Here is a 56,265-nt window from a genome sequence, read left to right as displayed (position 1 = left end):
CAGCTCCGGTTCCGCACACATGTCCACCGACCCCTCGGCGACCATCATGTACGGCCAGAAGTCGCCGTACGCGCGCGTGCGCCACACCTCGCGGGTGAGGCCGAGGAAGCCGTCCAGGCGCCCCTGCTCCTCCCAGCCGCTGAGTGAGGAGTACGCGAAGGAGGCGTCGGAGAGCTTGGAGACCCCGGACACCTGGAGCCGGGAGGCCTGGGACAGACTGCGGCCGGTGAAGGCGCCGTGGCCCTGCGCGGCCCACCAGCGGCGGCCCAGGGCGGGAGCCGAGACCAGCCCGACGACGGGCTGGAAGCCTCCCTCTCCGGCCTCCATCAGGGCGATCAGTGTGGCCCAGACCGGGACGCCGCGTACGTAGTTCTTGGTGCCGTCGATCGGATCGATCACCCAGCGTCGCGGCCCCGTGCCCTCCACCCCGTACTCCTCGCCGAGGATCGCGTCCCTCGGGCGGGCACGCTTCAGGTGGCCGCGGATGACGTCCTCCGCGCCCTTGTCCGCCTCGGTCACCGGCGTCATGTCCGGTTTGGTCTCCACCTTGAGGTCGAGGGCCTTGAACCGATCCATCGTCGCGGCGTCGGCGGCGTCCGCGAGGACGTGGGCGAGACGCAGGTCGTCAAGGTAGTCGGGCATGCAATGAACCGTATCTGCCGAGGCGGGGCCAGAGCCACCTCGGGTTCGCGGGGCTGTGCGCCCACTGTGCGCCACCGTGTACGGAGCGTGCGCGGGGCGTGCGCGGGTCACGTACGCCCCGCGCACGCTCCGCGTATGCGCCGAGCGGCCGGGGCACCCCCCTCGGCACCGCAACTCCGCACCCCACGCGAACCCTTGACAGTGCCCGGCGGCGCGTCAAATCTGAAGCGCAGAGCCGCTCGCCCGCCCCGAGGGAGGCGATGATGCCTGCAGCGCGGGAATCTCTGCTGGACGCCGCTTACACGGCACTCGCGCGTCGCCCGTGGTCCGCGGTGCGGATGGTGGACGTGGCCGCGGCCGCCGGGGTGTCCCGGCAGACCCTCTACAACGAGTTCGGCAGCAAGGACGGACTCGCCAGGGCCCTGGTCCGCAGGGAGGCCGACGGCTACCTCGCCGGCGTCGACCGTGCCCTCACCGTCCACCACGACCCCCGCGACCGGCTCACCGCGGCTGCCGAGTGGACCGCCGCCACGGCCGCCGGGAACGCCCTGGTCCGCGCCATGCTCACCGGCTGCTGGAGCGAGCGCCTGCCCTCCCCGGCACTGGCGTCGGTCCGGTCCGGCTCCGCCGTGCCCGCCCAGCGCCGCGCCGACGGCCCACTGCCCTCGCCCGTCGACCTCGTGGCCCTCGTCCGCGACCGCGCCGTGGCCGTCCTGGCCGGCCCCGGGGTGCCCGGGGCCGACACCGCCGAGCTGGCCCGCTCCTGTGAGCTGGTGGTACGCCTCGCTCTGTCCTGTGTCGTCGCGCCGCCGCCGACCGAGGGCGGCATCGCCGATCTGGTCCGCAGCGCCCTGAACCGTCAGCCGGTGCCGTAGCGTCGCATGCGGCACATGCTCATGGCAGCCGGCGTTCCGCGCTCACTGCGCCGATCCCGACAGCTGCAGTCCGATCACTCCGATGATCACCAGGGAGATCGACACGATCTTCAGCGTCGACACCAGGTCACCCAGGAACACCATCCCGTAGATCGCCGTCCCCGCCGCCCCGATTCCCGTCCACACGGCGTACGCCGGCCCGACGTCGAGCTTCTTCAGGGACAGGGTCAGCAGGCCGAAGCTGCCCAGCGCGAACACACAGAAGGCGATCGTCGGCCACAGCCGTGTGAAGCCGTGGGACAGCTTCAGACACACGGCGAACCCGGTCTCGAGCAACCCGGCCACGATGACCAGCAGCCACGCCATGTGTAGTCCTCCCGCATTCCCCACGCACAGTGACCGCTTCGCCGGGTTCGGCAGGTTCGGGTACGGCTCGGTGCGATTATGCACTTACCGTCCGCACGCCACGACAAACACGCGAGGGTCAGTCGCCTTCCGTGCGCTCCCGCGTCGCCAGCAGCCTCCGCAGCGAGTACAGCCGCGCCGGGTCCGCGTGCCCCCCGGCGACCCAGGCGTCCAGCGCGCAGTCCGGTTCGTCGTGACTGCACGCGCGGGGGCAGCCCTCCGTGCCCGGCTCCAGATCGGGGAAGGCGTGGATGACCCGGGACGGATCGACATGGGCGAGGCCGAACGACCGCACCCCGGGGGTGTCGACCACCCATCCCTCCGCGCCCGACAGGGGCAGTGCCAGTGCGGACGTCGTCGTATGGCGCCCGCGCCCCGTCACCGCGTTGACGTGCCCGGTCGAACGCCGCCGTTCCTCCGGCACCAGCGCGTTCACCAGCGTCGTCTTACCGACCCCGGAGTGACCCACGAACGCCGTGATCCGGCCCTCCAACTGCTCCCGCACCCGCTCGGCCGCCGTGCCGCTGTCCAGTTCCGCCCGGCTGGTGACGACGTACGGGATGTCGAGGTCGCCGTACAGCTCCAGCAGCTTGTCGGGCGGCGCGAGGTCCGACTTGGTCAGCACCAGCAGCGGGGTCAGCCCGCCGTCGTACGCCGCGACCAGACAGCGGTCGATCAGGCGCGGGCGGGGCTCGGGGTCGGCGAGGGCGGTGACGACGGCCAGCTGGTCGGCGTTGGCGACGACGACCCGCTCGTAGGGGTCGTCGTCGTCCGCGGTACGGCGCAGTACGGACGTCCGCTCGGCGATGCGGACGATCCGTGCGAGGGTGTCCTTCCTGCCCGAGAGGTCGCCGACGATCGCCACCCGGTCACCGACCACCGCCGCCTTGCGGCCCAGCTCCCGGGCCTTCATGGCGAGCACGATCCGGTCCTCGACGAGGCAGGTCAGCCGGCCCCGGTCGACGGTGAGGACCAGGCCCTCCGCGGCGTCCTCGTGCTTGGGCCGGATGTGGGTGCGCGGCCGGTTGCCCTTGCGGTTCGGGCGGGAGCGGATGTCGTCCTCGTCGGTGTGCTTGCCGTAGCGGCGCATCGTCTGCGTTCCTATGCCCCGAGCATCCCGGTCCACAGGTCGGGGAAGTCCGGCAGGGTCTTCGCCGTCGTCGCCACGTTCTCGATCCGCACGCCCTCCACCGCGAGGCCGATGACCGCGCCGGCGGTCGCCATGCGGTGGTCCTCGTAGGTGTGGAAGACGCCGCCGTGCAGCGGGCGGGGGCGGATGTGCAGACCGTCGGCGGTCTCGGTGACGTCGCCGCCGAGCTCGTTGATCTCCTTGGTGAGCGCGGCCAGGCGGTCCGTCTCGTGCAGCCGGAGGTGAGCCACGCCGCGCAGGGTGGACGGCGAGTCCGCGAGGGCCGCGACGGCGGCGACACCCGGCGCCAGCTCACCGACGTCGCCGAGGTCCACGTCGATGCCGTGCACCGAACCGGAACCGGTGAACACGAGCCCGTAATCGGTCAGTTCGCAGGAACCGCCCATCTCGGTGAAGATCTCCCGCAGCCTGTCACCGCCCTGGGTGGTGCGGGCGGGCCAGTCCGGGACGACGACCCGGCCGCCGGTCACCAGCGCCGCCGCGAGGAACGGCTGCGCGTTGGACAGGTCCGGCTCGATCGTCAGGTCCCGTCCGAGCAGGGCCCCCGGGGTGACCCGCCAGACGTTGGGTTCACCGCCCGAGTCGGGGCTGTCCACCTGGGCGCCCACCGCGCGCAGCATGTCGACGGTCATCCGGATGTGCGGCACGGAGGGGAGCGTCGAACCGGTGTGCCGGACCTCGACGCCCTGGTTGAAGCGCGGCGCGGACAGCAGCAGGGCACTGACGAACTGCGACGACGAGGACGCGTCCACCGACACGGTGCCGCCGTCCAGGGCACCGCCGCCGTGCACGGTCAGCGGCAGCGCGCCGCGGTCGTCGTCGTCGATCCGGGCACCGAGGTGACGCAGTGCGTCGATGACGCCGTTCAGCGGGCGCTCGTAGGAACGGGGGTCGCCGTCGAAGCGGACGGGACCGTCGGCGAGGGCGGCGACCGGGGGGAGGAACCGCATCACCGTGCCGGCGTTGCCGACATCGACGGTGGCCTGGCCGCGCAGGCCCGTGGGCAGCACCCGCCAGGCCTCACCGGTGCCGTCGGGGCCCACACCCTCCTCGATCTCGATGCCCATGGCCCGCAGCCCGCCCGCCATCAGCAGCGTGTCACGCGAGCGGAGCGGACGGCGCAGCCAGCCGGGCTCGGAGGCGAGGGCGGCCAGCACGAGGGCACGGTTGGTGACCGACTTCGACCCGGGCACGTGGACCGTCGCGTCGACGGCTCCGCTCGCGTGCGGGGCGGGCCAAAGGGCGGTGTGCACAGGGTTAGCGGTCATGCGCCCCACTTTAGTGGGGGTCCCGGCCGCCGGGCGTGCCCGGTACCTCCGGGTCGGGCTCCCCGGCACCGCCGGCGTCACAGCCCCAGCAGCCACCGTCCTCCGCCGAGCAGCGCACACAGTGACACGGCGTGGAACAGGAACAGCCACAGCCCCGCCGGCACGTGCGTCAGCCGGGACAACTGGTCCGCGTCCGAGTCTCCCGCCCGTCGCCCACCACCGTCCTCAAACGACGCTTCGCGGCTGCCGTATACACCCCCGCGCGCCCGCTTCGCCTGGAGTTCGAAAGCCGGACGCACCCCGCCGAGCAGCAGGAACCACACCACGGCGTACGCGAACGCCGCCTGGACCTGGGGGCCCGCCACCCAGGACACCAGGACGAAGGTGCCGCCGGTCACCAGCACCGTCAACGCCCCGTACGCGTTGCGGATCATCACCAGCATCGCCACCAGCAGCAGCGTGGCCAGCCACAGCAGCAGGGTGATGCGCCCGGTGCCCAGCAGTGCCGCGCCGCCGAGCCCCAGCAGCGGGGGAGCGGTGTAGCCGGCCGCGGCGGTGAGGATCATGCCGATGCCGGTCGGCTTGCCGCGGCTGACGGTCAGGCCGCTGGTGTCCGAGTGGAGGCGTATCCCCGTGAGCGTGCGGCCGGTGAGCAGTGCCACGAGGCCGTGGCCGCCCTCGTGGGCGATGGTGATGGCGTTGCGGGAGAGCCGCCACAGCCCGTGCGGTGTGACGACGACGAGCGCGGCGGCCAGTGTGGCGATCACCACCCACAGATCCGGGTCGGGCTGGGTGCCGGACACCTCGTCCCAGAGCGAGGCGAGCGAGGCGGATGCGGTGCTGTCCATGGTCGGTGGGGACTCCTCGGGGGCGCGGACCGGAGGGGGCGGCGCGGGGGCGCCTCGTTGAGGGGTGGTGGCCGGGAGACCGGCGGGCCTGGCAGTGTTGCACGTATGTGCGGACGGTATGCAGCGAGTCGCAGGCCCGAGGATCTAGTGGAGATCTTCGAAATCCAGAAGTGGGAGCCGGAGGAGACCCTGGAGCCCGACTACAACGTGGCCCCCACCAAAGAGGTCTTCGCCGTCCTGGACCGCGTGGTGAAGGACGCGGACGACCCGCGGCCGGTTCGGCAGCTGCGGAAGCTGAAATGGGGCCTCGTGCCGTCCTGGGCCAAGACGCCCGAGGGCGGGGCCCGGATGATCAACGCACGCGCGGAGACCGTGCACGAGAAGCCCTCCTACCGCCGCGCCTTCGCCACCCGCCGCTGCATCCTGCCCGCCGACGGGTACTACGAGTGGGTCACCGGCACGCAGGAGCGGGAACTGGAGGTCGAGGGCAAGAAGAAACGCCCCCGCAAGCAGCCGTACTTCGTGACGCCGGCCGACGGCTCGGTGTTCGCGATGGCCGGACTGTACGAGTTCTGGCGGGACCGGACCCTGCCGGACGACCACCCGCGGGCCTGGTGGGTGACGTGCTCCGTCATCACCACCGAGGCGGAGACCACACCGCTCGCGGTGCCCCCGGCGGAAGGCCCGCGGACCCTGGCCGACATCCACCCGCGGATGCCGCTGATGCTCACGCCGGACCGATGGGACGCCTGGCTGGACCCCTCCCGGACCGACACCGAGGACCTGTGCGGGCTGCTCACCCCGCCGCCTCCCGGTCTGATGCGTGCCTTCCCGGTCTCCACGGCGGTCAGCAACGTCCGCAACAACGGTCCGGAGCTGCTGAACGAACTGGCCGCACCGGAAGAGGGCACACTCTTCTGATGTGACGAACGTGACGAACGTGACGAAAGCGAACGAGGAACCTCCAGTCGAAACCACCGGGACCACCGAGAGCACCGGGACCACCGAGACCGTCAAGACGGAAGCCGGTCCCGCCCGCATCACCTGGCACCCTGCCCGGCGCGCCCCACGCCTCGTCCTCGCGCTGGGTCACGGTGCCGGCGGCGGCATCGAGGCGCGCGACCTGAGGGCCCTGGCCGCCGTGCTCCCCGGGCACGGCGTGACCGTGGCCCTGGTCGAGCAGCCCTGGCGGGTGGCCGGAAAGAAGGTGGCGCCCGCGCCGAAGACCCTGGACCTCGCCTGGCGGGGCATCTGGCCCGCGCTGACGAAGCCGGGCCTGCCGGTGATCTCGGGCGGGCGCAGCGCCGGAGCCCGCGTCGCGTGCCGGACCGCCGGCGAACTGGGCGCCCATGCCGTACTCGCCCTCAGCTTCCCCCTGCACCCGCCGGGCAGGCCCGAGAAGTCCCGCGCCGGGGAACTGCTCGGCGCCGCGGTCCCCACCCTCGTCGTGCAGGGTGGCAACGATCCGTTCGGCAAGCCCGGGGAGTTCCCCGAGTACGGGAGGGGCCACGCGCTGGAGGTCCTCCCGGGCGTTCAGCTCCGGGGGAGCGCCGGTGCGAGGGCGGTGGTGGGAGACGGGTGGGCGTACGAACTGGTCGAGGTGGCCCACGGTGACCACGGCCTCGGCGTTCCCAAGCGGGCGGACATCACGCAGGACGAGGCCCTGACGGTCGTCACCGACGCGGTCGTGCGGTGGGTCGACGCCCTCGGACCGCGGCGGCCCGGCCCCCGCGGGTAAAGCTTCGGGAATGTCCCGGCCCTCCGCGCTGTTGACCCCGACGTATCCGCCGGTCACCGGCACCGACGTCGTAGGAGAGGGAGTCCGCCGCATGGGGTCGACGTATTGCCCGAGGCGCAGCAGCCGTGCCGACCTGGACTGGACGGTGCTGCACGCGGCCAGGACCACCCCTGTTCGGGCGGCGGGCGGACCGGATCGTCGTCTATCCTCCGATTCGAGTGGGACCGCTTCGGGTCGCACGACGACTCTGGAGGAGGTGGGTCCGGTTCCCGGTACCGGCGCAGGGACCGAACACGGCCAGGCGGAGCAGCCCGAGGGCCGGGGCGGCAGGGGCGACAAGAGCGCCGAATCGCCTGCGGAGCGCAACGCGCGCTTCGAGCGGGACGCCCTCGAATTCCTCGACCAGATGTACTCGGCCGCACTGCGCATGACGCGCAACCCGGCGGACGCCGAGGACCTGGTCCAGGAGACGTACGCCAAGGCGTACGCGTCCTTCCACCAGTTCCGCGAAGGCACGAACCTCAAGGCGTGGCTGTACCGGATCCTCACCAACACCTTCATCAACTCGTACCGCAAGAAGCAGCGTGAACCGCAGCGCAGCGGCGCCGAGGAGATCGAGGACTGGCAGATCGCGCGTGCCGCGTCGCACATGTCGACCGGTCTGCGATCGGCGGAGTCGCAGGCGCTCGACCACCTGCCCGACTCGGACGTCAAGGAAGCGCTCCAGGCGATTCCCGAGGAGTTCCGCATCGCCGTGTATCTCGCGGACGTCGAGGGCTTTGCCTACAAGGAGATCGCCGACATCATGGGCACACCCATCGGTACCGTGATGTCCCGGCTGCACCGTGGTCGCCGCCAACTGCGCGGCATGCTCGAGGACTACGCGCGCGAGCGCGGACTGGTCCCGGCGGGCGCCGGACAGTCGAACGAAGCGAAAGGCTCGGGGTCATGAGCTGCGGAGAGCCGCACGAGACGGATTGCAGCGAGATCCTCGACCATCTCTACGAGTTCCTCGACCGTGAGATGCCGGATGCCGACTGCGTGAAGTTCGAGCACCACTTCGAGGAATGCTCGCCGTGCCTCGAGAAGTACGGCCTCGAGCAAGCGGTGAAGAAGCTGGTCAAGCGGTGCTGCGGGCATGACGACGTACCGGGCGACCTGAGGTCCAAGGTCATGGGCCGACTCGACCTGATCCGCTCAGGTCAGGCCGTTCCCGATCAGGACGTCACGGCTTCTCCGGCTCAGGCTCCCCAGGCCCCCCAGGTCTCCGAGCCGTCCCAGGCCCCGCAGGCCACGCCGCAGGAGTCCTGAGACCGGCCGGTCGGCCGTATGGCCGCCCGGCTCCGGCCGACCTGGAAACCGTTCCCCGAAAACGTCCCCCGAAAGGGGAGCGACGTCACCCGTACGTGCTAATCCGCGGGCTCTGGGCCCGCGGAGGCGTCGTTCGCCCCCCTAGGCTCCAGAACCTGACAGACGGCATGTCGGCGAGCGCGGCAGGCATGGTCGGGGGGAGGGGTTCATGGAGGCGTTACCGGCGCGGGCCCGCGTGTATGTGGCCGGTGTCGCCGTGGCGGGCCTGCTCTGTCTGCTGCCGCCGCACGTCGCGCAGATCGCGCACGGACCGCAGATGCCGCATGTTCCCTGGCGCGCGCTCGCCTCGCTCGCCGTGCTGTACGCGTGCTGTGAGTGCCTCGTCCGGTCCCGGTACCTCGGTGTCCCGAATCCGGGCGGCACCTTTTACCCCGTGCTGCTGGCCGCGGCCTTCCTGCTGCCGCCGTCCGCTGCCGCGCTGGTCGCGCTGCCCGGCGCGCTGCTCACCCCGGTGGAGCAGCGGCCGTTCCTTGCGCGGCGGATCTGGCGGGTCGGTCAGCTGACGCTCGCCGTGTGGGCCGCGAGCCGGGCGCACCAGGCAGCCGGCGGCCAGGACGCGGTCGCGGCCGGGGACGTGCCGGCGGCGCTGGGCGCGGTCGGCGCCTCGATGCTGGTGTTCTGCCTGCTCCTCACCCTGCTGGACCACGGCATCGTGACGCTCACGGCCGGTGTACCGCTCTGGCGCGGGAGCCCGACCTCCCGGCCGGCCACCTGGCGGCGGCTGTTCCTGCGGTCGCTCGCGCCGGTCACCGTGCACGGGCTCGCCGGACTGATGATGGCCCTGCTGTGGCGCAGCCCCTACGGGCCGGTGGCCGCACTGCTCGTACTGCTGCCGATGTGCGTCTCGTGGTGGGCGTTCGCCCAGTACCACCGGGAGCGGGCCGCCCACCAGGCGACGATCCGCGCGCTCGTGCAGGCCGTCGACATCAAGGACGGGTACACGCGCGGACACAGCGAGCGGGTCGGGCAGGCCTCCACGATGATCGCGCGTGAGCTCGGCATGGACGACGAACGGACCGAGGTGCTGCGCTTCGCGGGCATCCTGCACGATGTCGGCAAGCTCGGTGTGCCCACCCGGCTGCTCACCAAGAACGGACCGCTGACCCCCGAGGAGCGGCGGGTGATCGAACTGCACCCCGAGTACGGGCACGAGATGGTGCGGGGGATCTCCTTCCTGGGCGAGGCCCGCGCGGCGGTGCTGCACCATCATGAGCGGCTGGACGGCAGCGGCTACCCCTACGGGCTGGCGGGCGGTCAGATCCCGGAGTCCGCGAGGGTGGTGGCCGTCGCCGACGCCTTCGACGCGATGACCTCCACCCGGTCCTACAGCAGGGCCCGGCCGGTGCCCGTGGCGCTGGAGGAGCTCCAGCGGTGCGCGGGTGCCCACTTCGACCCGCGCATGGTGGAAGCGCTGGTACGGGCGATCGGCCGGGCCGGCTGGCATCCCGCGGTGACGGCCGAGGACGTCCGGCCCCCCGATCCGTCCGCTCCCGCGCCGGCCCCCGGCCTCGCTCCCGACGCCGCCACTGGCCCTGCCACCCCCGCCCCTGCCACCCCTGTCACCCCCGACCCCACCGGACCCGTCGCCGATCAGCCCCGGGCCCGCTGATGAGCCTCCGGCTGCACACCCTCGTGCACGCATGCGCCGCCGTGCTCGCCACCGGCTGTCTCGGCGCCACCCTGTGGAACGGGGTCGCGGACCGCGGCATCGCCCTCGGCTTCGGGGTGCTCGTCGCCGTCGGCGAACTCACCCGGCACAACGGGCCGCACGTCCGTCAGGCCGCACCGCTCGCCGCCGCCGGGGCACTGGCGTACGCGCTGCTCGGTGAGGCCGGTGGGAGGCCCACCCACCACGACGCGGCCCAGATCGTCACCGTGGTCCTTACCGGCTCCCTGCTCGGCAGCGTGCCGCACGTCGGACGCGGCCCCGGGCCCGCGCGCGACCACCTGACCCGCCGGACGCTCACCGTCGGGTTCGTCGCCGTGTGCTTCCAGCCCCTTTACAGCCGCGGGACGTTCGACGACTGGGGCGGCTCCGCCCACGCGCTGCTGCTGCTCGCCCTGCTGTCCCTGTCCACGCTCTGCGACGCCGTGCTCGCCGCCGCACTGGCCCACTCCCGCACCGGCTGGCCCTTCCCACCGGTGCTGCGCGACGAACTGCGGGCCCTGCCCAGCATCGGGGCCGCCGTCGTCGCGACGGGCGCGGTGATGGCACTCGGCGTCGCGGTCGTGGGACTGTGGGCGCTGCCCCTCCTGTCCGTGCCGCTGCTGCTCGCACAGCTGTCCTACCGGCGGTACGCCGCCGTCCGGGCGACCTACCGGCAGACCATCACCTCCCTCGCGCGGGCCACCGAGATCGCCGGCTGCACCCCGGCCGGGCACGCCCGCAGGGTCGCCGAACTCAGCCAGTCGGTGGGCCGGGACCTGGGGCTGACCGAACCCGACCTGACGGTGCTGGAGTACGCCGCCCTGATGCACGACATCGGCCAGCTCAGCCTCGTCGACCCGGTGCCCGTGGGCGCCACCGCCGCCCTGCCCGTCCCGGAACAGCGGCGGATCGCCCTCCTCGGCGGTGCGGTGGTCCGCCAGACCGGGGTGGACCCGCGGGTGGCGGGGATCGTGGAACGGCAGGCCGACCCCCACCGGGAGCAGCCGCTGGCCGCGCGGATCGTCCGGGTGGTGAACGCGTACGACGAGAAGTCCCGGGCAGGTGGGCCCGGCGGGCCGCTCACGGCACTGGAGGAACTGCGGCTGGGGGCCGGGGAGTACGCGCCCGAGGTCGTCGAATCGCTGGCCCGGGTGCTGTCCCGGGAGATCCGCGAACGGGACGGTCTTACCCGGCCCGGGGCTGGGTAACCCATGGGTAATGAGCGCCGTTCCGGCCGTACGTGGTTGGATGCGAAGGAGACGGTGTCCGGGGGGCTAGGCCGCCCACCGAACGGAACTGGCAGGCGGGAATCGTGAGGATCTTCGGCAAGGGACGGAACCGGCCCTCCGCCTCCTGGCGGCAGGCCACGGACCGCGCGTTCACACTCATCGGCGACGGCCGGTACGAGGACGCGGGCGCGCTGCTGACCCGGGCCGCCGACCTGGAACCCTGGCTGTCGGAGTCCTGGTTCAACCTCGCGCTGCTGCACAAGTTCCGGCACGACTGGGAGCAGGCACGAGCGGCGGGTCTCAGAGCCGTCGCGCTGCTCGACCGGGACACCGGGGCACCCGACTGGTGGAACGTCGGCATCGCCGCCACCGCCCTGCAGGACTGGCCGCTGGCCCGCCGCGCCTGGCAGGCCTATGGGCTCCGGGTGCCCGGGAGCCCCACCGGCTCGGGGGAGCCGCTCGGCATGGACCTGGGCAGCGCGGCCGTACGGCTGTCCCCGGAGGGGGAGGCCGAGGTCGTCTGGGGGCGGCGGCTGGACCCCGCGCGGATCGAGGTGCTGTCCATTCCGCTGCCGTCCTCCGGCCGCCGCTGGGGCGAGGTCGTCCTGCACGACGGGGTGCCGCACGGCGAGCGGAGCACGGCCGCCGGACACACCTACCCGGTGTTCGACGAGATCGAGCTGTGGGCGCCCTCACCCGTGCCGACCTGGGTGGTCCTGCTGGAGGCCGCCGGCGAGGCCGACCGGGACGCCCTGGAGCAGCTGGCCGCGGACGCGGGATTCGCCGCCGAGGACTGGTCGTCCTCGGTGCGGCTGCTGTGCCGGATGTGCTCGGAGTCCCGGATGCCCTCCGACGAGGGCGAGGGTGAGCACCTCGACCCGCACGACCACAGTGAGCCCGGGCACCCCGGACCGCTCGGTCACCGCACCGACGGGCAGCTGTGGGTGCCGGAGCGGGAGTGCGGGCTCGCCGCGCCCGCCTCGCTGGTCCGCGGCCTGCTGGACGGTTGGGTCGCGGACAGCCCGGACTCACGCGACTGGCGGGACCTGGAAGAGGTTTGCTAGGCCGACTGCCGGGGCCGTGCGCCGGGCGCAGACCACGTCGGGGACCGGGGCCGGCGGGGCGGCCGGTCACCGTACCCTGTATCAGCATCACCCCCCATGTTTTCCAGGAAGGCGTACGTCGGTCATGGCTCAGCAGGACACCGATCAGCAGCACGCGGGCGTGCTCCCCGTCGACGACGAGGGGTACGTCATCGACACGGAGGACTGCGCCGAGCGCGAGGCCGCCTGGGTCGAGCGAGGCACCTCGCGACCGATCACCGTGGTCGGCAACCCGGTGCTGCACAAGGAGTGCAGGGACGTCACCGACTTCGGCCCCGAACTCCAGCAGCTGGTCGCGGACATGTTCGCCAGCCAGCGCACCGCGGAGGGCGTGGGGCTGGCCGCCAACCAGATCGGCGTCGACCTGAAGGTCTTCGTCTACGACTGCCCGGACGACGACGGTGTGCGTCACGCCGGGGTGGTCTGCAATCCCAAGCTGGTCGAACTGCCCGCCGAGAGGCGTCGGCTGGACGACACCAACGAGGGCTGCCTGTCGGTACCCACCGCGTACGCTTCGCTGGCCCGGCCCGACTACGCCGAGGTGACCGGTCAGGACGAGCAGGGCAACCCGGTCAAGGTGCGCGGCACCGGCTACTTCGCACGGTGTTTGCAGCACGAGACCGACCACCTCTACGGCTACCTCTACATCGACCGGCTGTCCAAGCGGGAACGCAAGGACGCGCTGCGGCAGATGGCCGAGAACGAGCCGCGCTACCCCGTGGTCGCCAACGACTGACCGCCGGGTTCCTTCGTCCCCCCGGAGCCCGGTGGCCCCCGCCGCCACTCAGGTCCCCCGGGGTACAGAACTCCCTCGCGCACGGCGTCCGGTCCGGATTCCCTTCCGGACCGGACGCCGTTCGTCTTTCCGTCATGTGTTCGATCCCTCACCGGGTCATCAATCCTGAAATCAGCCACACAAGGGGAGAATCTCGGCATCGTGGGGTGGTGAATGAAGCAAATACGTCCCCAGGGCGGTCAGTTGTGGTGCTGAATGGAGGCGTGGACACGCACCGGCGCACGCCCGGCAGAGAGGGCCGGGCACATGTCAACTGGCGGCCGAGAGGGGATTGTTCGTGCATGCTTTGTCACACGGCACCACATCGAAACCGACCACCGTCGCGGTACCGCAGGCGCTGTCTCTCCCGGTGATCGAGACGGCGTTTCCCCGGCACATCCATCCGTATTGGCCGAAGCTCCAGCAGGAAACCCGTGCGTGGCTGCTCGAAAAGCGGCTGATGCCGCCCGACAAGGTGGCGGAATATGCCGATGGCCTGTGCTACACGGACCTCATGGCGGGCTACTACACGGACGCCGCCGACGAGGTCCTGCAGGCGATAGCGGACTACAGCGCGTGGTTCTTCGTCTGGGACGACCGTCACGACCGCGACATCGTGCACGGTCGGCCCGCCGCCTGGCGGCGGCTGAAGGACCTGCTGCACACGGCTCTCGACAGCCCCACGGACCACCTGCGTCACGAGGATTCATTGGTGGCCGGGCTCGCGGACAGCGTGCGGCGGCTGTACTCGTTCCTTCCGGACACCTGGAACGCCCGGTTCGCCCGGCACTTCCACGCGGTGATCGAGGCGTACGACCGGGAGTTCCACAACCGGACGGAGGGAATCGTCCCCACCGTCGAGGAGTACCTCGAACTGCGTCGGCTCACCTTCGCGCACTGGATCTGGACCGACCTCCTGGAGCCGAGTGCGGGCTGTGAACTCCCGGACGCCGTACGGAAGAACCCGTCCTATCGGAAGGCGGCCCTGCTCAGTCAGGAATTCGCCGCCTGGTACAACGACCTCTGCTCGCTCCCGAAGGAAATAGCGGGTCATGAGGTGCACAATCTCGGAATCAGTCTCATCACCCATGAAGGGCTGACTCTCGAAGAGGCGGTCACCGATGTGCGGCGCCGCGTCGAGGAATGCGTCACGGAATTCCTGGACGCCGAACAAAGCGCCCTGAAGTTCGCCGACAGCCTCGACGACGGAACGGTGGGAGGAAAGGAACTGGGGGCCGCCGTGCGGGCCTGCCTCGGAAACATGCGGAACTGGTTCAGTTCCGTCTACTGGTTCCACCACGAGTCCGGCCGGTACATGGTCGACAGCTGGGACGACCGCTCCACGCCCCCGTACGTCAACAACGAAGCGGCAGGTGAGAAATGACCGTCGAGTCGGTGAAGCCCGACGCGCCGGGTGTGTCGGGGGCGACCGAACTGCGCGAGCCTCCGGTGGCCGGCGGCGGAGTCCCCGGCCTGGGCCACGGCCTCAGACTGGTCCGCGATCCACTGGCCTTCATGGCCCAGTTGCGCGACCACGGCGACATCGTGCGCCTGAAGCTCGGCCCCAAGACGGTGTACGCCGTCACCACGCCCGCCCTCACCGGGGCGCTGGCGCTCGATCCCGACTACATCATCTCCGGCCCCCTGTGGGAGTCCCTGGAGGGCCTGCTGGGCAAGGAGGGCGTGGCCACGGCCAACGGCTCGCTGCACCGGCGTCAGCGGCGCACCATCCAGTCCGCCTTCAAGCTCGACGCCATCCCCGCCTACGGCCCGATCATGGAGGAGGAGGCACACGCGCTGACCGAACGCTGGGCGTCGGGGGAGACGGTCGACTGCACCTCGGAGTCGTTCCGGATCGCCGTGCGCGTCGCGGCGCGCTGTCTGCTGCGCGGTGAGTACATGGACGAGCGGGCGGAGCGGCTGTGCGTCGCGCTCGCCACGGTCTTCCGCGGCATGTACCGGCGGATGGTGGTGCCGCTCGGCCCGCTGTACAAGCTGCCGCTGCCGGCCAATCTTAAATTCAACCGGGCCTTGGCCGATTTGCACCGCGTGGTCGACGAGATCATCGCCGAGCGCCGTGCGTCCGGTCAAAAGCCGAACGATTTGCTGACGGCATTGCTGACGGCGAAGGACGACAATGGCGACCCGATCGGGGAGCAGGAGATCCACGACCAGGTGGTCGCGATACTCACCCCCGGCAGTGAGACGATCGCCTCCACGATCATGTCGCTGCTTCAGGAGCTCGCCGCTCATCCGGAACACGGGGACAGGGTGCGGAACGAAGTTCTCGACGTCACCGGTGGGCGTCCGGTGGCATTCGAGGACGTCCGCAAGCTCACCCACACCAACAATGTCGTCGTCGAGGCCATGCGTTTGCGGCCCGCCGTCTGGATATTGACGCGCCGGGCGGTCGCCGAAAAGGAACTCGGTGGCTATCGCATTCCGGCCGGGGCGGACATCATCTACAGTCCGTACGCGATCCAGCGCGATCCGAAGTCGTACGAGCGCAACCTGGAGTTCGATCCCGACCGCTGGCTTCCGGAGCGGGTGAAGAACATTCCGAAGTACGCCATGAGGCCGTTCAGCGTCGGCAACCGGAAGTGCCCGAGCGATCACTTCTCGATGGCCCAGCTGACCCTGATCACGGCCGCGCTGGCGACGAAGTACCGCTTCGAGCAGGTGGCCGGCTCCGACGACGCCACCCGGGTCGGCATCACCCTGCGGCCGAACCGGCTGCTGCTGAGGCCGGTCGCGCGCTGAACCGTCCCGTCCGGCGGGCGCTCAAGCGGCTTCGGGGTCGCGGAACGTCCGCCGGTAGGCGTTCGGGGTCGTGCCCACGGTGCGCATGAAGTGATGGCGCAGCGTGGCCGCGTTGCCGAAGCCCGTACGGCCCGCGACCGCGTCCACCGTCTCGTCCGTCCCCTCCAGCAGCTGCTGGGCGAGCAGGACCCGCTGGCGCAGGATCCAGCGGTACGGGGTGGTGCCGGTCTCCTGCTGGAAGCGGCGGGCGAAGGTGCGCGGGGACATGTGGGCGCGGGCCGCGAGCTGCTCGACCGTGACCTCCTCGTCCAGATGGCGCTCCATCCACATCAGCACCTCGGAGACGGTGTCGCCCACGGACCGCGGCAAGGGCCGCTCGATGTACTGAGCCTGGCCCCCCTCGCGGTGCGGGGGCACCACCATGCGCCGCGCGATCCGGTTGGCGACGGCGGAACCCTGTTCCTTGCGCACGAGATGCAGACAGGCGTCGATGCCGGCGGAGCTGCCCGCGGAGGTGATCACCGGGTCCTCGTCGACGTAGAGCACATCCGGTTCGACGGTCAGGTGGGGATGCCTTTCGGCCAGCGCATCCGCATGGCGCCAGTGGGCGGCGGCGCGCCGGCCGTCGAGGAGGCCGGCGGCGGCGAGCACGAACACGCCGGAGCAGACGCTGAGCACCCGGGCGCCCCGGTCCACGCCCCGGCGCAGCGCGTCCAGCAGTTCGGGCGGGAAGTCCCGTGTCTCGTAGCAGGACCCGGCGGGTACGGCGATGAGGTCCGCCGTCTCCAGGCGCTCCAGGCCGTGCTCGACCTGGAGCGAGAAGCCCGTGTTGCTGCGCAGGGCGGGGCCTTCGGCCGAGGCGACCGCGAAGTCGTAGACGGGCAGGCCCTCATCGCTGCGGTCGGTGCCGAAGACCTCGCAGACGACGCCGAGTTCGAAGGGGTTCACGCCGTCGAGCAGGACGACGGCCACGTTGCGGAGCATGGCTCCAGTGTGCCTCGCCGATGGCAGTAAATCGAGGGGGTGCGGCAGTTCTGCCACTGGTTGCCGGGGAGTGTCCGGCGCGACAGTGATGCACATGGATACGACGCAGATGGAAGCACTGATCGGAATGCTGTTCGTCCTCGGACTGCTCGCCCTGATGGTCCTCCCCGCCGTCGTCGGCATCGCGCGCGACCGGAGGACGGACCGGCAGCTGAGGCAGGCCGAGACCGACAGCGCCGCAGCCGAACGGGGTACGGCCGGACGTGCGGCTGCCGCGTGGCGGCGCACGGCCGCCGGGCCGTCCCGGCCGGCGGGGAGCACCGCGCACGGCCCCGCGCGGTGTGCCGCCACGCGGCACACCGCACACGCGGCGTGAGACGGGCGGCACCCCGGCGGATCCCGGACGGGGCCCCAGGTCCTGCAGACCCTCCTAGAAGTCCTCGTCCAGGTCGACCGTGCCCTCCACGGCGACCTGGTACGCGGACGGACGCCGCTCGAAGAAGTTCGTGAGCTCCTGGACGCCCTGCAACTCCATGAAGGAGAACGGGTTGTCCGAGCCGTACACCGGCGCGAAGCCCAGACGGACGAGACGCTGGTCGGCGACGCACTCCAGGTACTGCCGCATCGACTCGGTGTTCATGCCCGGCAGCCCGTCACCGCACAGGTCGCGCCCGAACTGCAGTTCCGCCTCGACCGCTTCGCGCAGCATGTCCGTCACCTCCTGCTGAAGCCGGTCGTCGAACAGCTCCGGCTCCTCCTTGCGCACGGTGTCGACCACGTCGAAGGCGAAGGACATGTGCATCGTCTCGTCCCGGAACACCCAGTTGGTGCCCGTCGCGAGGCCGTGCAGCAGGCCCCGGCTGCGGAACCAGTACACATAGGCGAACGCCCCGTAGAAGAACAGGCCCTCGATGCACGCGGCGAAGCAGATCAGGTTGAGCAGGAAACGGCGGCGGTCGGCCCGCGTCTCCAGCCGGTCGAGCTTCTCCACCGAGTCCATCCACCTGAAGCAGAACTCGGCCTTCTCACGGATGGAGGGGATGTTCTCCACCGCGGCGAAGGCGGCGGCGCGGTCCTCCGGAGCGGGCAGATAGGTGTCCAGCAGGGTCAGATAGAACTGGACGTGCACCGCCTCCTCGAATAGCTGTCGCGACAGATACAGCCGCGCTTCCGGGGAGTTGATGTGCTTGTAGAGGGTGAGCACCAGGTTGTTGGCCACGATCGAGTCGCCGGTGGCGAAGAAGGCCACCAGCCGCCCGATCAGGTGCTGCTCCTCCGGACTGAGCTTCGCCAGGTCGGCGACGTCCGAGTGGAGGTCGACTTCCTCCACGTGCCAGGTGTTCTTGATGGCGTCCCGGTAGCGCTCGTAGAAGTCGGGGTAGCGCATGGGGCGCAGGGTGAGTTCGAAGCCCGGGTCGAGGAGGTTCTGGGCTCGGGCGGTGGCGGCGGTGGTGGACATCACTGGCAGGCCTCGCAGGACTCGGGGTTCTCAAGGGAGCAGGCGACCGCTTCGGGGTCGGGTGCCGACTGCCGGCCGGGGGCCGGGGCGGGTGCTTGCGTTCGGGCTTGGCCCTGGGCCGCGCGGGCGATGCGGGTCGCGGGGCGCGAGCGCAGGTAGTACGTGGTCTTCAGGCCCCGCTTCCAGGCGTAGGCGTACATCGAGGAGAGCTTGCCGATGGTCGGCGTCTCCATGAACAGGTTCAGCGACTGCGACTGGTCCAGGAACGGGGTGCGGTCGGCGGCCATGTCGATCAGGGAGCGCTGCGGGATCTCCCACGCGGTGCGGTACAGCCCGCGCACCTCCTCGGGGATCCAGGTGAAGTCCTGCACCGAGCCACCCGCCTCGCGCAGCGCCTCACGGGTCCGCGCGTCCCAGACGCCCAGCCGCTTCAGGTCGTTCACCAGGTACGAGTTGACCTGGAGGAACTCGCCGGACAGCGTCTCGCGCTTGAACAGGTTGGACACCTGCGGCTCGATGCACTCGTACACGCCCGCGATCGACGCGATGGTGGCGGTCGGCGCGATCGCCAGGAGCAGCGAGTTGCGCAGGCCGGCCCGGCCCATGCGCTCGCGCAGCGCGGCCCACCGCTCGGGCCAGGCCGCCTCGACGCCGTAGTGGTCGGGGTGCAGGACGCCCCGGGCCGTGCGCGTCTTCTCCCAGGCCGGCAGGGGGCCGTGGGACTCGGCGAGGCCGGCGGACGTCTCGTACGCGGCGAGCATGATCCGCTCGGCGACACGGGTCGAGAGGGCCTTCGCCCCGGGGGAGTCGAAGGGCAGCCGGAGCTGGAAGAAGACGTCCTGGAGGCCCATCACGCCCAGCCCCACCGGGCGCCAGCGGGCGTTGGAACGGCGCGCCTGCTCGGTCGGGTAGAAGTTGATGTCGACGACCCGGTCCAGGAAGGTGACGGCGGTGCGGACGGTGGCGTCCAGCCGTTCCCAGTCGAGGCCTCCGTTCGCCCGGTCGACGAACGCGCCGAGGTTGACCGACCCCAGATTGCAGACCGCCGTCTCTCCGTCACTGGTGACCTCGAGGATCTCCGTGCACAGGTTGGACGAGTGGACGACGTGGCCCGGCTCGGCGGTCTGGTTGGCGGTGCGGTTGGCGGCGTCCTTGAAGGTCATCCAGCCGTTGCCGGTCTGGGCGAGGGTGCGCATCATGCGCCCGTACAGCTCCCGCGCGGGGAGCGTCCTCGTCGCCAGACCCGCCGCCTCGGCCGCCCGGTAGGCAGCGTCGAACTCCTCGCCCCACAGGTCGACCAGGTCCGGGACGTCGGACGGGGAGAACAGCGACCACGGCGCGTCGGCGTTCACCCGGCGCATGAACTCGTCCGGTACCCAGTGCGCGAGGTTCAGGTTGTGCGTACGGCGGGCGTCCTCACCGGTGTTGTCGCGCAGCTCCAGGAACTCCTCGACGTCTGAGTGCCAGGTCTCCAGGTAGACCGCCGCCGCGCCCTTGCGCCGGCCGCCCTGGTTCACGGCGGCGACCGAGGCGTCCAGGGTCTTCAGGAACGGGACGATGCCGTTGGAGTGCCCGTTGGTGCCGCGGATCAGCGAACCGCGGGAGCGGACGCGGGAGTAGGCCAGACCGATGCCGCCGGCGTGCTTGGAGAGGCGGGCCACCTGGTGGTAGCGGTCGTAGAGGGAGTCCAGTTCGTCCTTGGGGGAGTCGAGGAGGTAGCAGGACGACATCTGGGGGTGCCGGGTGCCGGAGTTGAACAGGGTGGGGGAGGAGGGAAGGTACTCCAGGCGGCTCATCAGCTCGTACAGCGCGGCGACCTCGTCCACCGAGCGGGCGCTGTCGTCCTCGGCGAGACCGGCGGCGACCCGCAGCAGGAAGTGCTGCGGCGTCTCGACGACCTTGCGGGTGACCGGGTGCCGCAGCAGGTAGCGGCTGTGCAGGGTGCGCAGGCCGAAGTAGCCGAAACGGTCGTCCGCGTCGGGGTCGATCAGCGCGTCGAGACGGGCCGCGTGCAGCAGGACGAACTCGGCGGTCCGGTCCGCGACGAGGCCCTCGCGGTGGCCCGTCGAGATCGAGGAGGTGAACGACGTGACACCCTGCGAGGCGGCCTCGGCACGGATGCCGAGCGTCAGCAGTCGTGCGGCGAGCCGGGAGTAGGCGGGGTCCTCGGAGATGAGCCCGGCTGCCGCCTCGGTGGCCAGTTCCCGCAGCTCGGTCTCGTCCGCGTGGGCGGACCGGCCGCGCAGCGCGGCGGCGGCGACCCGGCCGGGGTCGGCGTCGGGGAGGTCGGCGGTCAGCCCGGTCAGGGACCGCAGCAACGCGGCACCGGGGCCGTCGCTCGCGTCGGTCGGGCCGACCGCTGAAGCAGGATCGGCTGGCGCGATGGTCACGTGGGGCTCTCCCTCGCTCGGCACGGGGCCTCGCCGAGGGCAGCGGGCAGCACACGGGCACGCGCACGCGCCTCGCGTCCACCGGCCCATCCCACGAGGCCCGGACGTCAGGCACCCGGACCGGACGGCCGGGCGCACTGTCGGCAGGTCCTCGGACTGAAGCCCGTGCGGGCACGCGGGAAACGCGGACACGCACAAGTACACCGTTGCGGGACAGTTCCGGATTCGCACCGGATTCCCCTGCGGCGACAGCAAGCATGAGCATACATCTTGTGCCGTCTGTCGCCAGCAGGCCCATATCTTGTGTCAGGGTGGTGCTGGAGCGCGGTGATGTCAGAGCGTCAGCTCGTAGGTGAGCAGCATGATGTCGTCCAGGTCCGGCAGCGGGTTCCAGTCGCGCTCGGGGGTGCGGGTGAAACCCAGCCGTTCGTAGACGCGGTGGGCGGAGCGCATGGTGCGCTGGGTCGACAGCACGATCCGCCGGCACCCCTCGACCGCCCGTGCCCGGTCGACGCAGGCGCGCACCAGGGCCTCTCCGGCGCCCCGGCCCCGGCCCGCGCGGGCGACCGCCAGCATCCGGATCTCCGCCTCGTCCGGCCCCGCTATGTCGGCCATCGGACCGGGGCCCGGCACGAAGGTCACCCCGCCCAGCACCGTCCCCCGCTCCACGGCGACCAGCACCTCGGCGGCCGCCGCCCGCCCCGCCACGTCCCGGAGCCGGCCGAGGTACGCGTCGCTCTCCCCGAAGTCCAGCAGCCCGTCCAGCAGGTAGGCCTGCGCGGTGATCTCACCCAGTTCCGCGTACTCGCCGGGCTCCACCGGCCGGATGACGATGTCCATGGTGCGAGTGTGCCGGACGGATACGACAACGGGCCGCCGGATTTCTCCGGCGGCCCGTCACCCGATGTGCCCGGGGCGTCAGTGGGAGCTGCCGGCCGTGGCCGGCGGGAGCTCCACCTTGACGCCCGGGTCGCCCGCGTCCGCCGTGTAGTCCTCCGGCCTGGTCTGGTCGATGCCCTCGGGCGCCTTGAGCGACCTCATGACGAAGGTCAGCACGACCGTGACCACGACATTGAGCACGAAGGCGGTGAGACCGATGTAGCCGATCTCGCCGATCCCCGGGATCTCCTTCGCGGACCCGCCGAAGTGCTTCTGCGTCGGCGAGGCCACCCCGTACGCCGCGACCGTGCCGTAGACCATGCCGACCGCCCAGCCGCCGAGCAGCGCCCAGCGGTGGAACCAGCGGGTGAACAGGCCGCCCACCAGGGCCGGGAAGGTCTGCAGGATCCAGATTCCGCCCAGCAGCTGGAAGTTGATGGCGACCGTCTTGTCCATGGTCAGGACGAAGGCCAGCGCACCCACCTTCACCAGCAGCGAGACCACCTTGGAGACCTGGGTCTCCTGCGCCGGTGTCGCGTCGGGCTTGAGGAAGTCCTTGTAGATGTTGCGGGTGAACAGGTTCGCGGCCGCGATCGACATGATCGCGGCCGGCACCAGCGCACCGATGCCGATCGCCGCGAAGGCCACGCCCGCGAACCAGGCCGGGAACATGTTCTCGAAGAGCTGCGGGATCGCCAGCTGGCCGTTGCTGACCTCGACCCCGGCCGCGATCGCCATGAAGCCGAGCAGCGCCAGCAGGCCCAGCATCAGCGAGTACAGCGGCAGGATCGTGGTGTTGCGGCGGATCACCTCACGGCTGCGCGAGGACAGCGTCGCGGTGATCGAGTGCGGGTACATGAACAGCGCGAGCGCCGAGCCCAGCGCCAGCGTGGCGTACGTCCACTGCCCCGCCTCGGCCGGCACCAGCGCACCGCGCGGCGCGCCCGTGGCCGGGTTGGTCTCGCTGTACGCCTCGCTCGCCTTGGCGAAGACGGCGTCGAAGCCGCCCAGCTTGATCGGGATGTAGATGATCGCCACCGCGATCACGAGGTAGATCAGCGTGTCCTTCACGAACGCGATCAGCGCGGGGGCCCGCAGACCCGACGAGTACGTGTACGCGGCCAGCACGCCGAAGGCGATCAGCAGCGGCAGGTCCTTGACGAACCAGTGGGTGCTCTCCCCGCCGCCGACGCCCATCACGTCCAGCACCGCCTGGATACCGACCAGTTGGAGCGCGATGTACGGCATCGTCGCCAGGATGCCGGTGAGCGCCACCGCCAGCGACAGCCCCTTGGAGCCGAACCGGCCGCGCACGAAGTCGGACGTCGTCACATAGCCGTGCCTGTGCGAAACCGACCACAGCCGGGGCAGGAAGGTGAAGATCAGCGGGTACACGAGGACCGTGTACGGCACCGCGAAGAAGCCCGCCGCGCCGGCCGCGTAGATCGCCGCCGGCACGGCCACGAAGGTGTACGCCGTGTACAGGTCGCCACCGAGCAGGAACCAGGTGACCCAGGTGCCGAACGACCGCCCGCCCAGGCCCCATTCGTCGAGGCTGTGCTCGTTCGCGGCCCTGCGCCAGCGGGCGGCCAGGAAGCCCATCACCGTGACGAGGACGAAGAAGAAAACGAAGACGGCGAGTGCCACGCCGTTCACGCCGTCGTTCACCGCTGCGCACCGCCCTTCACGGCCGCGCGGGCGCGCTGATCACGCTGCCACAGCTTGTACGCGGTCATCGTCAGTGAGGCGGAGACCGGCACCCACAGCATCTGGTACCAGTAGAAGAACGGGATGCCGATGAGGACGGGGTCGGTCTTCGCGTACGAGCCGACCCACATCAGGGCCACGAACGGTGCCAGGAGGCAGGCGGCGATGACGACGCGCATCGGCGTCACCACCGGCCATCTGCTGGTTTCTGGGGCTTGCGACATAGAACGGTTCCGTCCCCTCGCTGATCGCCTGTTTGACGCGCAGGAAATCTAGGTCGCGGCGGACCGGGGCGGAACCCCTCGCGGGGATTGCGTACTTAAACTCCACGGAACCTCGCCCGGACAGCGGCGGAATCTCAGGGGAAACCCCCGCCAATCCCTCCGGACTCAGTCCTGCGGGCGCTTCAGACGGGCGACGAACTTGTACCGGTCGCCCCGGTACACCGACCGCACCCACTCCACCGGCTGCCCGTCCCGGTCCCGGGAGTGCCGGGAGAGCATCAGCATCGGCAGTCCCACATCGGTGCCGAGCAGGCCGGCCTCGCGGGGGGTGGCCAGTGAGGTCTCGATGGTCTCCTCGGCCTCCGCCAGGTGGACGTCGTACACCTCGGCGAGGGCGGTGTAGAGGGAGGTGTACTTGACGAGGCTGCGGCGCAGCGCCGGGAAGCGCTTCGCGCTCAGGTGCGTGGTCTCGATGGCCATCGGCTCGCCGTTGGCCATGCGCAGCCGCTCGATGCGCAGCACCCGTCCGCCGGGGGCGATGTCGAGCAGTTCGGCGAGCCCGTCGTCGGCGGTGACGTAGCCGACGTCCAGCAGTTGGGAGGTGGGCTCCAGGCCCTGGGCGCGCATGTCCTCGGTGTACGAGGTGAGCTGCAGCGCCTGCGAGACCTTGGGCTTGGCGACGAAGGTGCCCTTGCCCTGGATGCGCTCCAGGCGGCCCTCGACCACCAGCTCCTGGAGCGCCTGGCGCACGGTGGTGCGCGAGGTGTCGAACTCCGCCGCCAGGGTGCGCTCGGGCGGGACCGGCGTGCCGGGCGGAGCCGTCTCGGTCATGTCCAGCAGGTGCTTCTTCAACCGGTAGTACTTGGGCACGCGGGCCGTACGGACCGTGGTTCCGCCCTCGCTCTCCGTGCTGTTGACGTCGGTGCTCATGCTCTGCCTTCCCGGCTCCGAGTGCCGAACGACCGACACCCCATCGGCCCCGGCTCACATCGTGGCACGGCTGTGGGCGGGGAGGTTCCCCGCACGCTCCGTGATCCCCTCTGTATACCCCCGGGGCAGGGGCTGGTCTAGTCCACCGGGGTGGCCCGTGGACACCCGGTGCCCACGACGCCCACAGTGCCCTTGGGGCCTTCGGTCAGATCCCCTGCCAGTCCGGCTTGTTCACGTAGGCGTGCCGGAAGTAGTCGGCGAACTTGAGCTTGCCGGCGGCAGCCTCGTCGACGACGACCGTGGCGTGCGGGTGCAGCTGCAGCACGGACGCCGGGCACACGGCGGCCAGCGGACCCTCGACGGTCGCGGCGATCGCCTCAGCCTTGCCCTCGCCGGTGGCGAACAGCACCAGGTGGCGGGCCTCCATGATGGTGCCGACGCCCTGGGTGATGACGTGGTGCGGGACCTGGTCGACGTCGCCCTCGAAGAAGCGCGCGTTGTCCGCCCGGGTCTGCTCGGTCAGCGTCTTGATCCGGGTGCGTGAGACGAGTGAGGAGCACGGCTCGTTGAACCCGATGTGCCCGTCCGTCCCGATGCCGAGCAGCTGCAGGTCGATGCCGCCGGCCTCGCCCAGCGCCTTGTCGTACGCCTCGCACGCGGCCTGCACGTCCTCGGCCGAGCCGTCGGGCCCCATGAAGGCGTCCACCCCGATCCCGAGCGGCTCCAGCACCTCGCGCCGGACCACCGAACGGTAGGACTCGGGGTGATCGGCGGGCAGCCCCACATACTCGTCGAGCTGGGCGATCCTCGCCCGGGAGGCGTCCACGGCGCCGGAGCGCACCTCGGCGGCCAGCGCCTGGTAGACGGGCAGCGGCGTGGAGCCGGTGGCCACGCCGAGCAGGGCGTCGGGCCTGCGCCGCAGGAGTTGGGCCATGGCACCGGCGATGATTTCGCCGCCGACCTTGGCGTCCGGAACGATGACAACTTCCACGCTGGGCCTGCCGATCTGAGAGGGGGACTCGACTGGTGACCGACCCCGGGCGGGGCGGGCGAGTCTTATGGTTTAGACCAATATAAATTTAACAGAACCGGGGCTCCGCCCCCGGGCCGAAGCCGCGGGTGCCGGGCCCTCGGCCCCACCCCAGCATCCCAGGACGGGGCGGTCGCGGCCCACTCGCCGAAATCACCGTGCTCTTCCGGCCCCGCGCCGCGCTCCCGCGGGATAGGCTGCGCAGTGGACGACAGTGGACCCGTCTCCGCGTGATCATGGAAAACGCGACATCGAAAGTCAACGCCGAAGTCAACACGGAAAGTTGACGCAGGAAGTCGATGTGAGAAGTCGGCATGAGAAGTCGACGCGGAAAAAGACAACAGTGAACAGTCTCCGACACATGGACACGGGTAGTGGTCTAGTCCACAATGCGTACCAGTGCACACCAGCCTGCCTTCCCCGCACAGGAAGGCGGACCGAGGACCCGGAGCTCTCTGCCCTGACTGCCCCGGTTCCTCACCCCTCGGCCGACCGGGACCGCACACCCCTCGGCCGATGTCGCTCCGGGCTGCGGTGCCGGGAGGGCTGAGGGTCCCTCTCAGGCGCCGCGGCCCGCGGGTGTTTCCGGGGGAGGGTGCGACGCCCCGGTACGCTCGTTGACGTGCCCTCCATGAACGAACTCGTACTCCAGCACACGGCGCTCGACGACACCGACCTCGAGTGGCTGCATCTGCTGGTCTCGGAGTGGCAGCTGCTCTCCGACCTGTCCTTCGCCGACCTGGTCCTGTGGGTCCCCACCCGGGACGGCACTCGTTACGTCTCCGTCGCCCAGATGAGGCCCAACACCGGCCCGACCTCGCACCAGGACGACATGATCGGCCATCTCGTCCCGCGCGGTCGCCGGCCCATGCTGGACGCGGCCCTGGACGAGGGGCGGATCGTGCGGGAGGGCGACCCGGAGTGGCGCGAGGAGGTTCCGGTCCGCGTCGAGTCCATCCCCGTGCGGCGTGAAGGGCGCGTTCTCGGCGTCATCGCCCGCAACACCAACCTCCTCACGGTGCGCACCCCCAGCCGGCTGGAGCTCACCTACCTGCAGAGCGCCTCCGACCTCGCGCAGATGATCGCTACCGGAGCCTTTCCGTTCGCGGACCGGCAACTCGACATGGGCGCCCTGCCCCGGGTGGGCGACGGGCTGATCCGGCTCGACGCCGAGGGCATCGTCCAGTACGCCTCCCCGAACGCCCTGTCCGCCTACCACCGTTTGGGCCTCGCGGCCGACCTCGTCGGCCACCACCTCGGCCGCACCACCGCCGAACTGGCCCCTTCCCGCGGGCCGGTGGACGAGGCGCTCGCCAAGGTCGCCAGTGGCTGGGCGCCGCGCGAGTTCGAGATCGAGGCGACCGGCGTGGTCATCCAGTTCCGGGCGATCCCGCTCAAACCGAAGGGAACCCGCATCGGTTCACTGGTCCTGCTCCGGGACGTCACCGAACTTCGCCGCCGCGAACGCGAGCTGATCACCAAGGACGCGACCATCCGGGAAATCCACCACCGGGTGAAGAACAACCTCCAGACGGTGGCGGCGCTGCTGCGCCTCCAGGCCCGGCGGATCGGTTCCGAACGCGGCCGCGCGGCGCTGGAGGAAGCGGTGCGCCGGGTCGGGTCCATCGCGATCGTGCACGAGACGCTTTCTCAGAACCTGGACGAGCGCGTGGAGTTCGACGAGATCGCCGACCGGGTCCTGGCGATGGTCGCCGAGATCTCCCCGGGCAAGGTCACCGGCCGGCGCACCGGCCGCTTCGGCATACTCGACGCCGAGGTCGCCACCCCGCTGTCGATGGTGTTGACGGAGGTGCTGCAGAACGCCCTGGAGCACGGCTTCCGTGAGGGGGAGACCGGCACGGTCGAGGTGACCGCGGTCCGCGGCGGCACCACGAAGGAGACCCGTCTGCTGGTCACCGTCCAGGACGACGGCGTCGGCCTGCCCGAGGGCTTCGACCCGCACACCGCGGGCAACCTGGGCCTGCACATCGTGCGGACCCTGGTCGAGGGCGAGTTGAGCGGCACCTTCGACATGGTCCCGGCCCCGGAAGGGGGCACCCGGGTGATCCTGGACATCCCGGTGGACATGAACAAGTGACACGGAGCGACAAGCGAAGAGCCCCGGACCGGGGAACGGTCCGGGGCTCTTCGCTTGTTTGATGGCGTTCCCCTCCGGCTCGAGGTGAGCCGAGAACTCGGGGGAGCATCGGGGGAACTGCGTGCTGCGGCTCGGGGGCGGGAGTTGCGTACGCGCTGTACGCGCCGCCAAGCTCAGGCTGTCAGCAGGGGTGGGTTGTCAGGCGGATGCCTGACGGGCCCGGTTGCGGGCGGCGCGGCGCTTCATTGCGCGGCGCTCGTCCTCGCTGAGACCACCCCAGACGCCGCTGTCCTGACCGGACTCGAGTGCCCACTGCAGGCAGCTCTCGATGACCGGGCAGCGACGGCAGACGGCCTTGGCTTCCTCGATCTGCAGCAGCGCAGGACCGGTGTTGCCGATGGGGAAGAACAGCTCGGGGTCTTCCTCGCGGCAAACGGCGTTGTGACGCCAGTCCATGGCTGCTACCTCTCCTTGGTGTGAACTACACGATGGCTTGTGAATGTGAACGCTTTCACGAATCCCCCAACAAGTGAAGGGCCGAACGCCAGGTTCCCTGGCGTGGTCCTTGGGTATGAAGGGGGGTTCCGGCGGTCTGTGGAGGCCGATGCTGCGGGCCGTCCCGATCGCCATGTAGAGACTCGCAAACCTCGGCGGCGGATACAACCCCTTCCGGAAAGTTTTTTTTGATTCATCGGTGTCGACTAGGTCACAGCCGTACTTCTATGGGGTGGATCCTGGTCTAAACGTTCGAGTGAAAGGACTTTAGCCTTTTCCGCTCACACAATCACACGCAGTGCACGGCGAACGCCTGTGAACGTCACGCTGGTGCGCAGTCCGAGGTGGTCACCGTCCATCTGGAGGGGCAGTGGCACCTTCGAATGCAAGGTGAACTGGGTCAGATCGTGTCCGGCGACCACATGCCTGCCCCGGGGCCCGCGCTCGGGGGACGAAGTGAGCAACTGGGTGCCATACCGGGCAACGGCGGCGGTGGACAGCCGCTTCAGACCGAAGATGTCGAGGCCGGTATCGAACGAGGCCTTAGGCGACGCGTAGATCGGGCGATTGCCGAGAAACGTCCACGGGGAGGCGTTCGACACTATGGAGAGCAGCAGATCGGTGACCGGCTCCTCGCCCGGCTGCTCCAGCGTTATCACCCCGTGCCGACGGCGCGGCTCTCCGAGCAACTGGCGCACCACCTGACGCATGTACAGCGCGTGAGTGGACTTCTTGCCCCGCTCACGGTGCTGTTCCACCCGGCCGACCACCCCGGCGTCGAAGCCCAGTCCCGCGTTGAACGTGAACCAGCGGGGCGGCACGGCCTCGTCGTCCGTCCCCGGCGTGCCCGACGTCAGGCCCAGACCGACGGTGCGCTCGCGGCTCTCGCGCAGCGCGTCCAGCAGGACGCCGGTGGCCTCCACGGGCTGGTTGGGCAGGCCCAGGGCGCGGGCGAAGACATTGGTGGAGCCGCCGGGGACCACGGCGAGGCCGGGCAGGTGCTCCGGGTCGGGGCCGGCGTGCAGCAGGCCGTTGACGACCTCGTTGACCGTGCCGTCGCCGCCGAGGGCCACCACCAGATCGATGTCGTCGCTCTCCGCCGCCTGCCGGCCCAGATCCCGTGCGTGACCCCGGTACTCCGTGGTCACCGCTTCCAGTTTCATCTCACTGGCGAGCGCGTGGATCAGCACATCGCGCGTACGCGCACTCGTGGTGGTTGCCGCCGGATTGACCACGAGAAGTGCACGCATGCGTTGCAGGGTACCTACTGGGCGGTACCGGAGCCCAGGCCGAGGGGTGATCGGAAACGGATGCGGGGTGGGGCCAGGGGCGCGAACCTCGGCACGGGGACGCGTACGGGCGAGGGCTACCCTTCAGGGGTGAGCAGCGAGCAGACCCCCACCACCACTCCGGACGCCGCCGGCCCCCGCCCGCGCCGTCTGACGTACGCCGCGGGGCTCGCCGCCCTGGAGGGGCTGGGCCTGCTGGCCGGCGGGGTCTGGATGCTGGTCCGCGGGCTCACCGGCCAGCCGGACGACCGGCAGCAGGCCGTCACCGGCGGACTCACGCTGGTGGTGCTCGCGCTGCTGCCGCTGCTCGCCGCGCGCGGACTGCTCGGCCGCCGGAGCTGGAGCCGCGGCCCGGCCGTCATCACCCAACTCCTGGCGCTGCCGGTGGCCTACAACCTGCTGCGGTCCGACAGCGTGGCCATCCCGGTGGGAATCGTGCTCGCGGTGGTGGCCGTGACGGCCCTGGTGCTGCTGCTCAACCCCGAGACGACCCGGGCCCTCGGCATCCGGGGGCCCGGGAACTCCGAGAAGTAGCTTTCCCCCCGGGCCGCCGCTGCCGTTCGGGCGCCGTCGGCGTTCACTCCCGCCGCGGCGGCTCGCTCCACCGCGCGGCGGCTCACTCCCCGCTCACTCCTCCACGAGGAGCTTCTCGCGCAGCTGCGCGAGCGTGCGGGCCAGCAGCCGGGAGACGTGCATCTGCGAGATGCCGACCTCCTGCGCGATCTGCGACTGGGTCATGTTGCCGAAGAAGCGCAGCAGCAGGATCCGCTTCTCGCGCGGAGGGAGGTCCTCCAGCAGCGGCTTGAGCGACTCGCGGTACTCCACCCCCTCCAATGCCTCGTCCTCGGCGCCCAGGGTGTCCGCGACCGCCGGGGACTCGTCGTCGGTGTCGGGGACGTCCAGGGACAGCGTGGAGTACGCGTTGGCGGACTCCAGGCCCTCCAGGACCTCCTCCTCCGAGATCGCCAGCTTCTCGGCGAGCTCGTGCACCGTGGGGGAACGGCCGTGCAACTGCGAGAGCTCGGCCGTGGCCGTCGTCAGCGCCAGCCGCAGCTCCTGCAGCCGGCGCGGCACGCGCACCGCCCAGCCCTTGTCGCGGAAGTGCCGCTTGATCTCGCCGACGACCGTCGGGGTCGCGTACGTCGAGAACTCCACGCCGCGGTCCGGATCGAAGCGGTCGACCGACTTGATCAGACCGATGGTGGCGACCTGGGTCAGGTCGTCCAGCGGTTCCCCGCGGTTGCGGAAACGGCGCGCGAGGTGCTCCACGAGCGGCAGATGCATGCGGACCAGCCGGTTGCGCAGCTCCGCGTACTCGGGGCTGCCGTCCTGCAGGGTGCGCAGCTCGAGGAACAAGGCGCGTGCCCCGCTGCGGTCCTGCGGGTCGCGCTGGGCGCCGTGCGTCACCGGGGTGTGCCGGACACCCTGGGCGCTCGGCGTCCGCGGCACCTCGCTCTCGGCGTGTCGCTCGTGCTCGTTCATCGTCCCGCCCGTCGCCCTTCCCCGAGCGCTCGCCTCGTCCCCCGCCGTCGGCCTCGCCCGCGCCGGGGCTTCCCGGTGTCCGGGGGAGGCCCCGGGCCGCCGCCCGGCCTCGGGCGTGCTCCGTGCGACACCGCCGGGCTGCCCGCCGCCCGGCGGACCGGCCTGAGCGGAGTCGTCCTCCGGGTGGGGCCGGGCCTGTTCCGGGATGGCGTCGATGCCGTCGATACCGCCCGGCATCCGCTCGGCAGGCAGCCCCCGTGTGCCGCGTTCTTCGTCCCGCACCGGCCCGTCCTCGTTCCTCACGTCGGCCCGGGTCCCGCGCCGCGCTGTTTGTAGAGGCTGATCGAAACGGTTTTGTCGTCGTCCACGGCGGAGGAGACCTTGCCCGCGAGAGCGGACAGGACGGTCCACGCGAAGGTGTCACGCGAGGGAGCGTGACCGTCCGTGGTCGGCGCCGAAACCGTGACCTCGAGCGAGTCGTCGACGAGGCGGAAGACGCAACTGAGCACCGAACCCGGCACGGCCTGCTGAAGCAGGATCGCGCAGGCCTCGTCGACCGCGATGCGCAGGTCCTCGATCTCGTCGAGGGTGAAGTCCAACCGGGCCGCGAGACCGGCCGTGGCCGTACGCAGCACCGACAGGTAGGCACCCGCAGCCGGCAGCCGGACTTCCACGAAGTCCTGGGTCGCGGGCTCGCCTGCGATCTGGGACACCCTCACCTCCAAGGTGGTACAAGCGTTCAGGGCCGGGGTCGCCCCCGGGCAACGCGATACGTGGTTCAGCGGTGACGCTACCGCGCTCCCGACGGTCCTGTCCCCGGGACCCCGACCCACACTGTCACTCATAGTAAAACCACGGATACACTCCGTGGCTAGGGGTCTGCGGGCCCGAAAGGGAAGAGCGCGCGCCGGATTGACGTACCCAGACGTCACACGGTCGAACCGTCCGTTGCCGGAGTCCTCTCGCGTCACACCGGGACGTGCTCGGCGAGATACTGGAACCAGTCTGCCACCGTGCCCGTGCAGTCAGGTGCTCACGTGCTCAGGTGCTCACGGGAAGGGGCGGCCGGTGACGACCGCCGCGACCGTGCTCCCGCGCGGGAACGCGTTCTCCTCGGCCAGGGAGACAAGGGCGTAAAGCAACTTGGCGACATAGACACGTTCGACGGGTGCGCCGTGGCGTTGCTCGAAGTCCGCGGCGAACTCCTCGAGCTCCGGGGCGGTACGGGCGTAACCGCCGAAGTGGAAGCGGTCGTCCAGGCTCCAGTCGCCGAGCGGACCGCCGAACGCCTCGGTCTGGAGGGCGCGTATGTCCGTGGCCAGAAAGCCGCCCTTCAGTACCGGAACGCCCAGCGCGCGAGCGCCGGAGCCGAGTCCGGCGGCCAGCCCGGCGAGCGTCCCGCCCGTGCCGCACGCCACCGCGACGACGTCGGCCCGGCCGTCCAGCTCCTCGCCGAGCGCCCGGCAACCGCGCACGGCCAAGGGGTTGCTGCCGCCCTCGGGGACGACGTACGCGTCCTCGGTGCCCGCCGCGCGCAGCACGGCTGCCAAGGTGCTGGGCGCGGTCTTGCGGCGGTAGGTCGCCCGGTCGACGAAGTGCAGCCGCATGCCGTCGGCCGCGCACCGGGCCAAGGAGGGGTTGAGGGGGCGGTCGGCGAGCTCCTGGCCGCGCACCACGCCGACCGTGCGCAGACCGAGCAGTCGGCCGGCGGCGGCGGTGGCCCGCAGATGGTTGGAGTACGCGCCGCCGAAGGTGAGCACGGTCCGGCCGGCTGCCGCCGCGAGATTCGGCGCGAGTTTGCGCCACTTGTTTCCGATCAGTTCCGGGTGGATCAGGTCGTCCCGTTTCAGCAGCAGCCGCACCCCGCGCCGCTCGAACCGCTCGTCCACGACGTCCTGCACCGGTGAGGGCAGGCGGGGGTGCAGAGCCGCGAGGCCCGCGCGGTCGGCGGAGGAGGCGGCGGATGCGGGGTCGGGGGTGTCCGAGCTGGTCACCGGGCCATTGTCGCCCGGCGGGAGGAGCTGAGCACCGGGTGGGGCGGGCGCCGGCCGTCCGGGGCGAGCATGGCTGAATTCCGCCGCCGTCGGTCGTGCCGCGGGCGAACGCGTGGCCGATGTCCTTCGTCAGTTCGAACTGCCGCTCGGGACCGGCTCCCCGGTGCCGGGTTGCCCGGCGGCCTCGGCGGGGGTGTCGCGGCGGTGGCCGCGGCCCCGGTGGCGGGCGAGGCCGATCAGGGACGGGCCTCCCCACAGGCACCACAGGGCGATCACCGGATCGCAGATCGCGCAGCCCAGCGACGAGGTGGGGGCGAACGGGATGATGGGGTTGCCCTTGAGGTGGTGGACGACGTCCCACGCGGTGTGCAGCAGCCAGCCGAAGCCGATGAACGTCCACGAGTCCAGGCCGCGGAACGCGACATAGGTGATCAGCGCCGTGAAGGCGAACTCCCAGCCGCCCAGGCCGCCCCCGCTGAGGTAGGCGGCGCCCGCGCCGGCGACCATGACGGCGTTCAGCCGCCGCCGGTGCGGCTCGCGGACGAGGGACATCAGCAGGGCGTAGAGAACACCGATGCCGATGGGGGCGACGTACTGCATGGCGGGGCCTTTTCCTGGGGGGAGGGGGTCGCCCACCACGCTAGAAGCGGGTTTCCCGCGCACCCAGGGGGCCGGGCGACAGCTTCCGACGGATTGTCGCCAGGCCGGGCCCGGCGCCCCGCACACCCGCGTACGTCCCCGGACGCCGCGTCACTTCAGCCGGTCACGGATGCGCGTCCGCATCGACGCCATCGTGAACCCGCGCGGATCCACCTTCCCGGGCTGCCACTCCAGGTGTCCGATCACCGATCGTTCGTTCCACCCGTGGCGACGGCAGACCGCGGCGGCGGCCCTCTCGACGGCTTCCAGCTGCGCCGCGGGCCAGGGGTCGTCCCCGTCGCCCAGGTTCTCGCACTCGAAGCCGTAGAAGTGCCGGTTGCCGTCGGTGTTCTGCTCGTTGTCCGCGGGGAGCGACCTCTCCGCGATCACGGCGCGCAGCACGTCGTCGTCGCCCAGGCCCGCGTGGTTGGCCCTGCCGTAGCCGACGAGGTGGACCCGACCGTCCTTGGTGATGACGCCGTGGCACAGCGGCCCCGGCAGACCCTCGTAGCCCTTGCGGCACAGCTCGACGGTCCGGGCACTGCCCCGGGTGACCGTGTGATGGATCATCACGCCGTGGACCGGGCCCCAGGGGCCCTTGTGATTGCGGTTGTGATCGCGCCAGTCGCCGACCTCGACGACTCTGAGGCCCTCCGCTTTCAGAGCGCTCAGGAACGCGCTCGCGGACATGGGTGGGGCCATGGCCGCCCCTCCTTCTCGCGCCGCGACGGCCGCCGGTCGCGGCCGCCTCGTACGGTGCTTGTACCTGAACGGAGCGAGCGCCACCCATCGCCCGAGCCCCGTACGAGCCGATCCGGACAATGTCCGGTCGCCGGGCCGCCGCTGAACGGAACCTCCATGAATGCCCATGGATTTGAAGATCCATTCCCGCTCATTCGGGTAATACCGCAGCCACGTTCCGTGAGGAAGGGTCTGTCTCGGAGACCGGCGTCCGGCACGGATGGGCGCCGGTCACAACTGGGAGGGCAATTCCTTATGTCGGTAGGCGAAGAGGTCCGCACGGAGCAGACCCGGCAGCAGCAGAGTCTCGGCACGGCGGCGGCGCGGAACCTGGCCACCACCACCAAGTCCGTACCGCAGATGCAGGAGATCAGCTCGCGCTGGCTGCTGCGCATGCTGCCCTGGACGGACGTGCAGGGTGGTACGTACCGGGTGAACCGGCGGTTGACCTACGCCGTCGGGGACGGACGGGTGACCTTCGTGAAGACCGGTGACCGCGTCGAGGTGATCCCGGCGGAGCTGGGCGAGCTGCCGGCCCTGCGGTCGTACGAGGACGAGGAAGTGCTCGCGGAGCTGGCCACCCGCTGCCGACAGCGGGAGATCGGGGCCGGCCAGGTGATCGCCTCGTTCGGCAGTCCGGCCGACGAGGTGTTCCTGCTGGCCCACGGCAGGGTCGAGAAGGTCGGCACCGGCCCCTACGGGGGCGACGAGTCCCTCGGAATCCTCGCCGACGGCGCCTACTTCGGCGACCAGGCACTTCTGGACGAGGGCGCCATCTGGGAGTACACCACCCGCACCCTGACCGCCTGCACCGTGCTCGTCCTGCCGCGTGACGCCGTCGAGCAGGTCGCCGAGCGGTCCGAGACACTGCGCGGGCACCTCCGGGAGCAGCGCTCCGTCCCGAGTCAGCGCACCAACAAGTACGGTGAGCGGGAGATCGATCTCGCGGCCGGCCACAGCGGGGAACCGGACATCCCGCACACCTTCGTCGACTACGAGGCCAAGCCCCGCGAGTACGAACTGAGCGTCGCCCAGACCGTGCTGCGCATCCACACGCGCGTGGCCGACCTCTACAACCAGCCCATGAACCAGACGGAGCAGCAGATCAGGCTGACCGTCGAGGCGTTGAAGGAGCGCCAGGAGTACGAACTCATCAACAACCGGGGCTTCGGTCTGCTGCACAACTGCGAGTACGACCAGCGGATCCAGCCGCACGACGGCGTACCCGCCCCCGACGACCTGGACGAACTGCTCAGCAGGCGACGCGGGACCAAGCTGCTCCTCGCCCACCCGCGCGCGATCTCCGCGTTCGGCCGCGAGCTCAACAAGCGGGGACTCGTCCCCGAGACCATCGACATGGCCGGCAACCGCATCCCCACCTGGCGGGGTGTGCCCATCTTCCCGTGCAACAAGATCCCGGTGACGGAGGAGCGTACGACCTCCATCATCGCGCTGCGTACGGGCGAGGAGGAGCAGGGCGTCATCGGACTGCGGGCGTCCGGCCTCCCCGACGAGATCGAGCCGAGCCTGTCCGTGCGTTTCATGGGCGTCAACGAACAGGCCATCATCAAGTACCTGGTCACGGCCTACTATTCGGCTGCCGTCCTGGTGCCGGACGCGCTCGGCGTCCTGGAGAACGTCGAGATCGGTCGCTGGCGGTGACCTTCCGCGATCTTTCGGCGCGTACGCCGTGTCCCCGCCCGTTCGGGCGGGTACACCCTGGGGGTGCGCGCGTGACGCAGGCGGAAGTACCACCTCCGCTCATCCTTCGAGACGGGTCCAGAGGTGAGTCCATGACGGAATCGATGACCGAGCCGAAGACGGAGAGCGAGTACCGACCCGCCGAGTGTCACGAGGCGGCGATCCTGCTGGAGCGGGCGCGGGCCGAGGTCGTCCCCGTGCTGCGGGCCGCCATCGGCTCGATGCCCGGCCCGCTGCGCCGGATCGGTCTCTACCACTTCGGCTGGGAGAACGCGGACGGCACCCCGGCCGCGGCTGGGTCCGGCAAGGCCATCCGCCCCGCACTGGTGCTCGCCGCGGCCTCCGCCCTCGGCGGGCCCGCGGCCCGGGCGGCGGCGGTACGGGCGGCCGCCGCGGTGGAACTGGTCCACAACTTCACGTTGCTGCACGACGACGTGATGGACCGGGACACCACCCGGCGCCACCGGCCCACCGCATGGACCGTGTTCGGTGACGACGACGCGATCCTCGCCGGAGACGCCCTCCACGCGCTCGCCCTGCGGCTGCTCGCCGAGGACCCGCACCCCGCGTCCCGGGCCGCGGTGGCCCGGCTGGCGGACTGCGTCGTGGAACTGTGCGCCGGACAACAGGCGGACACGGCCATGGAGGGGCGCGACCCAGGGGAGGTCACCCTCGAGGAGACCCTCGCCATGGCCGAGGCCAAGACGGGCGCGCTGCTCGGCTGCGCCTGCGCGCTCGGCGCGCTGTACGCCGATGCCGCGGCGGCGGACGTGGCGGCACTGGACGCGTTCGGCCGTGAGTCGGGGCTGGCCTTCCAGCTCATCGACGACGTGATCGGCATATGGGGCGACCCCCGGCACACCGGCAAGCCCGTCGGCGCGGATCTGGCAGCCCGCAAGAAATCCCTGCCGGTGGTCGCCGCGCTCACCTCCGGCACCCCGGCGGCGTCCGAACTCGCCGGACTGTACGGGGCTCCGCACGCGGACGAGGAGGACCTGGAGTACATCGCCCTGACCGTGGAACGGGCGGGCGGCCGCGACTGGGCGCAGGCCCAGGCGGCCGACCGCATGGCTCGGGTGATGCAGGAACTCGCTCGCGCGGTGCCCGACCCGGAGGCGGCGGGCGGTCTGCTGGCCCTCGCCGAGTTCGTGACCCGGCGCACCGCGTAGACCGCCCGGCGGGTCCCGCACTTCCCCACGGTGTGCGGGACCCACCGGGCATGCGGCGCGGCCGGACGAGATGTCGGCAAGCGTCTGCTGCCACCCTCCCGTTAGGCTCAACACCCGTACGGTAGAAGAGAGTTGAGGCGAAGGGGTGGACGTGGGCGTGGCGATCCGGACGGCTGGGGACGGGGACCGGGAACTGCTGGTCCGGCTGCTGGACGAGGCGTTACAGGACGACCCGGTGAGCAGCTGGGTCTTCCCCGGCGAGGAGTACCGCCGTACGACGCACCACAGGCTGATGGCCGCCTTCACCGACCTCGTGCTCGTCGAGGGACGCGTCGACGTCACGGAGGACGGCTCGGCGTGCGCGCTGTGGCTGTCGGTGCCGGCGGCCGAGCACGGCGACGGGACGCCCGAGGACGACGAGGGGCCGGCCGAGGTACGCCGTGCCGTCGACCCGGAGAACGAGCGGGTGGAGATGATCGGCCGGCTGACGGCGGGCATCCACCCTTCCGGGCGGGCCCACGAGTACCTGTGGATGATCGGCGTGACACCCGCCCGGCAGGGCGAGGGGCTCGGTACCGCGCTCATCGGCTCGGTCCTCGACCGCTGCGACCGGGAGGGGCGGCCGGCCTATCTGGAGGCGAGCAGCCTCCGCAGCCGCGTGCTGTACGAACGCCTCGGCTTCGCCCCGGCCGGCGAGCCCCTGCTCCTCCCGGACGGCCCCCACATGTGGCCGATGTGGCGCGAACCTCGCACTCGTGCGGTCGGCCGGCCCTTCGAGCACGCCTGACCGCCCCGCTTCCCCCTTCTCGGTCTCACCTCCCGAGTCAGGGACGTTCGGCCCTGGTCACCGGCCCGTGCCCCGGCTTCACTGGCCAGGGATCGGGCCGGGGACCGGAGGCCGAGGACTGTCAGGGGCGAGATGAGTACAACGGCGCGTGGCAACGGAGCGGGACACGACGGAGGGGCGGGCGGGGAGATCGCGTTGGTCGGGCACGCCGATCTCACCCCGCGCGCGCTCGAACTGGTGGAGTGCGAGCTGCGACAGCGTCTGGAGGAACGCTGCGCCCGGGGAGCGGCCATGGTGCGGTGCGGGGCGGGAGCGCCGCTGGCGTTCGGCCGCGCGGCGCGTGCGTCGGGCCGCCGTCTGATCGTCGTCATCCCCACGGACCACGGGGTTCCCGCCATGCCGCCCAGGCGCGACCGGATGGCCGCCGGTGAGCTGCTGAACCTCGCCGACCAGGCGCGGCTGCTGGAGTACGACCCGCATCACCGCGATTCCTGCGTCGGTGCGGACGAGCGGATGGTCGCCTCCAGCGGCCTCCTCCTGGCGGTCTGGGACGGGTCGCCGTCCAACGGCCGCGACGCCACCGCCCATCTGGTGACGTATGCCCGCGCCCGAGGCATCCCCGTCGAGATCGTCTGGCCCGCGGGCGCCGAACGCGAGACTGTGCCGGCTGTGCCAGCTGTACCGGCCGCCAGGGAGCGGGCCGTACCCGCCACCGGCCGCCACGGGGCCCGGCGCTGACGACCACTGCGCTCTCCTCCCTCTGACTCCGCGGCCTGTTCGACCTTCTCCGGCACGGTCGTGGCCGCGATCCGCTCCACGAACCCGATCGTGCAGGGCACCGGCCTGTCGATGTCCGGCGTGGACTTCCCGGTGACGGAGTTCGCGTCCGAACCAGCACGCCGTTCATGAACGGCGTGCTGGTTCGGACGTACAGCAGGAAGCGCTGGACCGCAGTCGGGCCTACCCTGGGGACATGGGCAGCGACGAGCCGGTCTGTCCCGCCTGCGGACAGCCAGTGGAGATGGTCGTCCGGCGTCACAAGACGCTGGGCGCATGGGTCCCGACCTGGGTCCACGGACCGTGCGGCAACCGGGAGTGCGAGCGGTACCCGGACCGCGATGCCGTCGCCGACGCCCCCGCCGGGCCCCTCCGGACCGAGTCCGCCGAGAACGCGGCCCCCACGAAGGAAACAGGCCCGCGTTCCGTCTCCTGACGCGCACCCGTGCTTGCCCCGTGACCGCGAGAAGTCGAGCGGTGCGGGTTCACCGGCTCGCCGACGATCCTGATCAACGGCCGTGACCCGTTCGCCGGCCCGGCCGGGCACCGGGGCCGGCCTGCCGGACCGTGAGCGGTCTGTCCGGGGTGCCGGACGTCGAACAGCTCCGCCAGGCCCTTGCCTCTTGCGGCCCGTATCGACGGTTGACGCCTGCGGGAGCCGTCGTCAGGCTCGGGCGGCGGGCGCGTTCCGTTCCAGGCGGGCGCGCAGGGTGCCTTCGAAGTCTTCGGCGCGGGAGAGTTGGACGCGGAGCTTCTCGACCTGTTCGGCGGCGTTCTGCTGGTAGGTGCGGACGCGTTCCAGGAGGGCCTCGCGCTCGTCGGCATCGAGGGTGGCGTCAGCGTCGAGGCGATCGGTGGCGTCGAGCAGGTCGCGCATCTGGTCCAGGGTGAAGCCGAGCGGCTTCATCCGCCGGATGACCATGAGGCGGGCGACGTCGTTCTCGGTGTAAAGGCGGAACCCGCCCTGAGACCGTGCGGAGGGGGCGACGAGGCCGGCCTCCTCGTAGTGGCGGATCGTGCGCAGGGACAGCTCGGTCCGTGCGGCGACCTCGCCGATCTGCATGTGCTTGCCGTCCACGCCCGTGATCCCCTGGCCCTTCTCCTTGTCGGCGGCCTCGCCCCGGGTGGTTGCCGCTCATCTCTACTCTAACGTTAGAGTAGAGTTGCTGTTGGTGGGGGCGGCGTTCCGCCGCCTCGCCGTTGCCGTGTCGGGGCCGATGGTGCCCCCGGCGAAGTTCCGATTCTTGCAGGAGAGAAGCGTGCGCGAGCCCGTGACGCCCGGTGCCGCCGCCTGCCCGCCGTGACGCTTCGCCCTCGGGCGCGAGCCCGGCCGCGCTGACGGCCGTTCCCAGCCCCGTCCTCTTTCCGCTTTCCGCTTCCGGCTCCGCGAGGAGCCGCCCGCGGGGTGCCGGTCCGGCTCCCGCGTCCTCCCGCGTGCCCCGGCCTGCCGAACGGGGTGTGCCCGAGCACGACAGGTTCCGTCTCCCTTGTCTTCTGCCGCCACTGCTGTGTCCCCGGCTGCGCGCCTGCGTGGCCTGAAGCCCGACTGGATCTCCGACCCGAAGGTCTGGCGCACCGAGGTCCTGGCCGGCCTGGTCGTCGCCCTGGCCCTGATTCCCGAGGCGATCTCGTTCTCGATCATCGCTGGTGTGGACCCGGCGATCGGTCTGTTCGCCTCGTTCACCATGGCCGTGGTCATCTCGATCGTCGGCGGCCGGCGGGCGATGATCTCCGCCGCCACTGGCGCCGTCGCCCTCGTGATCGCCCCGCTGAACCGTGAGCACGGTCTTGGCCACCTCGTGGCCGCAGTCGTCCTCGCGGGCGTCATCCAGGTCGTCCTGGGCGCGCTCGGGGTGGCGAAGCTGATGCGGTTCATCCCGCGCTCGGTGATGGTCGGCTTCGTCAACGCGCTCGCCATCCTGATCTTCATGGCCCAGGTCCCCGAGATGCGGAACGTCCCATGGGCTGTCTACCCGCTGATCGTCGGCGGTCTCGCGCTCATGGTGTTCTTCCCGAAGATCACCACCGTCGTCCCGGCGCCGCTGGTCTCCATCGTGATCCTGACCGTGATCACCGTCGGCGCGGCCATCGCGGTGCCGACCGTGGGCGACAAGGGCGAACTGCCGTCCTCCCTGCCCGTGCCGGGCCTGCCGGACGTGCCGTTCACGCTCGACACCCTGACGACGATCGCCCCGTACGCGTTCGCGATGGCGCTGGTCGGTTTGATGGAGTCGCTGATGACCGCGAAGCTGGTCGACGACATCACCGACACCCACTCCGACAAGACCCGCGAGTCGATCGGCCAGGGCGTCGCCAACATCGTCACCGGATTCTTCGGCGGCATGGGCGGCTGCGCCATGATCGGCCAGACGATGATCAACGTGAAGGTCTCCGGCGCCCGCACCCGCCTGTCCACCTTCCTGGCCGGTGCGTTCCTGATGGTGCTGTGCATCGTCTTCGGCCCGGTCGTCTCCGACATCCCCATGGCAGCCCTCGTCGCCGTCATGATCATGGTGTCGTTCGCGACCTTCGACTGGCACTCCATCGCCCCGAAGACCCTCAAGCGGATGCCCGTCGGCGAGATCGCCGTCATGGTGATCACCGTCGGCGCAGTCGTCGTCACCCACAACCTCGCCATCGGCGTCGTCCTGGGCTCCGTCACCGCCATGGTGATCTTCGCCAAGCGTGTCGCCCATCTCGCCGAGGTCACCGCCGTGGCCGACCCCGACGGCAAGACGGTGGTCTACCGGGTCACCGGCGAGCTGTTCTTCGCCTCCTCCAACGACCTGGTGGGCCGGTTCGACTACGCCACCGACCCGGACAGGGTGATCATCGACCTGAGCTCGGCGCACATCTGGGACGCCTCCTCCGTCGCCGCCCTCGACGCGATCGAGACCAAGTACGCCCAGCGCGGCAAGACCGTCGAGATCACCGGGCTCGACACCCCGAGCGCTCACCTGCACGGCAAGCTCAGCGGCGAACTCGCAGCCGGTCACTGACCAGCCCCGCGACCCACTCGACAGGGCTCCGGCCCACCCGCCGGGGTCCTCCGCCATTCAAGATCAACTGCGTCGGCCATGGCTCCACGCGGAACTCGCGGACGCCGGTTTCGGTGATGGGCCCGCCCTCCTCGCCCACCTCTGGCCGGGCGAAGAAGACCGCACCCGGACCGTCATGGACGCCGTGCTCGGCGGCCTGCGGACCGGGTGCGGACAGGGAGACGCTGCAACCGAAGTAATCGCAGGTCAGAGAGCATGATCGAAGATCAGGCCTTCTTCGTCTCCCAGAAGATCTTGTCGATCTGGGCGATGTAGTCCAGCGCCTTCTGGCCGGTGGCCGGGTCGGTCGAGCCCTTGGCGGCCGACAGGGCCTTCAGGGTGTCGTTGACCAGCTGGTGCAGCTCCGGGTACTTCTCGAAGTGCGGGGGCTTGAAGTAGTCGCTCCACAGCACGGAGACGTGGTGCTTCGCCAGCTCGGCGCGCTGCTCCTTGATGACGGTGGCGCGGGCCTGGAAGTGCGGGTCGTCGTTGCCGGCCATCTTTTCCTGGACGGCCTTCACCGACTCGGCCTCGATGCGGGCCTGGGCGGGGTCGTACACGCCGCAGGGCAGGTCGCAGTGGGCGCTGACCTTGACCTTGGGGGCAAACAGGCGGGAAAGCATGGAGCAATCCTTCCTCGTGATCGTCTTCTCACAGGGGACATTACTCCGTGGAGGAGTGGATTTGGCGAGTGCCCCCGGGGGCCTAGGACAAAAGTCGGGGGACAGACTGAGACTGGTGGAGGAAGAACCGGGGAGGTGCCGGGTGATGCCGGAGCTGTCGCAGGATGCCGAGCGGGCGGGGGCACCGCTGCCCTTCGGGGTGGCCGAGGTGACGGGGCCGTCCATGGTGCCCACGCTGTACCACGGGGACCGGCTCCTGGTGCATTACGGGGCCCGGATCAAGCCGGGCGACGTGGTGGTGCTGCGGCACCCGTTCCAGCAGGACCTGCTCGTGGTGAAGCGGGCCGCCGAACGGCGCGAGGGCGGCTGGTGGGTGCTGGGGGACAACACGTACGCCGGCGGTGACAGCACCGACTACGGAGTGGTGCCCGACGATCTGGTGCTCGGCCGGGTCCGTCTGCGCTACCGGCCGCGCAGACCGGGTCGGCGGTCGCCGCTGGCGCTGGTGGGCTGGGTGCTGTCGGCGGTGCGGCCGGTGTTCTCCGCCCGCTCGGCCTCCAGGCGTTTGCGGGCGCGGTAGGCGGCCACGTTGGCCCGGGTGGCGCAGCGGTCGGAACAGTAGCGCCGGGAGCGGTTGGTCGAGGTGTCGAGGTAGGCGTTGCGGCAGGGCGGGGCCTCGCACAGGCCGAGGCGGTCCACGCCGTACTCGGTGAGGTGGAAGGCGAGGCCCATCGCGGCGATGGCGGCGTAGCCGGCGGTCGCGTTGGACGGATGGTCGGCCAGGTGCATGTGCCACAGCGGACGGCCGTCGTCGTCACGGAAGTCGTGCCCGGAGATCTGCGGGCTCACCGGGAACTCCAGCAGCAGCGAGTTCAGCAGGTCGACGGAGAGCGTCTCGTCGCCGCTGTCCGCCGCCTCGAAGACCGCACGCAGCCGGGCCCGGACCGAGCGGAACCGGGTCACGTCCGCATCGGTCGCGCGCCGCGCCGCGGACTGGTTGGCGCCGAACAGGGCGCGCACGGCCTCCACCGAGGTCAGGGTGTCCTTGCCCCGGGCCGGTTCCTCGGTGTTGACGAGGCGCACGGCATAGTCCGAGTAATAGGCCAGTTCCACTTGCAGTCCTTACGTGGTGGCTTTATGGTCATGTCAGCGCTTGAGTAACAGGCGATCGCGCTTACAGGGTATTACGTGGCATGGGTGAAGGAGCGGATTCATGACGGACGCGGACACCGGGACCACCACCGCCGCCGACTGGCCTGCCTGGCAGGAGAGCTGGGACCGGCAGCAGGAGTGGTACATGCCCGACCGCGAGGAGCGGCTGCGAGTCATGCTCGACATGGTGGAGGCCGTCGTCGGCACCTCCCCGCGTGTGCTGGACCTCGCGTGCGGCACGGGAACCATCACGGCCCGCCTGCTCGCCCGGTTCCCGGACGCCACCAGCACCGGCGTCGACCTGGACCCGGCGCTGCTCACCATCGCCGAGGGCACCTTCGCGGGCGACCCGCGGGTCACCTTCGTGACGGCCGACCTGAAGGACCCCGACTGGCCGACGGGGCTCCCCCACGACTCCTACGACGCCGTGCTGACTGCGACCGCCCTCCACTGGCTGCACAACGAACCCCTCGCGGATCTCTACGGACGGGTCGCCGGCCTCGTCCGTGACGGCGGTGTCTTCATGAACGCGGACCACATGATCGACGAGACGACCCCCGGGATCAACGCGGCCGAGCGCGCCTTGCGCCACGCACGCATGGATCAGGCCAAAAAGGCCAAAAAGGGTGCCGTCCTCGACTGGGCCGAATGGTGGCAGCTCGCCGCCAAGGACCCCGCCCTCGCCGAGCCCACCGCCCGCCGCTTCGAGATCTACGGCGAGCACGCCGACGGCGACATGCCGTCCGCGGCGTGGCACGCGCGCGTGCTGCGCGAGAAGGGGTTCGCCGAGGCCCGACCGGTGTGGTGCTCCCCTTCGGACACCTTGCTGCTGGCGCTCAAGTGAGCCACGCGGATCCATGGCGAGGGGGCGGTACGGAGATCCGTGCCGCCCCCTCGCCATGGGCCTTCGCCCCGTGCGTACCCGTGCGCGGTGTCAGAGCACCTTGGACAGGAACGACTTCGTGCGCTCGTGCTGCGGGTCGGTCAGGACGTCGCGCGGGTGGCCGGACTCGACCACCACGCCGCCGTCCATGAAGACCAGGCTGTCGCCCACCTCGCGGGCGAAGCCCATCTCGTGGGTGACGACGATCATGGTCATGCCCGACTCGGCCAGGTCGCGCATGACGTCGAGGACGTCACCGACCAGCTCCGGGTCGAGTGCCGAGGTCGGCTCGTCGAACAGCATCAGCTTGGGGTCCATGGCGAGCGCCCGCGCGATCGCCACGCGCTGCTGCTGGCCACCGGAGAGCTGGGAGGGGTAGTTCCCGGCCTTGTCGGCCAGGCCCACGCGATCCAGCAGCTGCCCCGCACGCTCCCGGGCCTGCCCCCTGCCCACGCCCTTGACCTGTACCGGCGCCTCCATGACGTTCTCCAGCGCCGTCATGTGCGGGAACAGGTTGAAGCGCTGGAAGACCATGCCGATGTCCCGGCGCTTCAGCGCGACCTCGCTGTCCTTGAGCTCGTACAGCTTGTCGCCCTTCTGGCGGTAGCCGACCAGCTCCCCGTCGACGTACAGACGCCCGGCGTTGATCTTCTCGAGGTGGTTGATACATCTCAGGAAGGTGGACTTGCCGGAGCCGGAGGGGCCGATGAGGCAGAACACCTCGCCGGACTTCACCTCCAGGTCGATGCCCTTGAGGACCTCCACGGGGCCGAAGGACTTGTGGACCCCCTCGGCCTTGACCATGGCGGGGGAGGACTGGCTCATACCGCGACTCCCTTCGGGCGGCGAGTGGGAAGGACCGCGGCCTTGAAGCGCTGCAGCGGTGTCTGCGGCAGGGAGCGGCTCGAACCGCGGGCGTAGTGCCGTTCGATGTAGTACTGCCCGACGCTCAGGATCGAGGTCATGATCAGGTACCAGGCGGCTGCCAGGAAGTACATCTCGACCGGTGAGCCCGCGTTCTGGCCGATGTCCTGGGCCTCCTTGAACAGGTCGTAGAACTGTACAGCCGAGACGAGCGAGGTCGTCTTCAGCATGTTGATCACTTCGTTGCCGGTCGGCGGCACGATGACGCGCATCGCCTGCGGGATGACGATCCGGCGGAGCGTCTTCGTGTGGCTCATTCCCAGGGCGTGCGACGCCTCGGTCTGTCCCTCGTCGACCGAGAGCAGACCGGCGCGGCAGATCTCGGCCATGTAGGCGGCCTCATTGAGGCCCAGGCCGAGCAACGCCGCCAGCAGCGGCGTCATGAAGGACGACCAGTAGTCCTTGTAGACCGGACCCAGGTTGATGTACTCGAACACCAGGCCCAGGTTGAACCAGACGAAGAGCTGGACCAGGACCGGTGTGCCACGGAAGAACCAGATGTAGAACCACGCGATCGACGAGGTTACCGGGTTCTTCGACAGGCGCATCACGGCGAGCAGGATGCCGCCGGCGATGCCGATCACCATCGACAGCACCGTGAGTAGCAGGGTGTTCAGGACACCGTCGATGATGCGGTCGTCGAAGAAGTACTCGGGGATCGCACCCCAGTTGATCTTGCCTTGCGCGAAGGCATAGACGACCGCGCCCAGAAGGGCGAGCGCGACGACCGCGGACACGTACCGCCCCGGGTGCCGGACCGGAACAGCCTTGATGGCCTCCGGCCCGGCGGGGGGCATTGCGTCGGGACCGGTCGTCCTGTTGACGTCAGCAGTCACAGATGGAGCCTTTCAGAGCCACGTCGAACGGGACGGTTCAGGAGCCGCCGTTGATCTTGGCCTCGGTGATCGCACCGTCTGCGACACCCCACTTCTCCACGATCTTCGTGTACTCGCCGCTGTCGATGACCGCCTGGACGGCCGCCTGCAGAGCGTCCCGCAGCTCGGTGTTGTCCTTGGCGACGGCGATGCCGTACGGGCCCGCCTCGACCTGGTCGCCGACGATCTCGAAGTACTTGCCCCCGCCGGAGTTCTTCACGGAGTACGCGGCGATCGGGAAGTCAGCGGAGACGACGTTCGCGCCCTTGGAGCGCATCCGGGTCTCGGCTTCGGGGTTGGTCGCGAAGTCCTCGATCTTCAGAGTCTTCTTGCCGTCCTTCTCGCACTTCTGCGCCTGCTCCTTGGCGAGGTCGTGGGAGAAGGTGTTGCGCTGGACCGCCATGGTCTTGCCACACAGGTCGTCCCAGGTCTTGATGCCCTGGTCGTCGCCCTTGTTGGTGTAGAGCGAGACGCCCGCGGTGAAGTAGTCGACGAAGTCGACGCCGGCGCCGACCTTCTTGCCGGTGTTGGCGTCGATGCCCTCCTGTCGCTCCTTGGTGTCGGTCATGGCCGACATCGCGATGTCGTAGCGCTTGGATGCGAGGCCGCCGATAAGGGTGTCGAAGGTGCCGTTCTGGAACTCGAACGTCACGCCGAGCTGCTTGCCCATGGCGGCCGCGAGGTCGGGGTCGATGCCGACCACCTTGCCGGAGTCGTCCTTGAACTCGACCGGGGCGTACGCGATGTCCGAACCGACCTTGATGACGCCCTTGTCACGGATCGACTGGGGCAGCTTGTCGGCCAGCGGGGCGGCGCTCGTCGAGGCGGTGTCGCTGCTCTTCGAGCCGTTGTCCTTGGTCTGGTCACCGCAGCCGGTGATGAGCAGAGTGCCTGCGACCGCGATCGCGCCGACCGCTGCCAGTCGGGACTTGGCGGCGGGGGTACGACGGGTGGTGCGTGCGGCCATGGTGGTTCCTCCGGCGGATGAGTGGAATGCCGATGGGTTCGGCCACTGCCGATGGGGACCGGCAGTGCCGCGGGTCGACGGGAGCACACGTCTTCGAGTGTCGCGACCTCGTGTGATTACCGCATCTTGCCATTCGGACTGCTCCATCCAGTGGGGTCGCCATGTCAAAATCGGATAACGGGTGGCGCTCGAACCGCACTGATTCGTTCCAACACGGCCGGACGGTCTGCGGGAATACTTCGTTCCGACCGGAAGATCTCCGGTACATGGCGTGGTATTGGTCGCCCAGCCAGGGTGTTTGCCATGTCTCGAGCGTTTGTCAACCATCTGTCAGTGGATTGTCCTGAAATCAGATGATGAACCCTGGCGCCCGCATGTGACCTTTGCGTTATGGACTCGTCGCCGAAGGCGTCCGTCCGGTAAGAAGGTGCTTTACACCCCTCATCCGGGGATCCAGGGCGCGTGTGCGGCGCGCCCGTCGCGTCTGTGCCCGACGCATCAACCCACCGGGCCCTGCGCGGTCCCGCCCGCTCCTCACCCGGAGCGGCAACCCTCAAACCAAGAACGATTAAGGGGTCAACCAAGTGGCAGCGGAGATTGTCAATCCTCGCAGCGACAGCGAAAGCCGGAACGGTCATACCGAACAGGACGGCGGGGCCGAGCCCCTGGAGTCCATCGACCCGGCATTCGCGCTGCACCGCGGCGGCAAGATGGCTGTGCAGGCCACCGTGCCGCTCCGTGACAGGGACGATCTGTCCCTGGCCTACACGCCCGGCGTCGCGAAGGTGTGCAGCGCGATCGCCGAGCAGCCGGAACTCGTCCACGACTACACCTGGAAGTCCTCGGTCGTCGCCGTCGTCACCGACGGTACGGCCGTGCTGGGACTCGGTGACATCGGCCCCGAGGCCTCCCTCCCCGTGATGGAGGGAAAAGCGATCCTCTTCAAGCAGTTCGGCGGCGTGGACGCGGTTCCGCTCGCGCTGAACACCACCGACGTGGACGAGATCGTCGAGACCGTGGTCCGGCTCGCTCCGTCCTTCGGCGGGGTGAACCTGGAGGACATCTCGGCGCCCCGGTGCTTCGAGGTCGAGCGGCGGCTGCAGGAGCGGCTGGACATCCCGGTCTTCCACGACGATCAGCACGGCACGGCGATCGTGTCGCTGGCGGCGCTGCGCAACGCGGCGCGGCTGAGCGGGCGGGCGCTGGGTGATCTGCGGGCCGTGATCTCGGGCGCCGGCGCGGCCGGTGTCGCGATCGCCAAGATGCTGGTCGAAGCCGGGATCGGCGATGTCGCGGTGACCGACCGCAAGGGCGTCGTCTCGCGCGAGCGTGACGACCTCACGCCGATCAAGCGGGAAGTGGCGGCGTTCACGAACAAGGCCGGCATCTCCGGTTCGCTGGAGACCGCGCTGGACGGGGCCGACGTCTTCATCGGCGTCTCCGGCGGCACGGTGCCGGAGTCGGCGGTGGCGTCGATGGCGAAGGGCGCCTTCGTCTTCGCCATGGCCAACCCCGACCCCGAGGTGCACCCGGAGATCGCGCACAAGTACGCGGCGGTCGTGGCCACCGGACGGTCGGACTTCCCGAACCAGATCAACAACGTGCTGGCGTTCCCGGGGATCTTCGCGGGGGCGCTGCAGGTGCGTGCCTCGCGGATCACCGAGGGCATGAAGCTGGCGGCGGCCGAGGCGCTGGCGTCGGTGGTGGGGGACGACCTCTCCGCCGACTACGTCATTCCGTCCCCGTTCGACGAGCGGGTCGCTCCGGCGGTGGCCGCGGCGGTGGCCGCGGCCGCCCGTGCGGAGGGCGTCGCCCGCCGCTGAGACGTGCGGAGCTGTGTCGGCCCCGTCCTCGGGTGGACGGGGCCGACTGTTTTCCCCGGCGGCCGGGCACACAGCGCGGGCCGGGCGCCGGAAGGCGGGCGGGGCGCCGTGGTGCGGTGCGGCGTGCCGGCAAGAAGGTGTGGCTCACAGTGCCGCGTTGTTCCGTCAAAGGGACGGGCGGCCTATCGTCAAGGTCATGTTCGCTGTCTACGCCGCCCGAATCGACCGTGACCAGCCGCTTTCCGGTCTGGAGCTGGGAGAGCGCCCGGCTCCCGAGGCCCGTCCCGGCTGGAGCACCGTGACCGTGAAGGCCGCCTCACTCAATCATCATGACCTGTGGTCCCTGCGGGGTGTGGGCCTGGGGGAGGACAAACTGCCCATGATCCTCGGCTGCGACGCCGCCGGGGTCGACGAGGACGGCAACGAGGTCGTCCTGCACTCCGTGATCGGACAGACCGGCCATGGGGTGGGTCCGAACGAGCCCCGGTCGATCCTCACGGAGCGCTACCCCGGCACGTTCGCCGAGCAGGTCGCCGTGCCCACCTGGAACGTTCTGCCCAAGCCGAAGGAACTGTCCTTCGAGGAGGCGGCCTGCCTGCCCACGGCCTGGCTGACCGCCTACCGGATGCTGTTCACCAACGCCGGGGTGCGGCCCGGTGACTCCGTCCTGGTGCAGGGGGCCGGCGGAGGCGTCGCCACCGCCGCGATCGTGCTGGGCAGGGCCGCGGGGCTGCGCGTGTTCGCCACCAGCCGGGACGAGGCGAAGCGGAAGCGGGCCGTGGAACTGGGCGCGGTGGAGGCGCTGGAGCCCGGGGCCCGGCTGCCGCAGCGGGTCGACGCGGTCATCGAGACGGTGGGGGCCGCGACCTGGTCCCACTCGGTGAAGTCGCTGCGGCCCGGCGGCACGCTCGTCATCTCCGGGGCCACGAGCGGGGACCGGCCCTCGCACGCCGAGCTGACCCGGATCTTCTTCCTGGAACTCAAGGTCGTCGGGTCGACGATGGGGACCAAGGACGAGTTGGAGGACCTGCTCTCCTTCTGCGCCGCCACCGGTGTGCGCCCCGTCATCGACGAGGTACTGCCCATGGACCGGGCGCGGGAAGGCTTCGAGCGGATGGAGGCGGGCGGGCAGTTCGGCAAGATCGTGCTCACGGCTCCGTAGGTTCGCGGGTCACAGGGTGCGCAGTTCGTGTCGACGGCCGGTCCGGACTCCGGGCCGGCCGTCGGAACCGATCACAGGGCCACCCACGAGTCCCTGACGAGGGTCCTGTACGGGGGAGAAGGGTCAGGGCTTCGGCGTGCGCAGCAGTGCCCCGATCTGGGCTGCCGCCGTGGACAGATGGCGACGGGCGTCGCGGAGTTGATCCGGGGTGATGCCGTGGTCGCGGGCCGCGTCGCGGATGTCGTCCCGGAACCGGTCCAGCAGCCGGTCCAGGTCCCGCGCGGGGTCGCCGGGGGAGTCCGTGGCGCCCTCGTGCGCCCAGGCCGGGGTGTAGTCGGCCGGGAAGTCCTCCGGGGTCTGGGAGTACGACGGTCCGGGCGTCGGGGTGCCGCTCTCCGTGCCGGTGCGGCCGAAGCCGAAGTCCTTGCCGAACTCGCCCACCTCCTTGACCAGTTCACCCAGCCCCTCGCGCAGGCCGGTCGGCCAGTCGCCGCGTGAGAAGTGGTCCTGCATCTGCTCCTGCACCCGCCGGGCGATGCGCTGCACCTCCTCCTGGGCCTGGGCGGTGGCCCGGTCCTGGGCCTCCTTGGCCTGACGGCGGGCGCGCTGAGCCTCGTCGCGGGCGCGGCGGCTCTCGTCCTTGGCGCGCCGGGCCTGCTCCTTCCACTCCTGCTTGGCGCGCCGCATCTCCTCCTTGGCGGCCTGCCAGGCGTCCTTCTCGCCGGGGCCCGTGAAGTCGCCGGGGCCGTGGTCGGGTTCGGTCGCCTTCTCCGCGTCCCGCCCCTGGCGGGCCTGGCCGGCGGCGGCCCGCATCTCGCGGCGCAGGTCGCCGGCCGCGCCGCGGACGTCGGCCTGGATCTCGGCGGCGAGTTCGGCGACCGACTCCCGGATCTCCAGCTCCAGATCGGCCAGTTCACCACTGCGGTCGGCCAGTTCGGCACGGCCGGCGTCCGTGATGGAGTACACCTTGCGGCCGCCCTCGGTGGCGTGGGTGACCAGGCCCTCCGCCTCCAGCTTGGCCAGGCGCGGGTAGACCGTGCCCGCCGACGGTGCGTACAGCCCCTGGAAGCGCTCCTCGAGGAGGCGGATCACCTCGTAGCCGTGGCGCGGGGCCTCGTCCAGCAGCTTCAGCAGGTAGAGACGGAGGCGTCCGTGGGCGAAGACGGGGGCCATGTCAGAGCACCTTCTTGTCGGTCGTGCCGTCGGTCGTTCCGCCGGCCGTGGCCGGTGCGTCCTGCGGCTCGCTCTCCTCCTCGCGGGGCGGGCGGCGCAACAGGGCGATGGAACCGGAGACGGTGGTGGCCCGCAGCTTGCCGTTGCCCTCACCCAGCCGGCCGGTGATCTTGTGGGCGCCCCACTGGCCGTGCACCCGCAGGCCGTCGAAGGCGTTGGAGACGGAGCCGCTCGCCGTGTTGGCCTCGACCTCCGCGTCCGCCGGATCGGGCAGTCGGATCGCGATCTCGCCGGAGACGCTGGCCAGCCGGATGTCGGTGGGACCGTCGGGAGCGAGGTCCACGATCATGGAGCCGCTGACCGAGTCCGCCCGCACCGTGGACCCGGACCCGTCGACCACGGTGAGATCGCCGGAGACCGAGTTGAACCGCAGGTCACCGGTGACGGACTGGGCCTCGACGCTCCCGGACACCGTGTCCGCGCGGACCGGGCCGGAGAGGGCGACCAGCGTCGTGTCGCCCGTGACTCCCCGCACCACCGACGGCCCTTTGACCCCGGAGACCACGGCCCCGGCACCGACCACCCCCACCTCGACCCGCGCCTGCGCCGGAACCGCCAGCGAGACCACCGCGCTGCGGTGCCGTCCCCTGCGGTCCAGCCACTTGAGGAAGTCCTTCCAGAGCAGGTCCTCGTAGGCCACCGTGAGGGTGCCGCCCTGCTGGGTGACCACCAGGGGCGGCCCCTCGATCTCGGAGACCTCCAGGCGGGCGGAACCTTCGTCCGTCCCCACCACGTTCACCGTTCCGTTGACGATGCGTATGCGGAGCTCGCTCACCGGCTCGTCGAACGTGAGCTTCACGGGCTCCGAGACGGACCTTTCGAACATGGTGGAACCTCCTGGGCCGGACTGCCTGACTGCCGGACGGCGAGGCGACGGGACGGCCGACCGGGAGTGGCACCGGCGACGGGCACCCGGCACGCAAGAACCCCGACGCGCCATATCGCGTCTCACGTGATTCACGATATATCGCGGCCAGGGAAAGTCAAGGCACTCGTTCTGGTGATCAGTCCTCATGCAGGAGGGGCGAAATGCCCTGGTGTATGGCCGTGTCGACGGAACGGTCCCAGGCCGGAAGCCGGGGCCGGGAGTGGCGAGAGGGGCTGGAGCGGGCGGGAACGCCCCGGTCGGCTCATGGCGCGCTGCGCGACCGAATGCCCCCTGTTCGTTTACCCGGCTACTCGGCTACTCGGCTACTCGGCTACCCGTGTACTCGCCTACTCGTCGTCCTCGTCGTCGTCCAGCCGGGCCAGCCATGTCGCCAGGCGCTCCACCGGCACCTCGAAGTCGGGGTTGAGGTCGACGAACGTCCGCAGTTGCTCGGCGAGCCACTCGAAGGTGACCTCCTCCTCGCCGCGCCGCTTCTCCAGTTCCTCGATGCCACGGTCAGTGAAGTACATGAGGACAAGGATATGTGTGCGCAAACGGGCCGGGCCGCACCCCCGGAGAGGGGGTGCGGCCCGGTCGGGAACGACCCGTGACGGCGTCGGTCAGGCGTCGAACACCTCACGCACCAGCTGCTCCTGCTCGGCCTGGTGCCGCTTCGCGGAACCGACGGCCGGGGACGAGCCGTGCGGACGCGAGATGCGGCGCAGACGCTCGTCGTGCGGGACGTCGGCGCCGACGGCCAGGTCGAGGTGGTCGATCAGGTTGAGCGCGATGAACGGCCAGGCACCCTGGTTCGCCGGCTCCTCCTGGGCCCACAGGTACTTCTCGGCGTTCGGGTACTTCTTGATCTCCGCCTGGAGCTCGGCACCCGGCAGCGGGTACAGGCGCTCGAGGCGGATGATCGCCGTGTCCGTGATGCCGCGCTTCTGCCGCTCGGCGTCCAGGTCGTAGTAGACCTTGCCGGCGGTGAAGACGACCTTCCTGACCGCGGCCGGGTCGACCGAGTCGTCGCCGATGACCGGGCGGAACTGACCCGTGGTGAACTCCTCCGCCTTCGAGGCCGCCGCCTTCAGACGCAGCATCGACTTCGGGGTGAAGACGACCAGCGGCTTGTGGTGCGGGTTGTGCACCTGCCACCGCAGGAGGTGGAAGTAGTTCGACGGGAGGGTCGGCATCGCGACCGTCATGTTGTTCTGCGCGCAGAGCTGCAGGAACCGCTCCGGGCGGCCCGAGGAGTGGTCCGGGCCCTGACCCTCGTAGCCGTGCGGCAGGAGCAGGGTCACGCCGGACGTCTGGTTCCACTTCTGCTCGGCCGACGAGATGAACTCGTCCACGACCGTCTGCGCGCCGTTGACGAAGTCGCCGAACTGCGCCTCCCACATCACGAGCGCGTCGGGGCGGGCCAGCGAGTAGCCGTACTCGAAGCCCATCACCGCGTACTCGGAGAGCAGGGAGTTGTAGACGTTGTACCGGGCCTGGTCCTCGGACAGGTACAGCAGCGGCGTGAACTCGGCACCCGTCTGGCGGTCGATGACGACCGCGTGGCGCTGGCCGAAGGTGCCGCGCTGCGAGTCCTGGCCGGAGAGCCGGACCGGGACGCCCTCCAGGAGCAGCGAGCCGACCGCGAGGGTCTCGCCCATGCCCCAGTCGATCGTGCCGTCCTCGACCATCGCCGCCCGGCGCTGCAGCTGCGGCAGCAGACGCGGGTGGATGGTGACGTGGTCGGGGATGTTGACCTGCGACTCGGCGATCCGCTTGACGACCTCGGAGGTGACCGCCGTGTTCACCGCCACCGGGAACTGGGCCTGCGGCTCCGAGGGCTCGGCGGCCGACGGCCGGGACGCCGCCTCGCGGACCTCGGTGAAGACCTTCTCCAACTGGCCCTGGTAGTCCTGCAGCGCCTGCTCGGCCTCTTCCAGGGTGATGTCGCCACGACCGATGAGGGACTCGGTGTACAGCTTGCGCACCGAGCGCTTCTTGTCGATCAGGTCGTACATCAGCGGCTGCGTGAAGGCCGGGTTGTCCGACTCGTTGTGACCGCGGCGGCGGTAGCAGATGAGGTCGATCACCACGTCCTTGTTGAACGCCTGGCGGAACTCGAAGGCCAGCCGCGCGACGCGGACCACGGCCTCCGGGTCGTCGCCGTTCACGTGGAAGATCGGGGCCTCGATCATGCGGGCCACGTCCGTCGCGTACATCGACGAGCGCGAGGACTCGGGAGCGGCGGTGAAGCCGACCTGGTTGTTGATGACGACGTGGACCGTGCCGCCGGTGCGGTAGCCGCGCAGCTGCGACATGTTCAGGGTCTCGGCCACCACGCCCTGGCCCGCGAAGGCCGCGTCGCCGTGGATCACCACCGGCAGGACGGTGAAGTCCGTGCCGCCCTTGCCGATGATGTCCTGCTTGGCGCGCACGACGCCTTCCAGGACCGGGTCCACCGCCTCCAGGTGGGACGGGTTGGCGACCAGGGAGACCCTGATCTGCTCGCCGTCGAGACCGGTGAAGGTGCCCTCGGCGCCCAGGTGGTACTTCACGTCGCCGGAGCCGTGCATCGACTTCGGGTCGAGGTTGCCCTCGAACTCGCGGAAGATCTGCGCGTACGACTTGCCCACGACGTTGGCCAGCACGTTCAGCCGGCCGCGGTGGGCCATGCCGATGACGACCTCGTCGAGACGGGACTCGGCGGCCGAGTCCAGAACGGCGTCCAGCAGCGGGATGACGGACTCGCCGCCCTCCAGGGAGAAGCGCTTCTGGCCGACGTACTTGGTCTGCAGGAAGGTTTCGAACGCCTCCGCGGCGTTCAGCCGGCGCAGGATGCGCAGCTGCTCCTCGCGCTCCAGGTTGGAGTGCGTGCGCTCCACGCGGTCCTGGATCCACTTGCGCTGCTTCGGGTCCTGGATGTGCATGAACTCGATGCCGGTGGTGCGGCAGTACGAGTCGCGCAGCACACCCAGGATGTCGCGCAGCTTCATCAGGGTCTTGCCCGAGAAACCGCCGACCGCGAACTCGCGCTCCAGGTCCCAGAGGGTGAGCCCGTGCTCGGTGATGTCCAGGTCGGGGTGCTTGCGCTGGCGGTACTCCAGCGGGTCGGTGTCGGCCATGACGTGGCCGCGGACCCGGTAGGAGTGGATCAGCTCGAAGACGCGGGCGGCCTTCGTGACGTCGTCGTCGTGGGACGCGTCGATGTCCTTGAGCCAGCGGACCGGCTCGTAGGGGATGCGCAGCGCCTCGAAGATCTCGTCGTAGAAGTCGTTCTCGCCGAGCAGGAGGTTCGCGACCGCGCGCAGGAACTCTCCCGAGGCGGCGCCCTGGATCACCCGGTGGTCGTAGGTCGACGTGAGCGTCATGACCTTCGAGATGCCGAGCTTGTTGAGGGTGTCCTGGCTGGTGCCCTGGAACTCGGCCGGGTAGTCCATGGAGCCGACGCCCAGGATGACCGACTGGTTCTGCATCAGGCGGGGCACGGAGTGGACGGTGCCCAGGCCGCCGGGGTTGGTCAGCGAGACGGTGACGCCGGTGAAGTCGTTCATCGTCAGCTTGTTGTCGCGGGCGCGACGGACGATGTCCTCGTAGGCCTGCCAGAACTCGAAGAAGTTCAGCGTCTCGGCCTTCTCGATGCCCGCGACGACCAGCTGGCGGTCGCCGTTCGGCTTGACCAGGTCGATGGCGAGGCCGAACTTGATGTGCTCCGGCTTCACCAGGGTGGGCTTGCCGTCCACCTTCGCGTAGTGCCAGTTCATCGACGGCATCGCCTTGATGGCCTGGACCATCGCGTAGCCGATGAGGTGGGTGAAGGAGATCTTCCCGCCGCGGGCACGCTTGAGGTGGTTGTTGATGACGATGCGGTTGTCGAACAGGAGCTTCACCGGGAGCGCGCGCACGGACGTGGCCGTGGGCACCTCCAGCGAGGCGTCCATGTTCTTCGCGACGGCCGCGGACGGGCCGCGCAGCGTCACCTGCTCGGGGCCCTGCTTGGCCTCGTCGGCGGGCTGCGCCTTGGCGGCCGGGGCCTTCGCGGCGGCGGGCTTGGCGGGGGCGGCCGGGGTGGGGGCGGTGGCGGCCTTCGCCGGAGCGGGCACCTGCGCCGGGGCCTTGGCGGCCGGCGCCGCGGC

At 70.5% G+C, this 56,265-nt stretch carries 54 protein-coding genes, 1 pseudogene and 1 riboswitch (1 of these 56 only partly in view); of the genes and pseudogenes, 25 read left to right on the top strand and 30 right to left on the bottom strand.

Annotated features, from left to right (window positions below; all coding sequences use genetic code 11):
* A protein-coding gene (gene hisN / locus JL475_RS13975; RefSeq protein ID WP_202277920.1) for a histidinol-phosphatase crosses the window boundary here: on the bottom strand, positions 1–642 show its 5' portion. Its footprint begins 159 nt before the window's first position; the window shows 642 of its 801 coding nt (coding positions 1–642); its start codon is at positions 640–642; the stop codon falls past the left edge of the window.
* 260 nt (positions 643–902) lie between these two features.
* On the opposite strand from hisN, the gene JL475_RS13970 reads away from it, so the two are divergent.
* Positions 903–1,517, top strand: coding sequence for a TetR/AcrR family transcriptional regulator (locus JL475_RS13970; protein ID WP_202277919.1), 615 nt, complete (start codon positions 903–905; stop codon positions 1,515–1,517).
* Positions 1,518–1,559: 42 nt separating this feature from the next.
* On the opposite strand, the gene JL475_RS13965 is transcribed toward JL475_RS13970, so the two are convergent.
* The 4 genes from JL475_RS13965 to JL475_RS13950 form a co-directional block, all read right to left on the bottom strand.
* Positions 1,560–1,883, bottom strand: coding sequence for a multidrug efflux SMR transporter (locus tag JL475_RS13965; RefSeq protein ID WP_202277918.1), 324 nt, complete (start codon positions 1,881–1,883; stop codon positions 1,560–1,562).
* A 118-nt stretch (positions 1,884–2,001) separates the two neighbouring features.
* Entirely contained in the window at positions 2,002–3,012 is a 1,011-nt protein-coding gene (gene rsgA / locus JL475_RS13960) for a ribosome small subunit-dependent GTPase A (RefSeq protein ID WP_202277917.1), read from the bottom strand.
* Between the two features lie 11 nt (positions 3,013–3,023).
* Positions 3,024–4,340: a 3-phosphoshikimate 1-carboxyvinyltransferase gene (aroA, locus tag JL475_RS13955; RefSeq protein ID WP_202277916.1), complete on the bottom strand. Its 1,317-nt coding sequence runs from the start codon at positions 4,338–4,340 to the stop codon at positions 3,024–3,026.
* Positions 4,341–4,417: 77 nt separating this feature from the next.
* The gene (locus JL475_RS13950) at positions 4,418–5,188 is read right to left on the bottom strand and encodes a M50 family metallopeptidase (RefSeq protein ID WP_202277915.1); all 771 of its coding nucleotides are present in this window, start codon (positions 5,186–5,188) and stop codon (positions 4,418–4,420) included.
* Positions 5,189–5,293: 105 nt separating this feature from the next.
* Here JL475_RS13950 and JL475_RS13945 point away from each other — a divergent pair, with 105 nt between their 5' ends.
* From JL475_RS13945 to JL475_RS13900, 10 genes are all read left to right on the top strand, one after another.
* Complete coding sequence (locus JL475_RS13945; protein ID WP_202277914.1) at positions 5,294–6,109, top strand: SOS response-associated peptidase; 816 nt, start codon at positions 5,294–5,296, stop codon at positions 6,107–6,109.
* Positions 6,110–6,128: 19 nt separating this feature from the next.
* On the top strand, positions 6,129–6,926 hold the full coding sequence (locus tag JL475_RS13940; RefSeq protein WP_202277913.1) for an alpha/beta family hydrolase: 798 nt from the start codon (positions 6,129–6,131) through the stop codon (positions 6,924–6,926).
* Positions 6,927–7,182: 256 nt separating this feature from the next.
* On the top strand, positions 7,183–7,878 hold the full coding sequence (locus JL475_RS13935; protein WP_202277912.1) for a sigma-70 family RNA polymerase sigma factor: 696 nt from the start codon (positions 7,183–7,185) through the stop codon (positions 7,876–7,878).
* A complete protein-coding gene (gene rsrA, locus JL475_RS13930; protein ID WP_202277911.1) occupies positions 7,875–8,237 on the top strand; it encodes a mycothiol system anti-sigma-R factor in 363 nt (120 codons plus the stop codon). Before JL475_RS13935 ends, rsrA begins: the two co-directional genes overlap by 4 nt.
* A 208-nt stretch (positions 8,238–8,445) precedes the next feature.
* Entirely contained in the window at positions 8,446–9,906 is a 1,461-nt protein-coding gene (locus JL475_RS13925; RefSeq protein WP_202277910.1) for an HD-GYP domain-containing protein, read from the top strand.
* Positions 9,906–11,153, top strand: coding sequence for an HD-GYP domain-containing protein (locus JL475_RS13920; RefSeq protein ID WP_202277909.1), 1,248 nt, complete (start codon positions 9,906–9,908; stop codon positions 11,151–11,153). Before JL475_RS13925 ends, JL475_RS13920 begins: the two co-directional genes overlap by 1 nt.
* Before the next feature lie 104 nt (positions 11,154–11,257).
* Complete coding sequence (locus JL475_RS13915; protein WP_202277908.1) at positions 11,258–12,238, top strand: hypothetical protein; 981 nt, start codon at positions 11,258–11,260, stop codon at positions 12,236–12,238.
* Between the two features lie 124 nt (positions 12,239–12,362).
* Entirely contained in the window at positions 12,363–13,013 is a 651-nt protein-coding gene (gene def / locus JL475_RS13910) for a peptide deformylase (protein WP_202277907.1), read from the top strand.
* 337 nt (positions 13,014–13,350) lie between these two features.
* Positions 13,351–14,436, top strand: a complete 1,086-nt coding sequence (gene cyc1, locus JL475_RS13905) for an epi-isozizaene synthase (protein ID WP_202277906.1) — start codon at positions 13,351–13,353, stop codon at positions 14,434–14,436.
* On the top strand, positions 14,433–15,812 hold the full coding sequence (locus JL475_RS13900; RefSeq protein WP_202277905.1) for a cytochrome P450: 1,380 nt from the start codon (positions 14,433–14,435) through the stop codon (positions 15,810–15,812). The genes cyc1 and JL475_RS13900 overlap by 4 nt, the downstream gene beginning before the upstream one ends.
* Positions 15,813–15,833: 21 nt before the next feature.
* On the opposite strand, the gene JL475_RS13895 is transcribed toward JL475_RS13900, so the two are convergent.
* Complete coding sequence (locus tag JL475_RS13895; protein ID WP_202277904.1) at positions 15,834–16,796, bottom strand: helix-turn-helix domain-containing protein; 963 nt, start codon at positions 16,794–16,796, stop codon at positions 15,834–15,836.
* Between the two features lie 94 nt (positions 16,797–16,890).
* Here JL475_RS13895 and JL475_RS13890 point away from each other — a divergent pair, with 94 nt between their 5' ends.
* Complete coding sequence (locus tag JL475_RS13890; RefSeq protein WP_202277903.1) at positions 16,891–17,172, top strand: hypothetical protein; 282 nt, start codon at positions 16,891–16,893, stop codon at positions 17,170–17,172.
* Between the two features lie 54 nt (positions 17,173–17,226).
* Here the strand turns inward: JL475_RS13890 and JL475_RS13885 are convergent, their stop codons facing one another.
* The 7 genes from JL475_RS13885 to nagB all read right to left on the bottom strand — a co-directional run bounded on the left by JL475_RS13885 (position 17,227) and on the right by nagB (position 25,376).
* A complete protein-coding gene (locus tag JL475_RS13885; protein WP_202277902.1) occupies positions 17,227–18,255 on the bottom strand; it encodes a ribonucleotide-diphosphate reductase subunit beta in 1,029 nt (342 codons plus the stop codon).
* On the bottom strand, positions 18,255–20,645 hold the full coding sequence (locus tag JL475_RS13880; protein WP_202277901.1) for a ribonucleoside-diphosphate reductase subunit alpha: 2,391 nt from the start codon (positions 20,643–20,645) through the stop codon (positions 18,255–18,257). Before JL475_RS13880 ends, JL475_RS13885 begins: the two co-directional genes overlap by 1 nt.
* A 124-nt stretch (positions 20,646–20,769) precedes the next feature.
* Positions 20,770–20,940, bottom strand: a riboswitch (cobalamin riboswitch).
* A gap of 38 nt (positions 20,941–20,978) precedes the next feature.
* Positions 20,979–21,485: a GNAT family N-acetyltransferase gene (locus tag JL475_RS13875; protein WP_202277900.1), complete on the bottom strand. Its 507-nt coding sequence runs from the start codon at positions 21,483–21,485 to the stop codon at positions 20,979–20,981.
* Between the two features lie 78 nt (positions 21,486–21,563).
* On the bottom strand, positions 21,564–23,192 hold the full coding sequence (gene mctP / locus JL475_RS13870) for a monocarboxylate uptake permease MctP (RefSeq protein WP_202277899.1): 1,629 nt from the start codon (positions 23,190–23,192) through the stop codon (positions 21,564–21,566).
* Positions 23,189–23,455 carry a DUF3311 domain-containing protein gene (locus JL475_RS13865; protein WP_202277898.1) on the bottom strand — a complete coding sequence of 89 codons (267 nt, stop codon included), beginning with the start codon at positions 23,453–23,455 and terminating at the stop codon, positions 23,189–23,191. The genes mctP and JL475_RS13865 overlap by 4 nt, the downstream gene beginning before the upstream one ends.
* Positions 23,456–23,620: 165 nt before the next feature.
* Positions 23,621–24,385, bottom strand: coding sequence for a GntR family transcriptional regulator (locus JL475_RS13860; protein ID WP_202277897.1), 765 nt, complete (start codon positions 24,383–24,385; stop codon positions 23,621–23,623).
* Positions 24,386–24,590: 205 nt separating this feature from the next.
* On the bottom strand, positions 24,591–25,376 hold the full coding sequence (gene nagB / locus JL475_RS13855; RefSeq protein ID WP_202277896.1) for a glucosamine-6-phosphate deaminase: 786 nt from the start codon (positions 25,374–25,376) through the stop codon (positions 24,591–24,593).
* A gap of 661 nt (positions 25,377–26,037) precedes the next feature.
* Between nagB and JL475_RS13850 the strand changes: the two genes are divergently transcribed.
* On the top strand, positions 26,038–27,513 hold the full coding sequence (locus JL475_RS13850) for a sensor histidine kinase (protein WP_202277895.1): 1,476 nt from the start codon (positions 26,038–26,040) through the stop codon (positions 27,511–27,513).
* Between the two features lie 198 nt (positions 27,514–27,711).
* On the opposite strand, the gene JL475_RS13845 is transcribed toward JL475_RS13850, so the two are convergent.
* Both JL475_RS13845 and JL475_RS13840 read right to left on the bottom strand, forming a co-directional pair.
* Positions 27,712–27,969, bottom strand: a complete 258-nt coding sequence (locus JL475_RS13845) for a WhiB family transcriptional regulator (RefSeq protein WP_030219886.1) — start codon at positions 27,967–27,969, stop codon at positions 27,712–27,714.
* A 320-nt stretch (positions 27,970–28,289) separates the two neighbouring features.
* Entirely contained in the window at positions 28,290–29,258 is a 969-nt protein-coding gene (locus tag JL475_RS13840; protein ID WP_202277894.1) for a diacylglycerol kinase family protein, read from the bottom strand.
* 129 nt (positions 29,259–29,387) lie between these two features.
* Between JL475_RS13840 and JL475_RS13835 the strand changes: the two genes are divergently transcribed.
* Positions 29,388–29,831: a hypothetical protein gene (locus JL475_RS13835; RefSeq protein ID WP_202277893.1), complete on the top strand. Its 444-nt coding sequence runs from the start codon at positions 29,388–29,390 to the stop codon at positions 29,829–29,831.
* A 93-nt stretch (positions 29,832–29,924) separates the two neighbouring features.
* Here JL475_RS13835 and JL475_RS13830 read toward each other — a convergent pair whose 3' ends face one another.
* The 5 genes from JL475_RS13830 to JL475_RS13810 form a co-directional block, all read right to left on the bottom strand.
* Positions 29,925–31,082, bottom strand: a complete 1,158-nt coding sequence (locus tag JL475_RS13830; RefSeq protein WP_307825045.1) for an RNA polymerase sigma factor SigF — start codon at positions 31,080–31,082, stop codon at positions 29,925–29,927.
* On the bottom strand, positions 31,079–31,492 hold the full coding sequence (locus JL475_RS13825) for an anti-sigma regulatory factor (protein ID WP_129802215.1): 414 nt from the start codon (positions 31,490–31,492) through the stop codon (positions 31,079–31,081). Before JL475_RS13825 ends, JL475_RS13830 begins: the two co-directional genes overlap by 4 nt.
* 336 nt (positions 31,493–31,828) lie before the next feature.
* Positions 31,829–32,704, bottom strand: coding sequence for a 1-aminocyclopropane-1-carboxylate deaminase/D-cysteine desulfhydrase (locus JL475_RS13820; protein ID WP_237407090.1), 876 nt, complete (start codon positions 32,702–32,704; stop codon positions 31,829–31,831).
* A 198-nt stretch (positions 32,705–32,902) separates the two neighbouring features.
* The gene (locus JL475_RS13815; protein ID WP_237407062.1) at positions 32,903–33,373 is read right to left on the bottom strand and encodes a DUF6010 family protein; all 471 of its coding nucleotides are present in this window, start codon (positions 33,371–33,373) and stop codon (positions 32,903–32,905) included.
* Positions 33,374–33,523: 150 nt separating this feature from the next.
* Positions 33,524–34,102: an N-acetylmuramoyl-L-alanine amidase gene (locus JL475_RS13810; RefSeq protein ID WP_237407088.1), complete on the bottom strand. Its 579-nt coding sequence runs from the start codon at positions 34,100–34,102 to the stop codon at positions 33,524–33,526.
* A gap of 306 nt (positions 34,103–34,408) precedes the next feature.
* Between JL475_RS13810 and JL475_RS13805 the strand changes: the two genes are divergently transcribed.
* The 5 genes from JL475_RS13805 (at position 34,409) to JL475_RS13785 (ending at position 39,023) form a co-directional block, all read left to right on the top strand.
* A complete protein-coding gene (locus JL475_RS13805; protein ID WP_202277890.1) occupies positions 34,409–35,815 on the top strand; it encodes a family 2B encapsulin nanocompartment shell protein in 1,407 nt (468 codons plus the stop codon).
* Between the two features lie 131 nt (positions 35,816–35,946).
* Positions 35,947–37,023, top strand: coding sequence for a family 2 encapsulin nanocompartment cargo protein polyprenyl transferase (locus tag JL475_RS13800; protein WP_202277889.1), 1,077 nt, complete (start codon positions 35,947–35,949; stop codon positions 37,021–37,023).
* Positions 37,024–37,174: 151 nt separating this feature from the next.
* Positions 37,175–37,810: an N-acetyltransferase gene (locus tag JL475_RS13795; protein WP_202277888.1), complete on the top strand. Its 636-nt coding sequence runs from the start codon at positions 37,175–37,177 to the stop codon at positions 37,808–37,810.
* A 132-nt stretch (positions 37,811–37,942) separates the two neighbouring features.
* Positions 37,943–38,548 (top strand): hypothetical protein, encoded by a 606-nt coding sequence (locus JL475_RS13790; protein ID WP_202277887.1) that lies wholly within the window; start codon positions 37,943–37,945, stop codon positions 38,546–38,548.
* Positions 38,549–38,783: 235 nt separating this feature from the next.
* Positions 38,784–39,023, top strand: a complete 240-nt coding sequence (locus JL475_RS13785; protein WP_202277886.1) for a hypothetical protein — start codon at positions 38,784–38,786, stop codon at positions 39,021–39,023.
* Between the two features lie 228 nt (positions 39,024–39,251).
* Here JL475_RS13785 and JL475_RS13780 read toward each other — a convergent pair whose 3' ends face one another.
* Positions 39,252–39,665 (bottom strand): MerR family transcriptional regulator, encoded by a 414-nt coding sequence (locus JL475_RS13780; RefSeq protein WP_202277885.1) that lies wholly within the window; start codon positions 39,663–39,665, stop codon positions 39,252–39,254.
* A 430-nt stretch (positions 39,666–40,095) separates the two neighbouring features.
* Between JL475_RS13780 and JL475_RS13775 the strand changes: the two genes are divergently transcribed.
* Together JL475_RS13775 and JL475_RS41450 are read left to right on the top strand one after the other, a co-directional pair.
* Entirely contained in the window at positions 40,096–41,586 is a 1,491-nt protein-coding gene (locus tag JL475_RS13775) for a SulP family inorganic anion transporter (protein ID WP_202277884.1), read from the top strand.
* Positions 41,587–41,719: 133 nt separating this feature from the next.
* Positions 41,720–41,845 (top strand): annotated as a pseudogene (locus JL475_RS41450) (site-specific integrase); the annotation flags it as partial.
* 7 nt (positions 41,846–41,852) lie between these two features.
* Here JL475_RS41450 and sodN read toward each other — a convergent pair.
* Positions 41,853–42,248 carry a superoxide dismutase, Ni gene (sodN, locus tag JL475_RS13770; RefSeq protein WP_003992892.1) on the bottom strand — a complete coding sequence of 132 codons (396 nt, stop codon included), beginning with the start codon at positions 42,246–42,248 and terminating at the stop codon, positions 41,853–41,855.
* Positions 42,249–42,393: 145 nt separating this feature from the next.
* On the opposite strand from sodN, the gene sodX reads away from it, so the two are divergent.
* Entirely contained in the window at positions 42,394–42,828 is a 435-nt protein-coding gene (sodX, locus tag JL475_RS13765; protein WP_202277883.1) for a nickel-type superoxide dismutase maturation protease, read from the top strand.
* Here sodX and JL475_RS13760 read toward each other — a convergent pair.
* Positions 42,711–43,361 (bottom strand): CGNR zinc finger domain-containing protein, encoded by a 651-nt coding sequence (locus JL475_RS13760; protein WP_202277882.1) that lies wholly within the window; start codon positions 43,359–43,361, stop codon positions 42,711–42,713. The genes sodX and JL475_RS13760 overlap by 118 nt on opposite strands.
* Positions 43,362–43,461: 100 nt before the next feature.
* Between JL475_RS13760 and JL475_RS13755 the strand changes: the two genes are divergently transcribed.
* The gene (locus JL475_RS13755; protein WP_202277881.1) at positions 43,462–44,244 is read left to right on the top strand and encodes a trans-aconitate 2-methyltransferase; all 783 of its coding nucleotides are present in this window, start codon (positions 43,462–43,464) and stop codon (positions 44,242–44,244) included.
* A gap of 90 nt (positions 44,245–44,334) precedes the next feature.
* On the opposite strand, the gene JL475_RS13750 is transcribed toward JL475_RS13755, so the two are convergent.
* From JL475_RS13750 to JL475_RS13740, 3 genes are read right to left on the bottom strand one after another with little or no spacing between them, the layout of a single operon-like run.
* On the bottom strand, positions 44,335–45,108 hold the full coding sequence (locus JL475_RS13750; RefSeq protein ID WP_272932926.1) for an amino acid ABC transporter ATP-binding protein: 774 nt from the start codon (positions 45,106–45,108) through the stop codon (positions 44,335–44,337).
* Entirely contained in the window at positions 45,105–46,043 is a 939-nt protein-coding gene (locus JL475_RS13745; protein ID WP_202277880.1) for an amino acid ABC transporter permease, read from the bottom strand. The genes JL475_RS13750 and JL475_RS13745 overlap by 4 nt, the downstream gene beginning before the upstream one ends.
* A 37-nt stretch (positions 46,044–46,080) precedes the next feature.
* Complete coding sequence (locus JL475_RS13740) at positions 46,081–47,049, bottom strand: ABC transporter substrate-binding protein (RefSeq protein WP_202277879.1); 969 nt, start codon at positions 47,047–47,049, stop codon at positions 46,081–46,083.
* A gap of 584 nt (positions 47,050–47,633) precedes the next feature.
* On the opposite strand from JL475_RS13740, the gene JL475_RS13735 reads away from it, so the two are divergent.
* Complete coding sequence (locus JL475_RS13735; RefSeq protein ID WP_202277878.1) at positions 47,634–48,872, top strand: NADP-dependent malic enzyme; 1,239 nt, start codon at positions 47,634–47,636, stop codon at positions 48,870–48,872.
* 196 nt (positions 48,873–49,068) lie between these two features.
* A complete protein-coding gene (locus JL475_RS13730) occupies positions 49,069–50,034 on the top strand; it encodes a zinc-binding dehydrogenase (RefSeq protein ID WP_202277877.1) in 966 nt (321 codons plus the stop codon).
* A gap of 123 nt (positions 50,035–50,157) precedes the next feature.
* On the opposite strand, the gene JL475_RS13725 is transcribed toward JL475_RS13730, so the two are convergent.
* From JL475_RS13725 to JL475_RS13710, 4 genes are all read right to left on the bottom strand, one after another.
* Entirely contained in the window at positions 50,158–51,207 is a 1,050-nt protein-coding gene (locus JL475_RS13725; RefSeq protein WP_202277876.1) for a PadR family transcriptional regulator, read from the bottom strand.
* A gap of 1 nt (position 51,208) precedes the next feature.
* A complete protein-coding gene (locus JL475_RS13720; protein ID WP_202277875.1) occupies positions 51,209–52,093 on the bottom strand; it encodes a DUF4097 family beta strand repeat-containing protein in 885 nt (294 codons plus the stop codon).
* A gap of 389 nt (positions 52,094–52,482) precedes the next feature.
* Positions 52,483–52,665 carry a DUF6104 family protein gene (locus JL475_RS13715; RefSeq protein ID WP_019058231.1) on the bottom strand — a complete coding sequence of 61 codons (183 nt, stop codon included), beginning with the start codon at positions 52,663–52,665 and terminating at the stop codon, positions 52,483–52,485.
* Positions 52,666–52,755: 90 nt separating this feature from the next.
* The coding region (locus tag JL475_RS13710; protein ID WP_202277874.1) for a multifunctional oxoglutarate decarboxylase/oxoglutarate dehydrogenase thiamine pyrophosphate-binding subunit/dihydrolipoyllysine-residue succinyltransferase subunit at positions 52,756–56,265 on the bottom strand (3,510 nt) is incomplete at its 5' end.

The sequence above is a fragment of the Streptomyces sp. M2CJ-2 genome (genome assembly GCF_016757295.1).
In the GTDB taxonomy this organism is placed as follows: Bacteria; Actinomycetota; Actinomycetes; order Streptomycetales; family Streptomycetaceae; genus Streptomyces.
Note: the sequence above shows the minus strand (reverse complement) of the source record. Positions and strands in the feature narration are given on the sequence as shown.

Excerpts from the sequence above, each read along its gene's own strand:
- JL475_RS13970 (WP_202277919.1), top strand. The coding sequence starts at position 903 with ATGATGCCTGCAGCGCGGGAATCTCTGCTGGACGCCGCTTACACGGCA.
- JL475_RS13965 (WP_202277918.1), bottom strand. The coding sequence starts at position 1,883 with ATGGCGTGGCTGCTGGTCATCGTGGCCGGGTTGCTCGAGACCGGGTTC.
- rsgA (WP_202277917.1), bottom strand. The coding sequence starts at position 3,012 with ATGCGCCGCTACGGCAAGCACACCGACGAGGACGACATCCGCTCCCGC.
- aroA (WP_202277916.1), bottom strand. The coding sequence starts at position 4,340 with ATGACCGCTAACCCTGTGCACACCGCCCTTTGGCCCGCCCCGCACGCG.
- JL475_RS13950 (WP_202277915.1), bottom strand. The coding sequence starts at position 5,188 with ATGGACAGCACCGCATCCGCCTCGCTCGCCTCGCTCTGGGACGAGGTG.
- JL475_RS13945 (WP_202277914.1), top strand. The coding sequence starts at position 5,294 with ATGTGCGGACGGTATGCAGCGAGTCGCAGGCCCGAGGATCTAGTGGAG.
- rsrA (WP_202277911.1), top strand. The coding sequence starts at position 7,875 with ATGAGCTGCGGAGAGCCGCACGAGACGGATTGCAGCGAGATCCTCGAC.
- JL475_RS13925 (WP_202277910.1), top strand. The coding sequence starts at position 8,446 with ATGGAGGCGTTACCGGCGCGGGCCCGCGTGTATGTGGCCGGTGTCGCC.
- JL475_RS13920 (WP_202277909.1), top strand. The coding sequence starts at position 9,906 with ATGAGCCTCCGGCTGCACACCCTCGTGCACGCATGCGCCGCCGTGCTC.
- def (WP_202277907.1), top strand. The coding sequence starts at position 12,363 with ATGGCTCAGCAGGACACCGATCAGCAGCACGCGGGCGTGCTCCCCGTC.
- JL475_RS13900 (WP_202277905.1), top strand. The coding sequence starts at position 14,433 with ATGACCGTCGAGTCGGTGAAGCCCGACGCGCCGGGTGTGTCGGGGGCG.
- JL475_RS13895 (WP_202277904.1), bottom strand. The coding sequence starts at position 16,796 with ATGCTCCGCAACGTGGCCGTCGTCCTGCTCGACGGCGTGAACCCCTTC.
- JL475_RS13890 (WP_202277903.1), top strand. The coding sequence starts at position 16,891 with ATGGATACGACGCAGATGGAAGCACTGATCGGAATGCTGTTCGTCCTC.
- JL475_RS13885 (WP_202277902.1), bottom strand. The coding sequence starts at position 18,255 with ATGTCCACCACCGCCGCCACCGCCCGAGCCCAGAACCTCCTCGACCCG.
- JL475_RS13875 (WP_202277900.1), bottom strand. The coding sequence starts at position 21,485 with ATGGACATCGTCATCCGGCCGGTGGAGCCCGGCGAGTACGCGGAACTG.
- JL475_RS13865 (WP_202277898.1), bottom strand. The coding sequence starts at position 23,455 with ATGTCGCAAGCCCCAGAAACCAGCAGATGGCCGGTGGTGACGCCGATG.
- JL475_RS13860 (WP_202277897.1), bottom strand. The coding sequence starts at position 24,385 with ATGAGCACCGACGTCAACAGCACGGAGAGCGAGGGCGGAACCACGGTC.
- JL475_RS13845 (WP_030219886.1), bottom strand. The coding sequence starts at position 27,969 with ATGGACTGGCGTCACAACGCCGTTTGCCGCGAGGAAGACCCCGAGCTG.
- JL475_RS13840 (WP_202277894.1), bottom strand. The coding sequence starts at position 29,258 with ATGCGTGCACTTCTCGTGGTCAATCCGGCGGCAACCACCACGAGTGCG.
- JL475_RS13815 (WP_237407062.1), bottom strand. The coding sequence starts at position 33,373 with ATGCAGTACGTCGCCCCCATCGGCATCGGTGTTCTCTACGCCCTGCTG.
- JL475_RS13810 (WP_237407088.1), bottom strand. The coding sequence starts at position 34,102 with ATGTCCGCGAGCGCGTTCCTGAGCGCTCTGAAAGCGGAGGGCCTCAGA.
- JL475_RS13805 (WP_202277890.1), top strand. The coding sequence starts at position 34,409 with ATGTCGGTAGGCGAAGAGGTCCGCACGGAGCAGACCCGGCAGCAGCAG.
- JL475_RS13800 (WP_202277889.1), top strand. The coding sequence starts at position 35,947 with ATGACGGAATCGATGACCGAGCCGAAGACGGAGAGCGAGTACCGACCC.
- JL475_RS13790 (WP_202277887.1), top strand. The coding sequence starts at position 37,943 with ATGAGTACAACGGCGCGTGGCAACGGAGCGGGACACGACGGAGGGGCG.
- JL475_RS13785 (WP_202277886.1), top strand. The coding sequence starts at position 38,784 with ATGGGCAGCGACGAGCCGGTCTGTCCCGCCTGCGGACAGCCAGTGGAG.
- sodN (WP_003992892.1), bottom strand. The coding sequence starts at position 42,248 with ATGCTTTCCCGCCTGTTTGCCCCCAAGGTCAAGGTCAGCGCCCACTGC.
- sodX (WP_202277883.1), top strand. The coding sequence starts at position 42,394 with ATGCCGGAGCTGTCGCAGGATGCCGAGCGGGCGGGGGCACCGCTGCCC.
- JL475_RS13755 (WP_202277881.1), top strand. The coding sequence starts at position 43,462 with ATGACGGACGCGGACACCGGGACCACCACCGCCGCCGACTGGCCTGCC.
- JL475_RS13750 (WP_272932926.1), bottom strand. The coding sequence starts at position 45,108 with ATGAGCCAGTCCTCCCCCGCCATGGTCAAGGCCGAGGGGGTCCACAAG.
- JL475_RS13740 (WP_202277879.1), bottom strand. The coding sequence starts at position 47,049 with ATGGCCGCACGCACCACCCGTCGTACCCCCGCCGCCAAGTCCCGACTG.
- JL475_RS13730 (WP_202277877.1), top strand. The coding sequence starts at position 49,069 with ATGTTCGCTGTCTACGCCGCCCGAATCGACCGTGACCAGCCGCTTTCC.
- JL475_RS13725 (WP_202277876.1), bottom strand. The coding sequence starts at position 51,207 with ATGGCCCCCGTCTTCGCCCACGGACGCCTCCGTCTCTACCTGCTGAAG.
- JL475_RS13720 (WP_202277875.1), bottom strand. The coding sequence starts at position 52,093 with ATGTTCGAAAGGTCCGTCTCGGAGCCCGTGAAGCTCACGTTCGACGAG.
- JL475_RS13715 (WP_019058231.1), bottom strand. The coding sequence starts at position 52,665 with ATGTACTTCACTGACCGTGGCATCGAGGAACTGGAGAAGCGGCGCGGC.